This window comes from Pedobacter cryoconitis, from assembly GCF_014207135.1.
In the GTDB taxonomy this organism is placed as follows: Bacteria; Bacteroidota; Bacteroidia; order Sphingobacteriales; family Sphingobacteriaceae; genus Pedobacter; species Pedobacter cryoconitis_D.
On the sequence record NZ_JACHCC010000013.1, the window covers coordinates 1 to 57,671 of the forward strand.

The 57,671-nt window shown below is 40.3% G+C and carries 50 protein-coding genes and 4 tRNA genes (1 of these 54 running past the window's edge); 36 read left to right on the forward strand and 18 right to left on the reverse strand.

All coding sequences use genetic code 11. The features are described from left to right. Window positions 1–274: 274 nt before the first annotated feature. Window positions 275–751 carry an Lrp/AsnC ligand binding domain-containing protein gene (locus tag HDF25_RS21585; protein WP_184628484.1) on the reverse strand — a complete coding sequence of 159 codons (477 nt, stop codon included), beginning with the start codon at window positions 749–751 and terminating at the stop codon, window positions 275–277. 154 nt (window positions 752–905) lie between these two features. On the opposite strand from HDF25_RS21585, the gene HDF25_RS21590 reads away from it, so the two are divergent. From HDF25_RS21590 to HDF25_RS21645, 12 genes are all read left to right on the forward strand, one after another. Then, window positions 906–1,016, forward strand: a tRNA-Asp gene (locus HDF25_RS21590). Between the two features lie 23 nt (window positions 1,017–1,039). Beyond that, window positions 1,040–1,185, forward strand: a tRNA-Asp gene (locus HDF25_RS21595). Between the two features lie 273 nt (window positions 1,186–1,458). Next, complete coding sequence (locus HDF25_RS21600; RefSeq protein ID WP_184628485.1) at window positions 1,459–2,445, forward strand: phosphatidylinositol-specific phospholipase C; 987 nt, start codon at window positions 1,459–1,461, stop codon at window positions 2,443–2,445. Between the two features lie 117 nt (window positions 2,446–2,562). Beyond that, window positions 2,563–3,009 (forward strand): cytochrome B, encoded by a 447-nt coding sequence (locus tag HDF25_RS21605; RefSeq protein ID WP_221450993.1) that lies wholly within the window; start codon window positions 2,563–2,565, stop codon window positions 3,007–3,009. Window positions 3,010–3,222: 213 nt separating this feature from the next. Beyond that, window positions 3,223–4,635, forward strand: coding sequence for an anthranilate synthase component I family protein (locus tag HDF25_RS21610; protein ID WP_184628486.1), 1,413 nt, complete (start codon window positions 3,223–3,225; stop codon window positions 4,633–4,635). 9 nt (window positions 4,636–4,644) lie between these two features. Continuing rightward, window positions 4,645–5,217 (forward strand): anthranilate synthase component II, encoded by a 573-nt coding sequence (locus HDF25_RS21615; RefSeq protein ID WP_184628487.1) that lies wholly within the window; start codon window positions 4,645–4,647, stop codon window positions 5,215–5,217. Between the two features lie 10 nt (window positions 5,218–5,227). Next, the gene (trpC, locus tag HDF25_RS21620) at window positions 5,228–6,019 is read left to right on the forward strand and encodes an indole-3-glycerol phosphate synthase TrpC (protein WP_184628488.1); all 792 of its coding nucleotides are present in this window, start codon (window positions 5,228–5,230) and stop codon (window positions 6,017–6,019) included. A 22-nt stretch (window positions 6,020–6,041) separates the two neighbouring features. Then, the gene (gene hflX / locus HDF25_RS21625) at window positions 6,042–7,235 is read left to right on the forward strand and encodes a GTPase HflX (RefSeq protein ID WP_184628489.1); all 1,194 of its coding nucleotides are present in this window, start codon (window positions 6,042–6,044) and stop codon (window positions 7,233–7,235) included. An 18-nt stretch (window positions 7,236–7,253) separates the two neighbouring features. After that, the gene (gene rbfA / locus HDF25_RS21630; RefSeq protein WP_184628490.1) at window positions 7,254–7,643 is read left to right on the forward strand and encodes a 30S ribosome-binding factor RbfA; all 390 of its coding nucleotides are present in this window, start codon (window positions 7,254–7,256) and stop codon (window positions 7,641–7,643) included. Window positions 7,644–7,649: 6 nt separating this feature from the next. Further along, a complete protein-coding gene (locus tag HDF25_RS21635; RefSeq protein ID WP_184628491.1) occupies window positions 7,650–8,351 on the forward strand; it encodes a peptidoglycan DD-metalloendopeptidase family protein in 702 nt (233 codons plus the stop codon). 16 nt (window positions 8,352–8,367) lie between these two features. Beyond that, on the forward strand, window positions 8,368–9,018 hold the full coding sequence (locus HDF25_RS21640; RefSeq protein WP_184628492.1) for an energy transducer TonB: 651 nt from the start codon (window positions 8,368–8,370) through the stop codon (window positions 9,016–9,018). Further along, window positions 9,019–9,432, forward strand: coding sequence for a hypothetical protein (locus tag HDF25_RS21645; RefSeq protein ID WP_184628493.1), 414 nt, complete (start codon window positions 9,019–9,021; stop codon window positions 9,430–9,432). On the opposite strand, the gene HDF25_RS21650 is transcribed toward HDF25_RS21645, so the two are convergent. Then, the gene (locus HDF25_RS21650) at window positions 9,404–10,267 is read right to left on the reverse strand and encodes a diacylglycerol/lipid kinase family protein (RefSeq protein ID WP_184628494.1); all 864 of its coding nucleotides are present in this window, start codon (window positions 10,265–10,267) and stop codon (window positions 9,404–9,406) included. The genes HDF25_RS21645 and HDF25_RS21650 overlap by 29 nt on opposite strands. Before the next feature lie 41 nt (window positions 10,268–10,308). On the opposite strand from HDF25_RS21650, the gene HDF25_RS21655 reads away from it, so the two are divergent. Beyond that, complete coding sequence (locus HDF25_RS21655) at window positions 10,309–11,286, forward strand: App1 family protein (protein ID WP_184628495.1); 978 nt, start codon at window positions 10,309–10,311, stop codon at window positions 11,284–11,286. Here HDF25_RS21655 and HDF25_RS21660 read toward each other — a convergent pair. Together HDF25_RS21660 and HDF25_RS21665 are read right to left on the reverse strand one after the other, a co-directional pair. Further along, on the reverse strand, window positions 11,283–12,482 hold the full coding sequence (locus HDF25_RS21660) for a DUF1501 domain-containing protein (RefSeq protein ID WP_184628496.1): 1,200 nt from the start codon (window positions 12,480–12,482) through the stop codon (window positions 11,283–11,285). The genes HDF25_RS21655 and HDF25_RS21660 overlap by 4 nt on opposite strands. A gap of 11 nt (window positions 12,483–12,493) precedes the next feature. Continuing rightward, the gene (locus HDF25_RS21665) at window positions 12,494–13,921 is read right to left on the reverse strand and encodes a DUF1800 family protein (RefSeq protein ID WP_184628497.1); all 1,428 of its coding nucleotides are present in this window, start codon (window positions 13,919–13,921) and stop codon (window positions 12,494–12,496) included. Between the two features lie 70 nt (window positions 13,922–13,991). Between HDF25_RS21665 and aat the strand changes: the two genes are divergently transcribed. Beyond that, entirely contained in the window at window positions 13,992–14,624 is a 633-nt protein-coding gene (gene aat, locus HDF25_RS21670) for a leucyl/phenylalanyl-tRNA--protein transferase (protein WP_184628498.1), read from the forward strand. Here the strand turns inward: aat and HDF25_RS21675 are convergent. After that, window positions 14,621–17,518, reverse strand: coding sequence for a DEAD/DEAH box helicase (locus HDF25_RS21675; RefSeq protein ID WP_184628499.1), 2,898 nt, complete (start codon window positions 17,516–17,518; stop codon window positions 14,621–14,623). The two genes, aat and HDF25_RS21675, sit on opposite strands and share 4 nt — an antisense overlap. Window positions 17,519–17,840: 322 nt before the next feature. Here HDF25_RS21675 and HDF25_RS21680 point away from each other — a divergent pair, with 322 nt between their 5' ends. After that, entirely contained in the window at window positions 17,841–18,473 is a 633-nt protein-coding gene (locus tag HDF25_RS21680; protein ID WP_184628500.1) for a GIN domain-containing protein, read from the forward strand. Between the two features lie 63 nt (window positions 18,474–18,536). Here HDF25_RS21680 and HDF25_RS21685 read toward each other — a convergent pair whose 3' ends face one another. Beyond that, a complete protein-coding gene (locus HDF25_RS21685; RefSeq protein ID WP_184628501.1) occupies window positions 18,537–19,733 on the reverse strand; it encodes an alginate lyase family protein in 1,197 nt (398 codons plus the stop codon). A gap of 9 nt (window positions 19,734–19,742) precedes the next feature. Next, window positions 19,743–21,269, reverse strand: coding sequence for an aldehyde dehydrogenase family protein (locus tag HDF25_RS21690; protein WP_184628502.1), 1,527 nt, complete (start codon window positions 21,267–21,269; stop codon window positions 19,743–19,745). Between the two features lie 377 nt (window positions 21,270–21,646). On the opposite strand from HDF25_RS21690, the gene HDF25_RS21695 reads away from it, so the two are divergent. The 7 genes from HDF25_RS21695 (at window position 21,647) to HDF25_RS21725 (ending at window position 27,663) form a co-directional block, all read left to right on the forward strand. Continuing rightward, on the forward strand, window positions 21,647–23,050 hold the full coding sequence (locus HDF25_RS21695; RefSeq protein ID WP_184628503.1) for a tetratricopeptide repeat protein: 1,404 nt from the start codon (window positions 21,647–21,649) through the stop codon (window positions 23,048–23,050). A gap of 181 nt (window positions 23,051–23,231) precedes the next feature. After that, entirely contained in the window at window positions 23,232–23,999 is a 768-nt protein-coding gene (locus HDF25_RS21700; protein WP_184628504.1) for a phosphosulfolactate synthase, read from the forward strand. A gap of 27 nt (window positions 24,000–24,026) precedes the next feature. Further along, on the forward strand, window positions 24,027–24,770 hold the full coding sequence (locus HDF25_RS21705; protein ID WP_184628505.1) for a shikimate dehydrogenase family protein: 744 nt from the start codon (window positions 24,027–24,029) through the stop codon (window positions 24,768–24,770). Between the two features lie 11 nt (window positions 24,771–24,781). Next, entirely contained in the window at window positions 24,782–25,366 is a 585-nt protein-coding gene (gene gldD, locus HDF25_RS21710; protein ID WP_184628506.1) for a gliding motility lipoprotein GldD, read from the forward strand. Between the two features lie 12 nt (window positions 25,367–25,378). Then, the gene (locus HDF25_RS21715) at window positions 25,379–26,017 is read left to right on the forward strand and encodes an MBL fold metallo-hydrolase (protein ID WP_184628507.1); all 639 of its coding nucleotides are present in this window, start codon (window positions 25,379–25,381) and stop codon (window positions 26,015–26,017) included. A gap of 31 nt (window positions 26,018–26,048) precedes the next feature. After that, window positions 26,049–27,281 (forward strand): ABC transporter permease, encoded by a 1,233-nt coding sequence (locus HDF25_RS21720; protein ID WP_184628508.1) that lies wholly within the window; start codon window positions 26,049–26,051, stop codon window positions 27,279–27,281. Window position 27,282: 1 nt separating this feature from the next. Continuing rightward, complete coding sequence (locus tag HDF25_RS21725; RefSeq protein ID WP_184628509.1) at window positions 27,283–27,663, forward strand: hypothetical protein; 381 nt, start codon at window positions 27,283–27,285, stop codon at window positions 27,661–27,663. A 5-nt stretch (window positions 27,664–27,668) separates the two neighbouring features. On the opposite strand, the gene HDF25_RS21730 is transcribed toward HDF25_RS21725, so the two are convergent. After that, complete coding sequence (locus tag HDF25_RS21730; RefSeq protein ID WP_184628510.1) at window positions 27,669–28,520, reverse strand: menaquinone biosynthesis family protein; 852 nt, start codon at window positions 28,518–28,520, stop codon at window positions 27,669–27,671. Window positions 28,521–28,554: 34 nt separating this feature from the next. After that, window positions 28,555–29,187: a futalosine hydrolase gene (gene mqnB, locus HDF25_RS21735; protein ID WP_184628511.1), complete on the reverse strand. Its 633-nt coding sequence runs from the start codon at window positions 29,185–29,187 to the stop codon at window positions 28,555–28,557. 142 nt (window positions 29,188–29,329) lie between these two features. On the opposite strand from mqnB, the gene HDF25_RS21740 reads away from it, so the two are divergent. From HDF25_RS21740 to HDF25_RS21755, 4 genes are read left to right on the forward strand one after another with little or no spacing between them, the layout of a single operon-like run. Then, a complete protein-coding gene (locus HDF25_RS21740; RefSeq protein ID WP_041883392.1) occupies window positions 29,330–29,740 on the forward strand; it encodes a 6-pyruvoyl trahydropterin synthase family protein in 411 nt (136 codons plus the stop codon). A 13-nt stretch (window positions 29,741–29,753) separates the two neighbouring features. Then, window positions 29,754–30,392: a GTP cyclohydrolase I FolE gene (gene folE, locus HDF25_RS21745; protein WP_184628512.1), complete on the forward strand. Its 639-nt coding sequence runs from the start codon at window positions 29,754–29,756 to the stop codon at window positions 30,390–30,392. 17 nt (window positions 30,393–30,409) lie between these two features. After that, window positions 30,410–31,294, forward strand: coding sequence for an ACP S-malonyltransferase (gene fabD, locus HDF25_RS21750; protein WP_184628513.1), 885 nt, complete (start codon window positions 30,410–30,412; stop codon window positions 31,292–31,294). Window positions 31,295–31,318: 24 nt separating this feature from the next. Continuing rightward, window positions 31,319–35,047, forward strand: coding sequence for a HAMP domain-containing sensor histidine kinase (locus HDF25_RS21755; protein ID WP_317618242.1), 3,729 nt, complete (start codon window positions 31,319–31,321; stop codon window positions 35,045–35,047). Here the strand turns inward: HDF25_RS21755 and HDF25_RS21760 are convergent, their stop codons facing one another. After that, window positions 35,048–35,956 (reverse strand): hypothetical protein, encoded by a 909-nt coding sequence (locus HDF25_RS21760; protein WP_184628514.1) that lies wholly within the window; start codon window positions 35,954–35,956, stop codon window positions 35,048–35,050. Window positions 35,957–36,170: 214 nt separating this feature from the next. Between HDF25_RS21760 and HDF25_RS21765 the strand changes: the two genes are divergently transcribed. Further along, window positions 36,171–37,703 carry a glycoside hydrolase family 10 protein gene (locus HDF25_RS21765; RefSeq protein WP_184628515.1) on the forward strand — a complete coding sequence of 511 codons (1,533 nt, stop codon included), beginning with the start codon at window positions 36,171–36,173 and terminating at the stop codon, window positions 37,701–37,703. Window positions 37,704–37,760: 57 nt separating this feature from the next. Here HDF25_RS21765 and HDF25_RS21770 read toward each other — a convergent pair whose 3' ends face one another. Next, window positions 37,761–40,565, reverse strand: a complete 2,805-nt coding sequence (locus HDF25_RS21770; protein ID WP_184628516.1) for a M16 family metallopeptidase — start codon at window positions 40,563–40,565, stop codon at window positions 37,761–37,763. A gap of 22 nt (window positions 40,566–40,587) precedes the next feature. Then, window positions 40,588–42,516 carry a glucosamine-6-phosphate deaminase gene (gene nagB, locus HDF25_RS21775; protein WP_317618244.1) on the reverse strand — a complete coding sequence of 643 codons (1,929 nt, stop codon included), beginning with the start codon at window positions 42,514–42,516 and terminating at the stop codon, window positions 40,588–40,590. A gap of 162 nt (window positions 42,517–42,678) precedes the next feature. Between nagB and HDF25_RS21780 the strand changes: the two genes are divergently transcribed. After that, the gene (locus HDF25_RS21780) at window positions 42,679–42,894 is read left to right on the forward strand and encodes a hypothetical protein (protein ID WP_184628517.1); all 216 of its coding nucleotides are present in this window, start codon (window positions 42,679–42,681) and stop codon (window positions 42,892–42,894) included. A gap of 90 nt (window positions 42,895–42,984) precedes the next feature. After that, a complete protein-coding gene (locus HDF25_RS21785; RefSeq protein ID WP_184628518.1) occupies window positions 42,985–44,682 on the forward strand; it encodes a S41 family peptidase in 1,698 nt (565 codons plus the stop codon). 3 nt (window positions 44,683–44,685) lie between these two features. Here the strand turns inward: HDF25_RS21785 and HDF25_RS21790 are convergent, their stop codons facing one another. Both HDF25_RS21790 and HDF25_RS21795 read right to left on the reverse strand, forming a co-directional pair. Then, window positions 44,686–45,015 carry a 2Fe-2S iron-sulfur cluster-binding protein gene (locus HDF25_RS21790; RefSeq protein WP_184628519.1) on the reverse strand — a complete coding sequence of 110 codons (330 nt, stop codon included), beginning with the start codon at window positions 45,013–45,015 and terminating at the stop codon, window positions 44,686–44,688. A 2-nt stretch (window positions 45,016–45,017) separates the two neighbouring features. Then, the gene (locus HDF25_RS21795; RefSeq protein WP_184628520.1) at window positions 45,018–46,028 is read right to left on the reverse strand and encodes an NAD(P)/FAD-dependent oxidoreductase; all 1,011 of its coding nucleotides are present in this window, start codon (window positions 46,026–46,028) and stop codon (window positions 45,018–45,020) included. A 203-nt stretch (window positions 46,029–46,231) separates the two neighbouring features. Between HDF25_RS21795 and HDF25_RS21800 the strand changes: the two genes are divergently transcribed. The 6 genes from HDF25_RS21800 (at window position 46,232) to HDF25_RS21825 (ending at window position 50,829) form a co-directional block, all read left to right on the forward strand. Further along, window positions 46,232–46,993: a UDP-2,3-diacylglucosamine diphosphatase gene (locus tag HDF25_RS21800; protein WP_184628521.1), complete on the forward strand. Its 762-nt coding sequence runs from the start codon at window positions 46,232–46,234 to the stop codon at window positions 46,991–46,993. Window positions 46,994–47,256: 263 nt separating this feature from the next. After that, window positions 47,257–48,330, forward strand: coding sequence for a peptide chain release factor 1 (prfA, locus tag HDF25_RS21805; RefSeq protein ID WP_184628522.1), 1,074 nt, complete (start codon window positions 47,257–47,259; stop codon window positions 48,328–48,330). A gap of 88 nt (window positions 48,331–48,418) precedes the next feature. After that, window positions 48,419–48,492, forward strand: a tRNA-Asp gene (locus HDF25_RS21810). A gap of 208 nt (window positions 48,493–48,700) precedes the next feature. Further along, the gene (locus tag HDF25_RS21815) at window positions 48,701–49,789 is read left to right on the forward strand and encodes a hypothetical protein (protein WP_184628523.1); all 1,089 of its coding nucleotides are present in this window, start codon (window positions 48,701–48,703) and stop codon (window positions 49,787–49,789) included. Between the two features lie 47 nt (window positions 49,790–49,836). After that, a complete protein-coding gene (locus HDF25_RS21820) occupies window positions 49,837–50,643 on the forward strand; it encodes a hypothetical protein (RefSeq protein ID WP_184628524.1) in 807 nt (268 codons plus the stop codon). 112 nt (window positions 50,644–50,755) lie between these two features. Then, window positions 50,756–50,829: transfer RNA gene (locus HDF25_RS21825), tRNA-Asp, on the forward strand. Window positions 50,830–50,889: 60 nt separating this feature from the next. On the opposite strand, the gene HDF25_RS21830 is transcribed toward HDF25_RS21825, so the two are convergent. From HDF25_RS21830 to HDF25_RS21845, 4 genes are all read right to left on the reverse strand, one after another. Beyond that, on the reverse strand, window positions 50,890–51,783 hold the full coding sequence (locus HDF25_RS21830; protein WP_184628525.1) for a hypothetical protein: 894 nt from the start codon (window positions 51,781–51,783) through the stop codon (window positions 50,890–50,892). 78 nt (window positions 51,784–51,861) lie between these two features. Then, window positions 51,862–55,152, reverse strand: a complete 3,291-nt coding sequence (locus HDF25_RS21835) for a S41 family peptidase (RefSeq protein WP_184628526.1) — start codon at window positions 55,150–55,152, stop codon at window positions 51,862–51,864. Between the two features lie 113 nt (window positions 55,153–55,265). After that, window positions 55,266–56,012, reverse strand: a complete 747-nt coding sequence (locus tag HDF25_RS21840; protein ID WP_184628527.1) for a hypothetical protein — start codon at window positions 56,010–56,012, stop codon at window positions 55,266–55,268. A gap of 4 nt (window positions 56,013–56,016) precedes the next feature. Next, window positions 56,017–57,027 carry a bestrophin family protein gene (locus HDF25_RS21845; RefSeq protein WP_184628528.1) on the reverse strand — a complete coding sequence of 337 codons (1,011 nt, stop codon included), beginning with the start codon at window positions 57,025–57,027 and terminating at the stop codon, window positions 56,017–56,019. Window positions 57,028–57,191: 164 nt separating this feature from the next. Between HDF25_RS21845 and HDF25_RS21850 the strand changes: the two genes are divergently transcribed. Further along, a protein-coding gene (locus HDF25_RS21850) for a TetR/AcrR family transcriptional regulator (protein WP_184628529.1) crosses the window boundary here: on the forward strand, window positions 57,192–57,671 show its 5' portion. It continues 180 nt past the right edge of the window; the window shows 480 of its 660 coding nt (coding positions 1–480); its start codon is at window positions 57,192–57,194; its stop codon lies off the right edge, out of view.

The window sequence follows — 57,671 nt, forward strand, 5'->3', positions numbered from 1 at the left end:
ACCAGAGCCGATGGTACTGCGGTAACACGTGGGAGAGTAGGTCGGTGCCAAATCTTAAAGAAAGCCTGTAGGAGACTACAGGCTTTTCTTGTTTACAACCTTTTTGTAAACCAACAACCAAACAACCCCGGCTGCTCAGCGCAGACCGGGGTTATTTCGTTTAAAAGGAATAATGAATCGATATTTTGATCTCCTGTATGCTCATAAGAGTTCATCAGCAAGGTGAATGTGTGGATTAAGCATTAGAATCGCTTAAAGCTTCTTATTTTGATTATTAGCCCAGCTCTATTTGTCTTCTGATACTTTCCTCCAATGAGATTAAAGTTTCTGTCCGTTGTATACCTTCTACGGCCTGAATCTCTTCATTCAATACATGGCGCAGATGATTGGTATCACGACAGATGATCTTGGCAAACATACTGTAGGCGCCAGTGGTGTAATGTAATTCTACTACTTCCTTAATCCGGCTCAGTTGGGCAACGGCATCTTTATACTGAATCCCTTTCTCGAGGTATATGCCCAGGAATGCACAGATATCATATCCTGCTTTCTGAGGATCGATAATCAAATGTGATCCTTTTATAATACCCATTTCCTGTAGTTTCTTCATCCGTACATGAATTGTACCCCCGGAAACGATTAAATCTTTAGCGATTTCGGTGTAAGGTTTAGTCGCATCCTGCATCAATTGCTTTAAAATGTCAATATCAAGGTTATCAATTTCTAAATTTTGGCTTTCTTTTTTGAGCATGATTTCAATTAATTATAATGAAGATCTAATTTAATTATAATAATCGTAATAATGAAATTAAATCATTATTATATTTGCAACATATATGATGTATTGTTACATTTGTATCAAGCAAGTAAGGAAAAAACGTTCATTTTAATAATTGCTTATACTCTGTAGGGTGGTGGAACTGGCAGACGCACCTCCTTGTCTCGGTGGTGGAGAATTTGGGAAACCTGAAAAGGCTAACCACTCCTTGAAGGTTCGACTCCTTCCCCTACAGCCAAAGAATGATGGTTCTTTATTTAATGTTGGGTGGTGAAATTGGCAGACACACCTTCTTGTCTCGGTGGTGGGGATCATGGGATAAACACAGTTTATGGGTTGACCACAAATTAATTTTTTGAACTGCGGCTAACTTCCCCTTGAAGGTTCGACTCCTTCCCCAACAGCCAGTTTTTTTATTTTAATAAGTTAGTTAATTGGGTAATCCGGAGGCGGGTTACCCTTTTTCTTTTTTCAGGATATCTCCATTCATCTAGTCTGACACAATATTAAGCTAAAGCGATTTTGTGTTGTTTTAAATTTAATTTTTTAACAGTTTAAACTTAATCCGTTGCGTATAATAAATTAACAATTCCAATGTAGATTCGTGTATAAGTAACAACGATAAAAAATTAACTTCTTATCCTGTTGCGTCATGATCTAACCGGAAAAAACAATTTATTATGGCTAACAAAAATCTACGTTTTATCGTAATGGCATTCGGAGTCCTTGCACTCTCGGCATGTAAGAAACAAGAATTTGCAGGCAACACCGCCCCTGCAATGAGAACCGAAAGTATGATGACAAGGCAGACTGCCCTGCAAAATTATACTTTAAGTAACTGGATGAGCTTCCTGCCAGACACAACCAATTTAGCACAACTTTCTATTCCAGGTACACACGATTCGGGTGCAAGAATTGAACCTGTAACCGGTACTGCCAAATGTCAAAACTTAAGTATTGCTGATCAGTTAACTGCGGGAGCAAGATTTCTGGACATCAGGTGCAGACACATTAATAATACTTTTGCCATTCATCATGACCTGGTTTACCAGAACCTGAATTTTACGGACGTTTTGAAAGCTTGTACTGATTTCCTTACAGCTAATCCTACTGAAACGATTATTATGAGTGTAAAGGAAGAATACACGCCTACTGGAAATACCAGAAGTTTTGAAGATACATTTGATGCCTATGTTCAGGAAAATGCCGGTAAATGGGACCTGGGTACCGGCATTTCTAAATTGGCTGACGTACGTGGCAAAATTAAATTATTAAGAAGATTTGGCGCAACTAAAGCTAAAGGTATCGATGCTACGCAATGGGCAGACAATACTACTTTTGAAATTAATAACGCAGCAGCAAACCTGAAAATAGAGGATGAATACAAAGTTCCTGATGTAAGTGCTAAATGGACTAAAATGAAAGCCTTAATGGATAATGCACATAGCGATTCATCAAACAGATTATATATCAGTTACGGAAGTGGATACAAACCGCTTATTTTCGGAATTCCGGATATCTTAACGGTGAATAATTATATTAATCCTAAAGTTACAGACTATTTCACCGCTAATAAAGTGGGAAAATATGGTGTGGTTCCTTTGGATTTCATTAACAAGGATATCTCTAAAGTGATTGTAGAGACAAATTTCGGTCCGGCTTTATAGTCTGATACAGCCCCGGTATAAAGCCGGGGCTTTTTTATAATGATTATAAATTTCAATTAAGAGTATCCATTTTTACTGGCAAGGATTAATTTCTTATTTTTGAGAAAAAAAACAGTTATGGGTATTTATGAAATCTTAAAGAGTGCGCACTCTGGATGGCGTTATTTAGTAATCATCTTATTATTGATTGCTTTTGTTAATGCATTAATGGGATATGTGGGTAAAAAACCATATACCGAAGGGAGCCGGAAGTTAAATGTGTTTACTTTAATCAGTGCACATATTCAATTGCTTTTAGGATTGATTATCTATTTTATGCACGACTGGTATAAAGGTGATAGTTCGGTAGCTGTACAACGTTACTGGAAAATGGAGCACATCAGCATGATGATTTTTGCAATTATCTTAATTACAGTTGGTAACGCAAGATCTAAGCGGGCAGATGGCGCGCTGGCCAAACACAAGTCAATTATGCTGTATTTTGGTATGGCATTGCTATTGATCATTGCAGCCATATTCGCAATGGTTAAGGCCGATCCAAGCCGTCACTTGTTTGGGATGTAATAATTTTTTTGAGATTTAATTTTGGTTTGTAAGATTTATTTCTATTTTTGCTACTCATGATTAACAATAAACAAACTTGGCTATGGCGTAATGGTTCTGAAAAGAGTCCCGTCGCAGCTTTGTGTACATTATAGTTTATCAACCTAAACCAAACCACAAATATTAACCCGACGTACAACACGTCGGGTTTTTTTGTTTTATAGCAATTTTATAATGGAAAAGATTAAAATCAATACGCTTTATAAAAAGAGACTGGCGGATACAACAACGCCGGTGAGCATTTACCTGCGGTTAAGGGATGTGTTTCCTAATACACTTTTACTGGAGAGTTCCGACTACCATAGCCGGGAGAATTCTGTAAGTTATGTTTGCGCCGATCCTGTCGCAGGAATCATGCTTCAGAACGGACAGCTTTCTACCTATTTTCCTGATGGCGGAAAGGAAATAAAAAAGGAATTTGTTCTGGCCGAAGAAATCGAAGCTTTTAAAGCCAGGTTCGATGCACAGCCTGTAGCGGAAAAACGTTATATCTCTACCGGCCTGTTTGGTTATTTTACCTGGAATACGGTTCAGTATTTTGAGGACATCAGTTTTAAAGCGGAATCACCTAAAGGCGAAGAGATCCCATTGATGCAATATCATATCTACCGTTATATTATTGCTATTGATCATTTTAAAAATGAGGTTACCTTATTTAAGAATAGTTTTGACGGAGAGGAAGACCAGGACCTGGAAAAGATTGAATACCTGATCCAGAACAAGAATTTCCCTGAATATAGCTTTGACACTGTAGGTGAAGAGCAGTCTAATCTGACTGATCAGGGCTTCATGGATATCGTGGAGAAAATGAAAAAACATATCCTGCGTGGAGATGTTTTCCAGATTGTTCCTTCCAGAGCATATAACCAGGGCTTCTCGGGCGATGAATTTAATGTTTACCGCTGTCTGCGCTCTATCAATCCTTCGCCTTATCTCTTCTATTTTGATTATGGTAGCTTCAAGCTTTTTGGTTCATCTCCAGAAGCACAGATTACCATCAAAGACAGAACTGCAAATATTTTCCCTATTGCCGGAACTTTCAAGCGTACCGGAAACGATGAAGAAGACGCTGAACTGGCCAGGAAGCTGGAACAGGACCCCAAAGAAAGTGCAGAACATGTTATGTTGGTGGATCTGGCCAGAAATGACCTGAGCAGACATTGCAGGGGAGTGGAGGTTAAATCATTTAAAGAGGTTCAGTATTATTCGCACCTTATCCACCTGGTCTCAAAGGTAAGCGGGAATTTACAGCCGGATGTTTCTGCTTTTAAGGTCGTAGCAGATACTTATCCTGCGGGAACATTAAGTGGAGCGCCAAAATATAAAGCGATGCAGTTGATCGATGAATACGAAGGCCTGGCCCGCAATTTCTATGCAGGAGCAATAGGATATATGGGATTTGGCGGAGAATTTAACCATGCAATCATGATCCGTACGTTTATGAGTAAAAATAACCAGCTTCACTATAGAGCGGGAGCAGGAATTGTAGCCGATTCCATCGCTGTTAATGAGATGAATGAGGTGAATAATAAAATTGCTGCCTTACGTAAGGCAATGGAAATGGCCAAAGGGATTAATAAAATTTAAATTAGAAACATGCAAAAGAAAATATTGGTCATAGATAATTATGACTCTTTTACTTATAATTTAGTGCATCTGATTAATGAGCTGGGCAGCGAAGCTGAAGTTTGGAGAAATGATAAATTTACACTTGACCAGGTAGCTGATTTTGATAAGATTTTGTTATCTCCTGGTCCTGGTGTACCATCGGAGGCTGGTTTATTACTGGATGTGATCAGAACTTATGCTTCAGGGAAAAGTATCCTGGGGATTTGTCTGGGACAGCAGGCTATTGCAGAAGCATTCGGAGGTCAGCTTTTAAACCTGGGTAGGCCTATGCATGGGATTGCTACACCGATAAACGTAATTGATAAAGAAGAATTATTGTTTAAAGGGTGCCCTGAAATTATTAACGTCGGCCGGTATCATTCATGGGTAGTGAGCCAGGAAGGCTTACCTTCTTGTCTTCAGGTTACGGCCACTGATGCCGGTCATGAAATTATGGCACTCAGACATGTTGACTACGATGTAAGAGGTGTGCAGTTTCATCCTGAAAGTGTGCTGACCGAATATGGTAAAGAAATGATGAAGAACTGGTTGGAAAATTAAAACAGATTCAATGAATATTTTAGATCAAATCGTACTCAGAAAAACAGCGGAAGTTGAACAGGCTAAAAAACGGGTCTCTGTTAAAGAACTGGAAGCAGGTGTTTATTTTCATAGAGAACCCTATTCACTGAAAGAATTTATACTTGCACCTGACCGTACAGGCATAATTGCTGAGTTTAAACGCCGTTCCCCGTCAAAGGGAATTATCAATGCCCATTCGACTGTTAAGGAAGTAACCAATGGCTATGCAGCAGCTGGAGCTTCAGCAATCTCTGTACTGACAGATTCGGATTTCTTTGGTGGACATCTGGATGATCTGCTGGAAGCAAGGGCTGTGAACAATGTTCCTTTGTTACGGAAAGATTTCATGATAGATGAATACCAGCTTATTGAGGCCAAGGCATCAGGGGCAGATATTATCTTGTTGATTGCGGCTATTCTTACACCAGCTCAGTTAATTAATTTTGGCAGATTGTCAAAAAACCTTGGACTGAATGTCTTGCTGGAAGTGCATAATCTCGAAGAATTACAGCGTAGTATTAATCCTTATATAGATGCTGTGGGGGTTAATAATCGTAATCTGGCAGATTTTACTGTCAATATTCAGACTTCTTTCGATCTGGCAGAAGAGATCCCGAAAGAATTTCTGAAAATTTCGGAGAGCGCGATCAGTGATCCGAAAATAATTAATCAGCTAAAGAGGGCTGGATTTAACGGTTTTCTGATTGGTGAAAATTTTATGAAGACCGAAGATCCGGGAACCGCAATGCATCGCTTTGTAGAGGAGATGATCTCGGTATAACTTTTGTATCTTTGTACTTTACATGGGAAAAGCGAAAACTTATGATACCGCGCTTAAACAGGAACGGGCTGTCCTGGTAGGGGTGATCAGACCGGGAGAAAAACCGGAGGAAACAAAAGAATATTTAGACGAACTGGCGTTTCTTGTAGATACGGCGGGTGGAACGGTGGATAACATATTTACACAAAAAATGTTAAAACCAGACCGCGCTACCTTCGTAGGTACAGGGAAACTGGAAGAAATAAGAGCCTACGTGAAATCGGAAGAGATTGATATGGTCGTTTTTGACGATGAACTATCTCCTTCGCAATTACGTAATATAGAACGTGAACTGGAAGTCAAAATCCTGGACAGGAGTAATCTTATCCTCGATATTTTTGCTGGAAGAGCTCAGACCTCGCAGGCAAAAACTCAGGTCGAACTGGCCCAGCTGCAATATTTATTACCAAGATTAACACGCCTTTGGACTCACTTGGAGCGCCAGAAGGGTGGTATTGGTATGCGTGGACCAGGGGAAACCCAGATTGAGAGTGACAGAAGGATGATCCTAGAGAAAATTTCCCTTTTAAAGGGGCGATTGAAGCTCATTGATAAACAGAATGAGACGCAGCGTAAAAACCGCAATGAACTGATCAGGGTTGCCCTGGTAGGCTATACGAACGTAGGAAAGTCTACGATCATGAATATGCTTTCCAAATCGGAAGTATTTGCGGAAAACAAATTGTTTGCTACCCTGGACACCACAGTCCGGAAGGTCGTGATCGATAACCTGCCATTCCTGTTATCTGATACGGTTGGATTTATCCGTAAACTTCCTCACCATCTTGTAGAATGTTTTAAATCGACACTCGATGAGGTCAGGGAGGCGGACATTTTAATTCATGTGGTCGATGTTTCTCATACGAGCTTTGAAGATCAGATTAATGTAGTGAATGAAACATTAAAGGATCTGGGTGCCAGGGATAAGGAAACGATCATGGTGTTTAATAAGATTGATGCTTATGTTCATCCGGAATCTGATGAGATGAATGAAGAGGAAAATGCGACTTTAACACTGGAAGAGTTTAAGAAAAGCTGGATGGCGCAGCATAATGCACCAGCATTATTTATCTCTGCACTACATAAGGAAAACCTGGAAGAGTTTAAACAACTGTTATACGATAAGGTTGTTGCGCTTCATACGATAAGGTATCCTTATGACAAATTATTATACTAAATAAAAGATTACAAAATCATGGAAAGTAAACGTCAACAGAAATTTGCTGGTGTACTACAAGAGGAATTAGCGACAATATTTCAACGGGAAGGGGCAGAGTACTTACCTAATACACTGGTTACGATTACTAAGGTCCGCGTATCTCCGGATTTAGCAGTAGCTAAAGTTTATCTGAGTTTTTTAAGCACAAACAATACCGCATTATCCATTGCAACTGTCAATTCTCATGCGGGAGAAATCAGATATAAACTGGGCTCACGTATCCGTCACCAGGTTAGGGTAGTGCCTTCACTGACATTTTTCCTGGATGACACGAATACCTATGTAGAGCATATGGATAAAATCTTTGATAAGATTTCCAGAGAACGTAAAGAACAGGGTGAAGAAGAAGATGAAACAGCGGACTAATTGCTGATGGAATCTTTGGAAAAGTTGAAGGGATGGTTAATTAACCATCAGCAAAAGATCAGCAGGGTGGTAGATTTTAATCCTTCTGCTGACCATCTTTTTCCTTTTGATTTTACGGCTGCTAACCTCGAGCTGACTGATGAGGTGCTGAGGGATACTTCGGCTTTCACTTCCTGGACTACACAAAAACTTAAAGACGCCGGTGCCCGTTATGGCATTGGCGGTTATAATGAACACCGGACCATTTATTCAAGGAGTATCCACTTTGATACTCTAGAAGAACCGAGAAGATTACATCTTGGTGTGGATATCTGGGGCCCTGCAGGTACGCCTGTATATAATTTTTTTGAAGCTGAAGTACATAGTTTCAGCAACAATAATCATTTTGGTGATTACGGAGGGACTATAATTCTCAAGTATCAGCTTGACGGACTGGTTTTGTATGGCTTGTATGGTCACCTGAGCCTGGCTTCAATTGCAGATTTAAAGGTAGGACAGCCTATTGCCACGGGCGAACGTTTTGCCACCTTTGGGATCCCTGAAGAAAACGGTAACTGGCCACCCCATCTTCATTTTCAGCTGATGTTTGATATGCAGGGTAAAAATGGAGATTACCCAGGTGTCTGCCAGTTTTCTAACCGGGCTGTTTACCTGGCTAATTGTCCAGATCCGGGACTGATCCTGAACTATACCTTTCCCATAAAATAATTTCGTAAATTAGGGGATGAAGAAAATTCTTGCGGCTTTTCTGTTGTTTTTAGTATTTTCTGTCAAAGCACAACCCGTCATTAAAAATGGGCTGGAGACTTTTATTCAGGAGAATCTGGTTTACCCCGAATTCTCTCTGAAACACTGTATCCAGGGAAAGGTCAATATCAGCTTTAAGGTTAACCTGCTTGGGGAGGTTTATACGTCGAAGGTGACCAACGGACCAGGAATAGATCTGGATCAGGAAGCTTTACGACTGATCAGGCTGAGTAGTGGGCAATGGCAGGTGCCACCAGGATATGACACCACTTATGTGTTGATTGCACCGGTCAATTTTAAGGTCAGCGGGGATGATTGTAATAATGTCAGTATTACGGATGTCAGAAAATCGATTGCCGCTTATCAGGCAGATAATGCCCTGACAGACGTGATCATAAATTTTTACAGGAATAAGGCCGAAGGGAAGTATAGCGAGGCTGAGGAAGCCAGAATCAATGCCATGAAGAAAGAATTAGGTTATGATGATGAGTACCTTCAGCGGAGAATTGAAGCGGGTAAGAAAAAATTAAAACAAAAGGATAAACAGGGTGCCTGTGAAGATTTCCTTTTTGTCAAAAATATGGGCTCATCACTAGCGGATGAACTCCTTGTTATATATTGTAAGTAGATGCGTCTTTTATTCAAGTTATTTGCTTTGCTCGATCTGATCAGCATTGTTTCTATGAGTCCCCAGATCTGGTCTGTACTGAGTAAGTATCAGGAAATTCCACATGAGGCATTTTCAGTAGCCAGGGTTGTTTTTACCTTACTGATCTATATTTCACTGTTTATTTCTGCCTATGGGTTATTCAGGTTCAGAAAATATGGGATAATTACCAATTATATTCAGTTTCCGTTCCGGCTTGTGCTATGGGTGTTTTCTGTCGGTTTTATCACTTTTCTGCCCGAATTATTCCATCAGGGGGACAAATGGTTTGGCATCCTGTTCCGTGTCTGTATTATTGCCGAATTTTTCAGGGGTTACTATGTTCTTCAGGCGCACCGGAAATATTTCAGACAGGCCTCACCAGAACCGTTATAGCTGCTGGTAATAGATGTGCTTCCACCGCATTGACTTTGCCTATATATTCCCCGTCTACCTGAAAATGGACTTTGTGCCTGGTTTTGATCTGTAGATTTTTAGTGTGAAATAATTCGATTTTTTTTGGATTGAAAGGCTGATTGGTGAAACGGATTTTAAAGATTTCAAGAAAAGAATATTTTTTGATCAGGATGATCTCAAAAACGTCATCATCCAGCTTACCTTCCGGATTGATTTTTACCCCTGTGCCGTAGCTGGTCGCATTGGCTATAACTACCATTGCTGCTTTGGAGCGGATTATTTCTTCACCGATATTAAATTCAACATCCATCAGGTAGCGTGAAAGGAGGGCCTGACAGGCAGCTTTTGCGTAACCCCACATTCCTCTTTGGGGAAGGTTATCGAATTTTTTAACGATGTAAGCATTAAATCCGATATCCGATAAGTGAATACATAATTCGTCGTTAACCGATATCACATGAATTTCCTTAGGCAACCCTGTTATAGTCAGTTCCAGTGCTTCGTTAAGCTGAAGGGGTATACCCAACTCTTTAGCCATACCATTAGCCGATCCGGCAGGAATAATCCCAATAGGCGTTTTTGTGCCTTTTAAGGCATTGGCAACCAGTTTGAGTGTACCGTCTCCGCCAACTGCAATCACACGGTCTGCCTTTGAGGAATCAATGACTGTTTTAACCTGGGCAGAGCTGAAGTCTTCCTGTAATTCGTAAAACTCAAAGAGATGGTCATAGGATTTAAAGAAATCTGCAATCACAGTTTTATAATCCAGATTATCATTTCCCGAACCAGGGTTGATTATAAAAAGTAGTTTCATTATAAATCAAACAGTGCAGGGGCCTGGTTGTTTGTGATATAATGAATAATTCTGCAAGTGTAAAAATATATCATGGCTATGGACATAAACACAATCTTGTTGTATACGGGCATGTTTTCAGATTCCGTGCAAAGAATGTCCAGAGCTATAGCAATAACCTTTTTGTAAATTTGCTTTACCTGATCAGGCTGTTCATTTTAAAGCCGTATCCCTGGGCTAAAGTCAGGCTTAGTTTTTACGATCAGGTCGTAGACCAGAACGCTGAGTATGATGGATTTTTTAAATTTGAATGGGAAGCAGAAAAAGAGGTCAGTGCAGGATGGCACCAGGTCAGGGTGGAGGCCCTGGATGATCAGGGAGTTGTCATCGGCTGGAGTACTGGTCAGGTTTATGTCCCTCATATTACCCAGTTCGGCTTTATTTCGGATGTTGATGATACGATTATGCTTTCTCATTCGGCATCAATGATGAAAAGGCTGAGAGAGTTGTTTATTAAAAACCCGCACACCCGAAAGACTTTTCCCAGCGTAGTTTCTCATTACAATTTACTCGCGTTATCTCATACAGATACTGCACATCCTAATCCGTTTTTTTATGTTTCCAGCAGTGAATGGAATTTATATGATTATCTGGTCAGTGTTTTCAGGTTTAATAAGCTGCCGGAAGGTGTATTTTTATTAAATCAGATCAAAAGGTGGAAGAACTTGTTGAAAACCGGAAAAACAGGCCATGAAGGGAAACTGATCCGGGTTATGCGGATTATAGATGCCTTCCCGAATCAGAGATTTATACTTTTCGGGGATAATTCACAGCAGGATCCTGAGATCTATTCGGCTATAGCTATAAAGTATCCAAAGAGTATAGAGGCTGTCTATATCAGGAATGTCCGGCATGAAAATCAAAAGACAACGCTGGACAGCTTAGCGAAAGTAGAGGCTCAGCACATCCATACTTGTTTTTTTACGGACAGTAAGGAGGCGATGAGGCACTCTGCTCAAATCGGTTTGATCAGTATTTAAATAAAGTCGAGGGTGTTGAAACGTTTGTTCAAAACCTGGGCGTTATTGACGTCAAGCCATTTGTCGAGTATGGTGCCATAGACCTCCCTGAAATCGATCTGATATTTAAGATCTCCGTTATCAAGATTCGCCAGGTCGGGTGCAGCATTATAGATGCCTTGTTTTTTCAGGCGCCCACCAAACAGGAACATGTTATTCGCTGTGCCATGGTCGGTACCATTGCTTGCATTCTGTGCTACACGTCTTCCAAATTCAGAAAAGGTAATCACCAGGGTATCATCCAGCTTATTGTTCTGATGAAGGTCTTTGACAAATGCATTTATTCCTTCGGCATATTGCTGCAACAGACGGCCTTGCTGATTAACCTGGTTAACATGAGTGTCAAAACCACTTAAAGAAACATAGTACACCCTTGTTTTTAAGCCGGAACAGATAAACCTGGATACAGTCTTCAGCTGGTTGGAAAAGCCGGTATTAGGATAGGTATAATTAGGTTGATAAATTTTTGAAGTATTCTGAATATAATCGGCAGAAGATGAAGTTTCAATCATTGTTTTGTAGAGATAACCAAGATTTTCTTCATCCAGGTGATCTTTATCGCTTTTGATCATTTCCCTGAAAAAAGGTTCGTTTGTATTGCGGTAAAGCGCTGCCGGATCTTTTAAGGCTATCCCTTTTTTACTCTTGCCCTTCATCGCCAGAGAAAGGCTGTCATCTACCTCAATTGCGGTATAGGGGAATTTGCAGGTCTGGCAGTTTGAATCCAGGTAACGGCCTATCCAGCCAGTGGAAAGATACTGATTGGCATCACTTGCAGTCTGCCAGATATCCATAGACCGGAAATGGGACCGGTCAGGGTTAGGATAACCTACATCATTGATCACAGACATCCAACCCTGGTCATAAAGCTCACGCAGACAGTTCAGATTTGGGTTCAGGCCCTGCATGTCATTGAGTTTAATCACTTCATCTGGTTTAACGGCTATCCCTTTTCTCATCTGATAATAAATATCATTTCCAAAAGGCACCACGGTATTCAGACCGTCATTACCTCCTGAGAGCTGAACAACGACCAGGTTTTTATACAAACTCAGTTCTTCCAGTGCCAGGGCTTCAAAGGGCTTCATAAAGGCCGGCACAATCAATGTACCTGCCGCTGCAAAGGCTGCATTTCTTAGAAAATCTCTTCTTTCCATTTTTGTTTAGGCTAGCATAATTGATATTCAGGCATACTGGTTACAGCAATGGCCGTGTTCTTCAGGTTAACATTTGAAATGATAATATCACTGACCTTTTTTCCTAGCGTGGGTTCGAGCAGAAAGGAAGCCAGTTCGGTCTGTTTCATGTCTTTTGGAAAACAGGATAGAAATTTAGACCAGTCGGCCTGTGCATTGACATAGGATTTTACCGGTCTGGGTTTTTGCTTTTTATTAAGGGCGATTACAGCTTCTTCTTCGGGGTCGGCTTTTCCGTTAAAATCCAGAATACCATCATTCAAAACCAGAGAAGGGATCTTTAACCGGAGCATCAGGGATGAACTGTCTATCCAGCTTTTTCCACCCGGCCAGCCAGCGACATTGGGGGGATTGAATAAATACTGACCAAGACTGGTTTGCAGCTGGATCAGGATCTGAGGTTTATTATAAGTCACGTAAAATTCTCTGCTCAGGTTAACCAGGAATTCCACCGGCGATTTGATCTTGTTTCCGGTATTCTCCTTCCCATAAAACCAGTCGGCATTAAATAATCTCTTCATTAAAGCAGAGATATCATATTTCTGTTCATAGAAATGAGCTGCAAGTTCTTTTACATGGGTTTCATCGGGAGTGTCATTGACAAAAAAGATGTAAATCTTGCGACAGATAAAATTTGCTGTTTCAGGTTTTTGTAAAATCAGGTCGATAATGGCTTCTCCGTCAAACGTACCGGTCTGACCAAAAAAGGTTTTGGCCTTCTCGTCATGGACTTTGGGGTTAAATTCGAAATCCCCGTTTTTATTATAGGCCCATCCTGTGAAGGAACGGGCAGCTTCTTTAATATCAGTTTCTGTATAATTACCTCTGCCAAGGGTGAAAAGCTCCATCAGTTCCCTGGAAAAATTCTCATTGGGATGACCTTTTTTATTTTGCTGATTGTTCAGATAGTCGAGCATTGCCGGAGATTTGGAAACCTCCATGAGCAAGGTCTTAAAATTTCCCAGTGCGTTGTTTCGCTGGATATTATTGAGTTGCTGAGAGTAGAACGGATTATTGGCCCTGCAGGCAAAATGCCCGTGCCAGAATAGGGTCATTTTCTCTAGCAATGGATTTTGTGTAGCGATCATACGCTGCACCCAGTCGAGGTTCAGGTCTCGGCTTTTCTCATTACGGGCTTTGGTAATATCTTCGCGCTGTTGTTTCTCTTCAGGACTAAGATCTTTTTTGCCATTCAGACCAGCGAGGACAAGCTGTTGCTGTTTGAATTCATCGGCAGAAACGGTCAGGAGATCTGGTCCCTGATGTGGGATGTCCAGCAATTTATCGACTGCTTTACTCAATCTTCTTTTACTGAGCTGCAATAAATCGGGATAAGCAATCCCGAATCCGGCCCGGTTGTACAGGTGTTTGATATTGGCGAAATTATCTTTTCTATCCATGAGCTCTGCTGGTTTACTCTCTTTATGACTTATGTAAAACGTTTAGGTTTAAAAATTTATATTTTTGTATATGATATTTCAGTTACCGGAAGGAGAGTTGGTTTTTCCAAACCCTTCATTAGCAGAAGAAGATGGTTTACTTGCTATCGGGGGTGATCTGAGTAAAGACAGGTTAGTGCTTGCCTATCAGCACGGAATTTTCCCCTGGTTTAGTGAAGGTGATCCAATTTGCTGGTTTGCTCCGCCGGAACGTTGTGTCATCTTTCCTCAAAAGGTTAAAGTCAGTAAGAGTATGCGAAAAGTAATCTCGGACGGGACTTATACGGTCACGATGAATGAGGCTTTTTCTGATGTGATCACTTGTTGTGCAAAGATTCCCAGAAAGGAGCAGGATGGTACCTGGATTACGACAGCTATGCAGTATGCCTATATCAATCTTCACCGTCATGGATGGGCGCACAGTGTCGAAGTCTGGTATAATGGAGAACTGTGCGGAGGTTTATATGGAATGGTCGTCAATGGTGTATTTGTAGGCGAAAGTATGTTCAGCTTCAGAAGCAATGCTTCCAAGACAGCGCTGATCTGGTTATGCCGCGAAGGTGGATACCGGCTGATTGATTGCCAGGTACCCAATGACCACCTATTGAGCCTGGGTGCAGAAATGATCTCGCGGGAGGACTATATGCTCATTTTGCAGGCTTAATTCAGTATTTCCCGGATATCTTCTTTGCTGAGGGATTTGAAGAAACTTTCTTCTGTGGTAATCAGCGAACTGGCCAGACGTTTTTTGCGGTTCTGCAAAGCCAGGATTTTTTCCTCGACAGTGTCTTTGGCAATAAACTTATAAATAAACACTTTCTTTTCCTGACCAATACGGTGTGACCTGTCAATTGCCTGTTGTTCAACTGCTGGGTTCCACCAGGGATCGAGGATGAAAACATAATCTGCCTGGGTGAGGTTTAAACCTACTCCACCGGCTTTGATGGAAATCAGAAAGACTTTAAGCTCTTTGTTTTCCTGGAATTCGGCAACAATCTCTCCACGGTTTTTAGTAGAGCCATCCAGATAGGTAAAGGGAATCTGTTCTTTTTCAAAATGAGCTCTGAAAATACTGAGGTGTTTAACGAACTGTGAAAATATAAGGACCTTATGACCACCTTTTAATACATTATCGAGGGTATGAACTACGTTCTCAAATTTACCTGAGTCCGAATGGTAAGTATCGTCGATCATTTTAGGGTGATTGGCCAGCTGACGCAGGGCAGTTAAACCTTGCAGAAGCTGTACTTGTTTCTTAGCATAAGTCCCATCGTCCATACTGCTGAGCAAATCATTTCTATAAGCTGATTTTGTTTTTTCATAGTAGGTTGCCTGGTCTTCGCTCATGTCACAGTAAATGACCTGCTCAGTTTTTGCCGGTAGTTCTTCGGCTACCTGTTCTTTAGTTCTCCGGAGTACAAAAGGCTTGATAATAGCTTGTAGTTTCCGGGCTTTTTCTTCATCCTTTCGTTTCTCAATGGCCTGTACATATTCTTCATTAAAAAAGGCCTGGGTACCCAGCAAACCTGGATTCAGGAAGGTCAGTTGTGTCCATAAATCACTTACAGAATTTTCTACGGGTGTACCGCTCAGGATCAGTCTGTGTCTTGATTTTAATAACCGGACAGATTTAAAGGACTTGGATGAAGGATTCTTAATATTCTGACTTTCATCGAGGATGATATAGTTGAAATAGAAACTTTGTATTTCGTTGACATCAACCCGGGTGATCCCATAGGTTGTGATTACAACATCGTATTTGATAAAATGGCTGACATCTTTATTCCGGGTACTGCCAGTATGGGCAAGGATTTTTAGTTTTGGGGTAAATTTCTTTGCTTCAGCCAGCCAGTTATAAATTAATGAGGTTGGCATAATGATCAGCGAAGTACTATGTGTCTGGTTCTGCTCATCTTCTTCTTTGAGCTTCTGAAGCATGGCCAGCGTCTGAATAGTTTTACCTAGACCCATATCATCGGCTAAACAGCCGCCAAAGTTGTACTCACGCAGGAAACTGAACCAGTTATAACCCGCTTTCTGATAACTTCTCAGCTCGCCTTTGAAATGAACAGGCATCTGGGTATCAGCAATGTTCTCAAAATCATTCAGTTTCTGTAATTTGCGCTGAAGGGTAATATTGGCAATTCCATCGCTGGCGAGGTCATTGATCAGGCCAATATGGTGTTTTTTGAGTTTAAGGGATTTTCCACCATCTGACAGACTGAACAGACTTCCGTATTGTGAAAACCACTTTTCGGGAATAATAGCTATGGTACCGTCTGGAAGGGTAAATTCTCTTTTCTTATGTAGAATATGCTGTTTTAAAGAAATAAACGGGATAGGATGCTGACCGAAATAAACAATCGCATTAATATCAAACCAGTCATTGTCTTCCTGGATCTCAAAATCAATTTTGCTGGATGCGAAAAGGAATTTTTTATGTCCGGTTGATTGTTCTATACTGTAACCATTGTCTTTTAACTGTTCTACATGTTCGTTGACCCAGTTTAAAAGGGCATAGGTCTTATCTTCACCTTCAGGTGGGCTGGCCAGTTCAAGGTTGTAAAAAATAGCACTCGCTTTTTTAAGCCCGAGTTTCAGTAGTTCGGCATATTTATTTTTCTCCCAGATGGTATCTCTTTTAACCCGGGTGAATATGTAATTATTATCTTCTTTTTTGACATGGACGGTTACCTTTTTCTCATTACCTAAAGCAAAAACGTGCTCTCCGTATTTGAAGTACAGCTGAAGCTGGGAAATTCCTCCTTCAATGTAAATTACTTTCAGGATAGCGGTGGGTTCATGTTTTTCGGTCAGAATATCAAACCCTTCGGCGTAGACATGGTATTTCTCGATCAGCGGGGCAACAAACTTATCAAAGTAGGTTGCTTCTTTAGCAGTCGGAATAGTGATATAGCGTTTATTTAAAAATGGGATCAGTTTTTTACCTTCGATATCCTGCTCAAAGAAATACAGAACATCATTCAGTAACAACCAGGCAGGTTGATTACTAACAATCTGGGCATCTTTAAACATAAAATCAATCCGTAGGGACTGGTATTTAATGGTTGGAAAGTAGCGCGTTTCTATCTCGTTTCTACGGAAATGAAATAGGATGGTTGCCGGCTCTGTGGCTAGTTCGATTTTGCGTTCGGCCGGCCAGCCGTCCTTATCCATCAGGTATAATTCATCTTTGATTTTAAGGATTTCAAGAACTTCGGCTAGTTTTTTCTCAATCTTTGGACGGACGCTTTCGTAAAATTTCTCATCATAGAATTTACTGAAAAATTCAAAAGGCCGGATTGCTTTCTTATGATATTTCTTAATGACATGATCTTGTTCGGTTTCATCCAGTATTTTAATGATTTTTAAATCAGAATCGGATAAATGCCGGGTAAATTCTTTGGCAGTATGACTAAAAAGTCGCTGATAGGTTAAAGAAAAGTCGCCCTGGGGGTTTAACTGAACAATATGAGGTTCGATCAGATAGCCTAAATATTCATGTTTACACAACGAATATACAATTTTACAAGGTTTAGAGCTATCTACACGTAACATGAGCCAAATAATTAAAAAAGAAAGGAGTTTAAGCTTAGAAAATCTTTAAACATACATCAAATTTGAATCGCTGCCAAAAAGATTTAGGTTTTATTCTATAAAAACTATTCAGGTTTTATTCTTTTTAATCAGGGTTCCGATTATTTCTGTTTTCGGAAGTGTTTTTTTGTGCCTGTTGGTCGTAAAATTATGGGCGTTTGTCGGATGTGATCGGTGAGTGGTATAAAAGACGGAATTACGTGCAACGTAACATAGGAGATTGCGTCTTAATTGTAAACTATTTAAAAACAATAGTTTACGAAAAAAATTAAAACTTAAAGACATGAAAACCTCATTAAAAACAGTACTGACATTAGTTATGACTGCCATCCTTTTGACAGCCACCGTAATTACTTCCACAGCTGCTGAAAGAATAATCACGCTGGGAAAAGAATCTGCCAATCCTGATATTAAAAGGGTGGTAATAAAGGGGAATGTCCAGGTTCGTCTGGTGCAAAGCCAGAGGGAATGGGTATCGCTGGATGAAGACAACATGAGTAAAGTAAAGATCAAACAGAACGGGAATATTTTAAATATCAGTTCGTCAGAAAAGAATCCCGTGTCTGTTACTGTTTATGTTAAAGATATATACCGGATTGAGGCATCAGATAAGGCAAATATTACAACTATCGGGAAGTTTAATTTAAAGTTTCTTCAAGTGATTCTAAAGGATAATGCAGTGGCTTTTATTAAAGCTGATACAGAGGGCCTGTACACACAGATGGATGGTCAGTCAAAATTACAGTTGCTGGGTTCAACGGTAGATCATTACATCAAAAATTCAGGTAACGGAATGTTGAATACAGCTAAGTTTGCAGCCGTGAATACAGAGAACCTGCCTGGATCGTCAAGACTGGCTATGAATACGGATGGCATGAAGCATAAAAAAATGAATGTTGATACTTTGAAAAAATAATCGCGTCAGGTGCGCTTCTATTATAAATAAAAGAGGGGACAGTGGTGAAGCTGCCCTCTTTTTTTATGGCTTATAAAGCAGGTCGGTTAACGGAGTATCTTTATCTTTTGGGATAGCTGCAGCTTGTTTGAAATAAGCTGGGTTTTTGTAGGCTGTACCCGCAAGTGTCAGCAATCTGTAGAGCTCATTGGTATCATATGGAGTGATCTGTTTATAGTCTTTCGCTTTTTCTCCCATGCCATATGGGATTAACCAGTCCAGTGCTTTGCGGATACTTTTTCCGTCTGAAGTATGATAGTTCCAGACATCAATGCCTGCGTGTCCCCCCAGTAAGGCAAGGTCAAACCAGCCATCATTCAGGTTCATGGTACTATAGCTATAAGCTTTCGTCCTGGCGAGTTCAAGAGGTTGTTTTCCTTCGGGTGTAATTTGTATTGTTATTCTTTGAAGGCTTTCTGTTATTGTCTTTTTTGCCAGTTCTTTATTGTCAGTAAATAAAGCAAATGAGGCTATCTGAGCGTCATAAATTGTACCATGATTGTTTTTGGATCGATGTTCATCTTTGCCGTTTTTACTGTTTAACATCCAGTCGAGGTACTGTTTGTACCAGGTTTTAAGACCTTCGGTTTGTTGCGCAGAAAGTGCTTTTGAATTAGCAAGGAGGCCTATCCAGTCGGCCAGTTGAATTAATGAACGACTTTCAATAATACCAATACCTCTGCCATCGTTTACGCCTGTTATAGCTTGTGCGTAATTAAGGTTGGGGTTCATTTTTGTTTCAGGTGCAATGAACCAGATATTTAGTAATTCACTGGCCTTTAAAGCATATTTTTCCTGACCAGTAAAATAATAAGCGAGGGATAAAAATTTACACTGATCAGTCAGTCCATGCAGATAGGTAGCATCGGTTATCCTTTTGATATCAGGATTGCGTTCACCATCTTTTCTGATGTAAGGTGTTCCATCAGGTTTAGAAGGGTCAGGCCAGAAATAGGTTGCCAGACTCATATAATCATGTTTTGATCCGCTTGGTGGAGTTGATGTTTTGTCCATCACAGATCTTGGGTTTGCGGTAAGCAAACGATCTGCTGAGCGGATAACCTGATCTACCTGGTTACTTACTTGCTTATCTTTTCGCTGATAAGCTTCTTTCTTTGCTTTAATCAGGTCAGCATTGATTAAAAATACTTTTGGTGCCTGTGCAAAAGAAAATTGGCTATATAAAAGCGCAAGTGTGATGTAAAAAAGGTTTTTCTTCATTTCGGATGTTTATAGATCGAATTTTATCCCCTGTGCCAATGGAAGAGTATTGGAGTAATTAATCGTATTGGTCTGTCTCCGCATATATCCTTTCCAGGCATCTGATCCGCTTTCGCGACCGCCACCAGTTTCTTTTTCTCCGCCAAATGCACCGCCAATTTCTGCTCCGGAAGTACCAATATTTACATTGGCAATTCCACAGTCCGATCCCGAGCAAGACAGGAATAATTCTGCTTCTCTCAGGTTCAGGGTCATGATCGCTGATGATAACCCTTGTGGAACACCATTCTGAAGTGCAATAGCTTCATCGAGTGTTTTATATTTGATCAGGTACAAAATAGGGGCAAAGGTTTCTTCCTGTACAATTTCAAAGTGATTCTCCACCTCGGCTACGCAAGGTTTGACATAACAACCTGACTTGTATTGATCACCACTCAGTGTGCCGCCTTCCACTACGAATTTAGCACCTTCTTTTTTGCCTTTTTCAATGGCTTTGGTATACATTTCAACGGCAGCCTGATCAATCAGGGGACCAACATGATTATGCTGGTCTAATGGATCACCAATTCTCAGCTGGCCATAAGCTTTAACCAGTTTGCCGGTAAATTCTTTATAAATATCTTCGTGGATAATCAGACGTCTGGTCGAAGTACAACGCTGGCCTGCAGTACCAACAGCACCGAATACAGCACCGATGATAGACATATCCAGGTCTGCATCTTTAGAAATAATGATCGCGTTATTACCGCCTAATTCCAGGATAGTTTTTCCAAATCTTGTCGCCACAGCTGCCGAGACTTTTCTTCCAATACGGGTAGACCCTGTAAAAGAAACCAAAGGAATTCTGGGGTCATTATTAATCAGATCACCTACGGCATTACCGATGAGCAGAGAGCTGATCCCTTCGGGCATATCATTTGCCTGAAGTACTTTAGCCAGAATGTGCTGACAGGCTACCGCACAAAGTGGTGTTTTGGAAGATGGCTTCCAGATGCAGACATTACCGCAAACCAAAGCCAGTGCTGCATTCCAGCTCCATACGGCTACCGGAAAGTTAAATGCCGAAATGATACCTACAATTCCCAGTGGGTGCCATTGCTCGTACATGCGGTGATTTGGTCTTTCAGAATGCATGGTCAGGCCATATAACTGGCGGGACAAACCAACAGCAAAATCACATATATCGATCATTTCCTGTACTTCACCTAAGCCTTCCTGTAAGCTTTTACCCATTTCATAAGAAACGAGTGTGCCCAGATCTTGTTTATGTGTTCGCAGGGCGTCACCCAGCTGGCGGACAATATCACCACGTTTAGGAGCAGGCTGACTACGCCAGAAAATTAATGCTTCTTTTGCCTGGGCCAATACAGTTTCATAATCCTCTTTGTCTGCAACCTTTACAGCTGCTATTTTCTGGCCGTCAACAGGAGAGTAGCTGTCTATAGTGGCTGCATTGGTTTTCCCGCCCCAGCTATTTCCGGTACTGTAGGCTGGATTTAACTCCAGGATGCCCAAATTTTTTAAAACTGAATTCATATGAATCTGTATTTTTTATTGATCTGTATAAGAGGTCGCTTTATCAGATTAAATAATTTTAAACAGCCTCTTATACAAATCAACAAAAAAAAACCGAAAGGGTTTAAAAAAGGCGAAGCCGATTTCTTGACCTGAATCTTACGCAGATTAAAATTAAGTTGCGTTACTTTGTACCAATTAAAGGAAAATCCCAGACAGCAATGAACCAATGCTGCATATGCTGACCGGCAAATTTTACCGCTAAATTTAATACTATCAATGAATTACGACAAAAGTTGTTTGTATGTTGATAATTATTTCGGTTCCATGCTGCATAATACTGTAAACTTATACTGTATTTTAGAAAAAAGGGATCTGTTCTTTAATTATTCGATACAATGGAAGAGGAATTTTACTTTGATTTTAGTGATGATGCGCAGCGTTCGGTAGAACGGTACGAAGAGATGATAAGGAACCAGGATCAGTATTTTTTTGATGCCCAGGCTTTTGAAAACATCATTGACTACTATATAGAAAAGAGTGACCCTGTAAAGGCACTCCAGGTGATAGAATATGCCCTAAACCAGCACCCCTACGCCGCAGTATTTTTAATTAAACAGGCACAACTGTTTTTTATCACAGACCAGATCGACAAAGCATTTTTCTCTTTGCAAAAGGCGGAAATGCTGGAGGCTTCTGAATCGGAAATTTATGTACTCCGCGGAAATATATACAATAGCCTGGAGCGTTACGCCGAAGCTTTGGATAATTTTCAGCTGGCATTGACTTTTGCCGAGACGACCGACGAAATCCTGTTGCAGATAGCTTACGTCTATCAGAATATGCTGGACTACGAAAGTGCGATTAAGTATATCAAGCTGAGTCTGGAGCAGAATATGGAAAATAAAGACGGTTTATATGAACTGGCCTTCTGTTATGATATTCTGGACAAGCAGGAAGAGAGTATTCAGTTTTACCAGGAATACATAGATAACGATCCTTATTCTTATGCCGCATGGTATAACCTGGCAAATTCATATCATAAACTTGATCTTTTTGAGAAAGCGATCGATGCGTATGATTATGCGATCCTGATTAAGGATAATTTTGCTTCGGCCTATTATAATAAAGGAAACGCACTGGTACAGCTTGACCGTTATGCGGAAGCGATTGAAGTGTATAAACAAACCTGGGAATATGAGCAGCCGAATGCGGATACTTATTGTGCAATAGGAGAGTGTTACGAAAAGCTGGAACGCATGGACGAAGCACGTGCTTATTATAAAAAATCTGTGAAAATGGACCCTAAACTTGCGGATGCATGGTTTGGGATTGGCGTTACACTGAATTTTGAAGAGCGTTTCTTTGAATCTCTTCATTTCTATAAAAAAGCAATTGAACTGGACGGGGAAAACCCTGATTTCTGGTTTGCAATGGCAGATGCGTACTATAAGCTGGGTCAGATCGAACAATCGGTAGAGGCGTATTTCAAAGTGTTGGAATACAATCCGCTGGACATTGAAGCCTGGCTGGACTTCTCGACCGTACTTTACGAACAGGGCAGATTACTGGAAGCTTCGGAAACTATTTCTGACGGGATCAAAAATAATCCTGATGCGGCGGAGTTATATTATAGACAGGTTGCGTATTTGTTTGCCCTTGGGCAGAACAAAGAAGCTTTGGTTTACCTGGAAACGGCTTTAGTAACCGATCCGGATAAACATTATATCCTGTTTGAATATTTGCCGCAACTACAAGACAACAATGCGATTATCGAAGTTATTAACAGATATATTAAGTAGAAGACCTATAAAATTTTGAAGCTGATATTCAGGCTGTAAATGGTTTGCCTCCCAGAGCAGATTGTTACAGTCTGAATATTAGCTTCTTTGTTTTTGGGGGAATTCCATCATTTGATGGCTTCATTAACATTAAAAATAAATTTATACAAATAGCCTTATTTTTTTCACCTTTACAGCAGATATGAATTACCCATTAAATAATATTCCGGAACGTCCAGTAAAACCACGCCAGAGCGGTATAACTATGGTGATGGATAAAGGACTCAGTTTGAGACAGACAGAAGACTTTATTGATGTTGCAGGCGTCCATTCGGATATCGTGAAATTAGGCTGGGCGACCTCATTCGTTACACCCAGATTAAAAGAAAAACTAAATATTTATCGTAGTGCAGGTATACCGACTTATTTTGGCGGTACCTTGTTTGAAGCATTTATTATCCGTAACCAGTTTGAAGACTATATTCGTGTACTGGAGCAATTTGGTATGGAATACGCAGAAGTTTCGGATGGCTCTATTGAGATTGAACATGATTTAAAATGTGAATACATTCATAAATTAGCTAAACATGTTACGGTAATCTCGGAAGTAGGGTCTAAGGATGCTACAAAGATATTTGCGCCCTATAAATGGATTAAACTGATGAATGCTGAAATTGAAGCCGGCTCCTGGAAAGTAATTGCAGAAGCAAGAGAAGGCGGAAATGTAGGTATATACAGAGGATCGGGAGAGGTTCGTGAAGGACTGGTTGATGAAATTCTGACACAAATACCTCAGGAAACAATTATCTGGGAAGCTCCTCAGAAAGAACAACAGGTTTGGTTTATCAAATTGATTGGCAGCAATGTAAATCTGGGTAATATTGCTCCGGCAGAGGTTATTCCATTGGAAACCATTCGTTTAGGGTTAAGGGGAGATACGTTTGATCACTTCCTTAACTTAAGTAAATAACCTTTATCTGTTCAGCAAGCATTTATCATGAGGACATTCGGACTAATTGGTTACCCGCTTTCACATTCTTTCTCAAAGAAATTCTTTACAGAGAAGTTTGAGCAGGAGGGAATCATTGCACATCGCTATGAATTGTTCCCTATGGAAAAGGTCAATGCGCTTACTGAACTGATCGCAGCTGATCATTCTCTGCGGGGATTGAATGTGACTATTCCTCATAAAGTAAATGTCATGACTTTTCTGGACGAGCTGGATGATGCCGCTCAGCAGATAGGGGCAGTAAACTGTATTGATATTCAGCAAAAGAACGGGAAAACCTGGCTCAAAGGTTACAATACTGATGCCTATGGTTTTGAAGAGTCGATTAAACCGTACCTGAAAAACCACCATACCCATGCTTTAATCCTGGGTGACGGAGGAGCGGCCAAAGCGGTGAAATATGTGCTGGATAAATTAAATATAACTTACCTGTCTGTAGTGAGGACGGCTGCCGGAGACGGGATCCTGTATAAGGATCTTACAGAAGAACTGATCATGAAGCACCAGGTAATTATTAATACGACACCTTTAGGGACTTTCCCTGCGGTTACAGAGGCCCCGGACCTGCCTTATCAATGGATCACCGATCAGCATCTTGCCTATGATCTGGTTTATAATCCGGAGGAAACGGAATTCCTGAAAAGAGCAAAATTACAGGGGGCTGCGGTTAAAAATGGATTTGAAATGTTGCAATTGCAGGCAGAACGGTCCTGGTTTATCTGGAATTCCTAGTTTAAAATGAAATGAGACAATATTTATTGTACAGTGTGTTCCTTTTATTGGGTTGTGCTGCGGCTTGTACGAACGAGAGTTATGTACCAAAGCCAAGGGGCTATTTTCAGATTAATTTTCCGAAAAAGGAATACCAGACTTACAATGAAGGCTGCCCGTTTACATTTGATTATCCCAGCTATGCTAAAATAGAACCTGATCAGGAACGTGGTTCGGGCCCTTGCTGGAACAATCTTCATTTTCCTCAGTTTAATGCGCGTCTTCATTTGACTTATTATGATGTTTCTTCCAGAAAGGAATATGAAGGTTTAGTAGAAGATGCCCGTACGCTGGCTTTTAAACATACAGTGAAGGCCAATGCCATAGACCAGAAACTGATCAGTTTCCCGGACAGGAAAGTTTACGGGATATATTATGCTATTGAAGGGAATACAGCTTCGTCAGTGCAGTTTTTTCTGACAGATAGTGCAAAGCATTATTTCAGGGGAGCTTTATATTTTAATGAGCGGCCGCAATATGACTCTATTGCACCCGTTGTGAGTTTTATAAAGAAAGATATTGATCGTATGATTGATTCTTTCAGGTGGAAAAATTAATTATAAATTTAGATGATTACGCTTAAACAGTTTACCTTCAATCCATACCACGAAAATACCTACGTTTTATATGATGAGACAGGGGAGTGTGTAATTATTGATCCGGGAATGTATGATGGTGAAGAGCAGAATACGCTGGCCAGCTGGATTAAAGAAACAAAGCTGAAGCCTGTATTGCTGCTGAATACGCACTGCCATCTGGATCATGTTTTTGGCAATAAGTTTGTTTTTGATACCTGGGGTCTAAAGCCACAGTTTCATCAGGGAGAATTATATATCCTTCAGGCGGTTCCGGGTTATGCACCTCAAATGGGCTTAAACTATGAACTTTCGCCAGAACCGGAAGTCTTTCTGGAAGAAACAGGTACAGTAAAATTCGGAAATAGTGAACTGGAGCTGATTTTTGCGCCCGGGCATTCTCCTGCACATTTGTGTTTCTATGCAAAGGCTGATGAATTTATAGTTGGCGGAGACGTTTTATTCTATTCTTCTATTGGCCGCACAGATCTGCCGGGTGGAAATCATGAACTGCTCCTGGAAAATATCAGGGAAAAACTTTTTGTTTTACCTGAGAACGTTAAAGTTTATCCTGGTCACGGTCATCTGACTACAATCGGGTTTGAAAAACGAAACAATCCTTTTTTAAAATAAGTACCTGTATATTTGACCAAACGAACAGCATTTGAACACAGCCCTCTATATTGCCCGCAGGTATCTCTTTGCTAAAAAGTCTACCAATGCCATAAATATTATTTCTACCATTTCGGTGCTGGGAGTTTTTGTTGGAAGTGCGGCGCTGATTATCATTTTATCCGTATTTAACGGGTTTGAAGAGGTTGTGCTGAAAATGTTTAATACCATTACCCCTCAGCTGGTCATTGCACCTGCCAAAGGAAAAACCTTTGATCCGGGGACGGCTTATTTTACGCAGCTTAAAAAGGCCGGTGAGATTTATTCTTATACTGAGGTATTATCTGAAAATGCTTTACTCAGATACCGGGATAAGCAGTCGGTGGGGCTGGTCAAAGGGGTAAGTACAGCATATCTTAGAAATAAAAGCCTCGACAGCATTACGGTTCAGGGGAAATTTGTTCTTCAGAATGATGCGGGCCCCAATGCAGTAATAGGTTCGGCCCTGCAAAATTATCTGATGGTCAATACAAATGATCCGTTTACACAATTGCAGATTTTCTCACCTAAAAAGGGAATGTCTACGAGTTCTATTAATCCGGCGGATGATTTTATGAATGAGTACATCCCGGTTTCCGGAATTTTTGAGGTACAGCAGGATTTTGATAATATCGCTATTGTACCCTTAAGTTTTGCCAGGAAATTATTACAGGAGGATAAAAAGATAAGTTCGGTGGAAATCAATTTGCAGAAGGGCGTTAATCCGGATGTGTTTAAAGCTAAGATAGAGCAGCAGTTGGGTAATACGTTTGTCGTCAAAGACAGAATCGAGCAGAACAAAGCATTATATAATATATTAAGTACCGAAAAGTGGGCGGTATATATTATTTTAACATTTATCCTGATTATTGCGATCTTTAATATCATAGGGTCACTGACTATGCTGGTTATCGATAAAATGAAGGATATTGCTATTTTAAGTAGTCTGGGAGCAGGAAAAGGACTGATCAAAAAAATATTTCTTTTCGAAGGAATGATGATTACGCTGGCAGGCTGTATCTTCGGGCTTTTTGTAGGACTGATCTTCTGTTTAGTACAACAGAAATTCGGGCTTGTCAAAATGTCACAGGATAACCTGATCATGAGTAATGCTTATCCTGTTGGCCTAAAATGGAAAGATTTTTTATTAGTATTCATCACAGTGAGTGTTTTCTCGTTTATGGCATCAGCTTTGTCAGCTAAATTAAGCGTGAAGAACATTAATCACTTAAATCAAGACCTCTGACATGAATTCCTTAAAACATACATTTTTATTGTTATTTGTACTTTCTGTTGTCCTTGCCGCCTGCAATCGTAATGGGAAGGATACTTCGAAGGCGAATACAAGAATAATAAAAGGGTTATATAGCTACGGTCCTGAGATAAAGTCATTCACAGATTGTGAAGAAGGACGGGAATACTGGGTAACTGACAGTGCAAAAACACTGGAGCTGAGCTATAGTAAATTCAATTTTGAGAAGCCCTATGAGCCAGTCTACATTGAGGCAGAATGTCACGTGGTTAAATCTGACAGTCTGATCGTGTCGGCAGATTTTGACTCTACACTGGTAGTGACTAAACTGCTTAAAATTACAAAGGACATCCCGGACGGTCCCTGTAACCAGTAAAGAAATTAACTGGTTACGTACAGATCGTGGTTGAGTGCAGGGATTATTCCTTTTTCCCGGGCCATTTTAAACAGGATATCTATCGCTTTTCTGCCTTCTGTACCCAGATCAACAGAATATTTGTTAACGTACAGCTCAATGTGTTTGTACATGACAGCTTCATCCATTTCCTGGGCGTGGCTGGAAATAAATGCTATTCCTGATTTGGGATTCTCAAAGGCAAATTCGACTGATTTGCGGATCAGACGGTTTACTTTAAGCTGTATTTCATGATCGAGCTTACGGTTAATCACAATTCCTCCAAGGGGGATTGCACAGCCAGTAAGTTCTTCCCAGTAGCTGCCCAGATCCACAATCTTATGCAGGCCCTTATCGGTATAGGTAAAGCGGTTTTCATGGATAATCAGACCCAGATCAATATTCCCGTCCAGTAAAGCATCCTGTATCTCTGAGAAAACTTTTACTTGTTTGTTGCGTAAATTGGGAAAAGCAATGCCCAACAGGAAATTTGCAGTGGTCAGTTCGCCGGGAATAGCGACCGACAGCGCAGAATTTTCTGATCTCAGTTCATCGCTGTTTATCAGCTGCTCATTTTTACAGATCAGCAGCGGGCCAACACCAAAACCTAATGCACTTCCGGCATCCAGTAGTGCATATTTGTCAGCAACATGGGCAAATGCATGAAAACTTAATTTGGTAATATCCAGTTCGGCTCTTAAAGCCTTTTGATTGAGGGTTTCGACATCATCAAAAAATACCTCAAATTCTAATCCTTCGGTATCGATTTTATGATGGATTAGTGCGTCAAAAATAAAAGTATCATTAGGACACGGAGAAAAGCCAAGAGAAAGTTTCATGGCGTAAATGTAAGTAGTTCCGGTATCCGGTTGGTTAATCGTTTGTCAAAAATTCAATTGCCCAGTTGTTCAGGTTTTTGACAGCCAGACCGATATTCCAGTTATCCCGGTTCCGCTCTTCTACATAATTGGAAATGCTTCGGACCTGCAGACAGGGAATGCCGAGTTGCTCACAACAGTAAAATACAGCGGCGCCTTCCATACTTTCTGTAGTGGGATTAAGCCTGTTGACAATCGCACTGATACTCTGAGTATTCCCATGTACTTTGTTGACAGTTATCCCGTTTGCTTTTGGTAAAGTATTTACATCCCTGAGCTCAGCATTATAAGTGGCGGTATAAGTGCTCTTCCCGAATCCCATCTCGTCAATAGTTAAAAAATCATCTTTATTTTCGGCGCCTAATTCTGAAAATTCGTCATTTACGATATTCACCAGGGTGCCCAGCGGAATGCTGCGGTCATAACATCCGGCTATTCCGAGATTGATAACCAGCTGATATGCAGTAGATAAATGTTGTCCAAGGGCGAAGGCTGTTGCTGTCATACCTACACCGGTAATCAGCAAATCAAAATGAGTATTTTGTGTGAAATTTTCTTCAGCCAGGCCAAAATTTTTGCAAAACCCAGAGACCTCGGCCCTCGTTGCTGCAACTACCAGTATCTTCATTTGACGAAGTTACAAAATTTAAAAAGTGGCGGGATCATATTACAGATAATCTGCACAGCGATAAACTTTTAAAAGTAGCACAGCTTCAATTGCATGCTTCTTTTTAGATAGTCTTCGTATATTTGCAGTCAATTACTGAAATATGATTTATATAACCCGCAAAGAATCTTTCAACGCCGCACATAAATTAGCAAGACCAGACTGGTCTGATGATCATAATCTTGAAGTTTTTGGCAAATGCGCCAATCCGAACTGGCATGGTCACAATTATCAGCTGTTTGTTACTGTTAAAGGTGAAGTGAATCCTGAAACAGGATTTTTGGTTGACCTTAAATGGATGAAAGAAATCATCAATGAGCATATCATTGATAAATTAGACCATAGAAATCTTAATCTGGATGTAGATTTTATGAAGGACAAACTGGCTTCTACAGAGAATCTGGTAATTGCTGTCTGGGATCAATTACTTCCGCATATTAAAGCTGGCGGCGCAGAGCTGCATTGTGTTAAAATTTACGAGACCGAAAATAATTTTGTAGAATACTTCGGTTAATCAAACAAGATAGATGGAAAATCATACAATAGATACCTTTGAAGAAGAAGAAAACGAAGGGTATATTAAAATAGATCGTTACAATAAAGCGAAAACAGTTTCTATTTCAAGTCATTATACTGATATATTAACACAACTTGGTGAAGATCCGCAACGGGAAGGTTTGTTGAAAACACCTGAGCGTGTGGCTAAGGCACTACAGTTTCTTACGCATGGTTATGATATCAATCCGGCAGAGATCCTGCGCTCAGCAATGTTTAAAGAAGATTACAGCCAGATGGTTGTGGTAAAGGATATAGAAGTTTATTCTATGTGCGAGCACCATATGCTGCCTTTTTTTGGTAAAGCTCATGTGGCTTATATTCCTAACGGACACATTGTAGGCCTGAGTAAGATCCCACGTGTGGTGGATGCCTTTGCAAGAAGATTACAGGTACAGGAACGTCTGACCAACGAGATCAGAGATTGTATTCAGGAAACGCTTGAACCTGCGGGTGTAGCGGTAGTGATTGAATGTCAGCATTTATGTATGGCGATGAGAGGTATACAGAAGCAAAATTCAGTAACAACAACCTCGGCTTTTACAGGTGAATTTGCAAAAGACAAAACAAGGGCAGAGTTTTTGAGGTTAATTACAGCACGATTACATTAAAATATAGAATAATATAAATGAAAGCATATTTATTTCCAGGGCAGGGCGCGCAATTTTCAGGTATGGGTAAAGAACTGTACGAGACAGAACTAGCCAGAGAATTATTTGAAAAAGCGAATGATATTATTGGTTTCAGGATCAGTGATATTATGTTTTCGGGCACGGAAGAGGAGTTAAAACAAACTAAGGTTACCCAACCAGCTATATTTCTTCATTCTGTCATCCTGGCCAAATCATTAGGTGATGATTTTAAACCTGATATGGTTGCCGGACACTCTTTAGGAGAGTTTTCTGCTTTGGTTGCTGCCTCAGCAATCTCATTTGAGGATGGATTGAAATTAGTAATCGCACGTGCAAATGCTATGCAAAGAGCTTGTGAACTGCAACCTTCTACGATGGCCGCTATTCTTGGATTGGCCGATGATGTGGTAGAGAAAATTTGTGAAGAGATTGATGAAGTCGTTGTCGCTGCAAATTATAACTGCCCGGGGCAGCTGGTTATCTCAGGAAGTATTGAAGGGGTGGATATCGCTTGTGCAAAACTGACTGAGGCTGGTGCTAAAAGAGCTTTAAAGTTAAATGTAGGTGGTGCATTTCACTCTCCATTGATGGAACCTGCCAGAATTGAACTGAAGGAAGCTATTGAAAATACTACAATTTTACCTCCGGTATGTCCAATTTATCAGAATGTGGATCCAAGACCGCAGACAGACCCGGAAAAAATTAAATTTAACCTGATTACACAGCTTACCGGTGCTGTAAAATGGACTCAGACTGTAGAGCGTATGCTGGCCGATGGAGCGGACGAATTTATTGAAGTAGGACCGGGTAATGTTTTACAGGGCCTGGTTAAAAAAGTGAACCGTTCAGTTCAGACAAGTTCTGCAACAGTTCCTGTTTAATCTTCATTATTAAAAAAAACCGATGTGCATATAGGAGGTAAAATTCGTTTTCTTTTATTGATTCTGGGGATATGCTGTATTATTACCGCATTATCGTTAAAGCATTCTATAACTGAAAAGGACCTCCTGCAACACGAAGCAAGTAAACTCCAGGAGAACCTTGCACTGAATGAACATGCGGTATATAACTTCCTGGCAGATGCGCAGCAGCTTGAAAGAGCCAAGCAATTTCATTTGAATGAAACATTTGCCTTAAATTATATTAATTCCTTTGGAGCCAAAGGAATTAATATTCTTACCTATGACCACGACTTACTTAAATTCTGGAGTTCTTACAAGGCTATACCGCCTAATCTGGATAAGATCAAAGAAGGCTCTTCTTTTCTGCAATTAGCCAATGGCTGGTATGAGGTCATCAAAAAAACAGAAGGCAGCTACACACTGGTTTTTCTGATAGATGTAAAGGATCAGTTCAGTATCCAGAACAGATATCTGAAAAATGGGATTGTAAATCAATTATCTTCTTCGAATTCGCTGGCTTTAGCATCTTTTATGGATGAAGAAGTAAATGGCATTATGAACCTGGAAGGGAAGTTGTTATTTGAAGTCAAACTCAAGCCTAATTATACCCAGAGTGTTTATTCTACCATCCAGATCTGGCTGTGGGTCATTGGCTTATTCAGTTTTTCTTTATTTGTCAATTCATTCTGTGCAAGACTGGCTAAAAGAGGGTACCTGATTCCGGCTACCCTGCTACTGATTACTTTCTTTTTGGGGGTACGGATCACTGACCTGGAATATGGCTGGTATAATCATCAGTTCAGCCTGGAGATTTTCAGCCCTTCTATCTATGCAGAAAGTTTTTTCCTGCCTTCTCTGGGTGATTTTTTACTTAATGTGCTGGGTATTACCTGGGTTGTCTTGTTTGTTTATACTTATAAGGAGAGCTACAAACTTCCCCGATGGATGACCAAAAGTAAGATTGCAGGATTACTTTTTCATGTTTTCCTGTTATTGCTTTTCTCGGGCATAGCGTTTCTGATGAATGAGGTGTTTTTTGGTCTTATTTATAACTCCAAGATAAATTTTGATATCACCAATATTATAAACCTCAGCTGGCTGAGCTGGGTTTGTATAGTGATTCTTTGTCTGGTCTGGTTCAATGTGTATCTCCTGGCCAGTGTCTGTATCGAATTGACCAGGCAGTTGAAAGTTACAAACAAGGAGAGGCTGTTCTTGTTTTTTGCCATGTTTGCCATGTACTTTATCTATATGTTATGTGTGGATTTTACGGCTTTCTTCATCGCATACGCCTTGTTTCTGTTCATTATTTCCTATAATAGTTATATCCAGAAAAATAAGTTCTCCATTGGTATTTTTGCTGCGATCTTCTTTTGCCTTGCCTTTATCTCCTCCATCAAGTATCTGAAATTTAATGATATTAAGGAGCGTAGTAACCGTTATGTGATAGCGCAGCGCTTACAGTCTTCGGATGATCCTAAGGTGATCAATTCAATCGAAAGTCTTGGAAACGGGATTTCCAATGATCTTTTTATTACTGATTATTTTAAGAACCCAGGGTCAAACAGGCATCTGGCTCTGCAGAATTATATTATCAAGACTTTCCTCGATGGTTATCTGTCTCCTTTTGAGCATAATTTTTATGAATTTAACGCAGTGGACTCTACGCTGGCAGTAAGAGAAGACAGGTCACTACAACATTATCAGAACCTGGTTAAGTCTGGCTCTGTCAAGATCTCAAATTTCTTTTACCGCCTTAATGATACTTTTGGTTATCAAAACTATTTTGGGATCATTCCTATTTTTGATGATAATCATATTCTGGGTACCCTGGTTATAGAACTGAAATCTCAGCAGTACAATTATAACAGTCAGTTTCCGGAAATCCTGATTGATGGGAAACTGAAAAACGAAGAGGACTACAGTAATTACTCTTTTGCTTTTTATAACAATAATAAACTGATCAAACAGGCAGGGAAATACACTTACAAAATTGCTAATACAGAGTTTAAAGGTGTTTATGGAGAACCTGTAATTGTGAATGAGCCGAAGTTGGGATACAGTCATTTAATTTATTCGGCAAGTAATTCAAAAATTATAGTGATCAGTAAGGAAAAGGTGAATTATATAGTCCGGTTAGCGGCATTATCTTTCTTCTTTCTGATGTTTATTATTTTCTCGGCGGCTTTATACATGCTGATCTGGTTACTGAAAAATATTGATCAGAGCTGGGGAGGATGGTTCAATATCAATCGCTCTTTAATGATTAATGCGAATAAGATCCTATATAAGACCAGGATACAGCTCTCTATCGTATTATCTGTAGTCGCTACATTATTGATCGTCGGCTGGTCAACCTTCTTTTATATCAGGGATGAATACAGGAAACAGCAGGAAGATTTTATCCGTGAAAAAATACGGAAAGTACAGCTTTCTTATGAGAAGCAGATCTTTGGTACAGGGATACCTGTAAGTACGGATGTCGCGGTCATCAATTTCAACCAGTTTGCGGATATTAATTCTGCTTACCTGAATTTGTTTGACACCGATGGGAACCTGTTGTTTACTTCTTTGCCAAAGATGTATGATTATGGGATTATAGGAACTAAAATGGAGCCTAAAGCCTATATTTATCTGAAGCAACTCCAGCGATCAGAATATTCAAATCCACAGGAAACCATAGGTGAATTTAAGTACTCTTCGGCTTATGCGCCTATCCGTAATGCACAAAATCAGACTGTAGCCTATATTGGTTTGCCTTATTATGGAAATGAAGCTGACTATCAATCTAAAATAGGTTTGTTTATTAATACGCTGATTAACATTTACGCACTGGTTTTTGTGGCTATAGGTATCCTGGCGGTGTTTCTGGCGAACCAGATCACCAGTCCGCTGACCTTTATTCAGGAGAGTATAAAAAAGACTAAACTGGGGCAGAAAAATCAGCCTATTATCTGGTCCAGGCATGATGAGATCGGATCGCTGATCAAAGAATATAACAAGATGATTGCTGCACTGGAAGAAAGTGCGGTTAAACTTGCGAAATCTGAAAGGGAGAGTGCCTGGCGCGAAATGGCCAAACAGGTTGCCCATGAGATTAAAAACCCGCTCACGCCATTAAAACTGGGGGTACAGTTACTGGAAAAATCATGGAAAGAAAAGGACCCTAACTTTGAACAGAAGTTCGAGCGTTTTTACAGATCTTTTGTGGAGCAGATCGATAGTCTGGCGACGATCGCCTCTGAGTTTTCAAACTTTGCAAAAATGCCGGATACCAAACTGGAAAAACTGCTGCTTATTCCGATCATTGAGCAAACAAGGGATGTTTTTGTCAATACTAAAAATGTTGAAATATATATATCCAATCTAACCAGCAAAGAGGTATTTATACAGGGGGATAAGGATCAGATGCTACGGTCATTTAACAATCTGATGAAGAATGCAATCGAGGCTGCAAACCAGAAAGATAAATGCATGATTTTTATTAAAATCACCAACGATTCTGATTATGTCTGGGTGGAGGTAGAAGACAACGGAAAAGGAATTGACCTTGATCTGCAACCGAAGATATTTGTGCCTAATTTTACAACTAAATCTTCTGGTACCGGGCTGGGGCTGGCCTTTGTCAAGCAGGCTGTAGAAAATGCCGGGGGAACGATAGATTTTAAATCTGTGATGGATACCGGTACTACTTTTTATTTAAGCTTCCCGCTAGTTCAGGATATCAGCTGATTATCTCAGTGAAATGGATGCTTTACCCATGGTAAAACCGTTTGCGTATAAAATGATAGCATATGTTCCCTTAACAAAGGGTTTTGGGTTTACCCAGTCTATCAGATAAGCAGTGTCGTCGTTGTTGTAGGAGATCGTGATCATGTCACTGTACTGCATTTCCTGACCATCAGCTTCAAACATATTTTGCTCATCTGCAATTAAGTTACCTGAGGGATCGAAGACACGGAGATAAATTTTGTGATAATCTTTCTCAGCCAGCTGGTTAGGGACAATATTAAAATAGGTAGTCAGTTTTTTTGCAGTGGAAGCTTTGGTGACTTCAACGTTTTTACCGCTATTTTTTACTTTAAATGCCTGAAGGCGTACATTGAAAGCCTTTAGTGCCGCTCCACTTTTTACTTTGGCATTTAATTCCGAATTCTTTTTTTCGAGAGAACTGGCTTTAGCTGAGACTGAAGTCACAGAGCGGGCCAGACTATCCCTTTCAGCTCTGAGAAATGTATTTTCTTTCTCTAAACGGGAAAAGTCTTCCTTATAATCTGATAAAAATGATCTTAGTTTTTTAAGCTCTTCCTGTGCTTTAGCTAATTCTGCCTGCGTTACTTCTCCTTTTTGCAAGGCTTGTTTCAGGGAAGAGATCTTAGCTCTGGCTAATTGCTGTTCCTGCTGTAGTTTATCCGTCAGGGCAACATTCATTGTATTCACTTTGTCAAACTCAACTTCTATTTTTTCAACCTCAAGTTTTAGCCTTTCCTTCTCCGTATTGGTTGTAACGAAGCGTTCTTTTTCATGTTTATCTTTGAAGTATAAGAAGGCATTTGTGCCTAGGAGGGCTGCAATGACAACAATGAGAAAATATATTTTATTGCGGTCTCCTTTATTAACGGGATCTTTTCGGTCTAACATTTGAAATCAAAAATTGGTGTGTTTTGGGTGTATTATGTATTGTTACTTATTCATAAAAAAAACGAACATAGGATAAAAAAAATAATTTGTGGTAAAAAAATGACTGAAATTGTATGAGAGCTTAAAAAAATTCGTTTAATTGCTGACGTTGGGGAAAAATCTTTTTTTATAAAACCCCGGCTGTTTTAAATTTAAACTACCAAAAGAACGAATAATGCTGAAAAAGATTGTTTTTGCAATTTTCACAATTTTAAGTATCCCCAGTTTTATATATGCACAATCAGCAGCAAAAATTGCTCCAAAAAGAGAGTTCAGAGGGGTGTGGGTTGCGACTGTTACCAATATCGACTGGCCTTCCAGACCGGGGTTAAGTGTTGATGAGCAAAAGCAGGAGCTGATTGCCTTACTGGATCAGCATAAGAGAAATGGAATGAACGCAATTATGCTGCAGGTCAGACCGGCAGCAGATGCATTTTACCGTAAGTCAAGAGAGCCATGGAGCCAGTGGCTGATGGGCAGACAGGGAATCGCACCCAGTCCGGGATATGACCCTCTGGAATTCGCGATTGAAGAAGCACATAAACGCGGAATGGAGTTACATGCCTGGTTTAATCCATATCGTGCAACAATGAGTCCGAATACAGTTATCGCCGAAGGGCATATGACCAGAAAAAGACCCGATTTGTTCTTTACTTACGGAGGAAAGAAACAGTTTGATCCGGGGCTACCTGAGGTCAGGGAGTATATTGTTCAGGTAATTCTGGATGTAGTGAAGGGGTATGACGTGGATGGTATCCATTTTGATGATTATTTTTATCCTTATCCTATTGCTGGGCAACGGATTAATGATGGTGCTACTTTCAGTAAATACGGAAACGGATTTACGAATATAAATGACTGGAGAAGAAACAATGTCGATCTGCTGATCAAACAGCTTGACGATAGTATTCACCATTATAAAAAGTATGTAAAGTTTGGGATCAGTCCTTTTGGAATCTGGAAAAATAAGAATGAAGATCCCGAGGGGTCTGCTACACATGGTCTTTCTAATTACACCGAGCTTTATGCCGATTCAAGAAAATGGATTAAAGAAGGCTGGGTAGATTATATCAATCCACAGGTATATTTTAGTTTTACCAGGAAGGCCGCACCCTTTGATACCCTGGTTGACTGGTGGAGCAATAATACTTATGGCAGGCACCTTTATATCGGGCAGGCCGCTTACCTGATGAATCAGCGGATGGAAGCCGCATGGAGACTCCCAAGTCAGATTCCAGATCAGATCAGATATATGAGAGAAAATAATCGTGTTCAGGGGAGCGTTTTTTTTAGCTCTAAGTCATTTTCTACAGTAGCGCGGGCAACCGGAGACTCTCTGAGAAACGATTTGTATAAATATCCGGCACTTCCGCCACAAATGCCCTGGCTGGATGAAATTGTACCAAATGTTCCAAGGAATTTAACTGCGGATGTGGTTGGTCCGGGTGTACAGTTGAAATGGGAGGTGCCTTTGAAAGCGGAGGATGGAGAAACGGCATCTGGTTATGTGATTTACCGGTTCGATGAAGGAGAAAAGATCAGTGTGGTGAATCCGAAGAACATTATTAAAATCAGTTTTGAGAATATAACTTCGTTTCTGGATACAGGTGTAGAGAAAGGGAAAAGATATAATTACCTGGTTACTGCGCTGGACAGAATAAAGAATGAAAGTGATCCTGGTGGCCCTGTAGGGGTAGAAACTAAATAAAAAAGAAATCCCGGTTTGAGTGTCAAACCGGGATTTCTTTTTATACTGAAGATTATATTATTTTTCGGGGAGTAAAACCAGGCGAATGTAATTCTCTGCAGCTAAAAATTTTTTGGCTGTAGCTTTTGATGATTCGACAGTTACGGTACTGACCCTTTGTTTTTCAGTCAGCAGCTGATTCAGCGGATCACCATATTTAAGCCTGGTCGTCAGGTAAGCTAACCAGTAATCGTTATCACGCAGATTCAATTCCTGCTGACGCTGCTCTTCAGATTTGTATTTGATTATGTCTTCGGGGGTAGCTCCGTTAGTCCTGATCGTTTTTACTTCATCCATTGCTGCGGCAATCAGCTTTTCTACATTAGCTGTTGCACAACTGAAGGAGATGGTAAAGTAATAATGTGCTTTAGGGTATTTACTGACGTTCAGAGATACTCCTGGGCTGTAAACCCCACTTTCTTTTTCACGCAGTCTTTCCAGTATTTTGTTTTCCAGTGCGCTCTTTAAGGCATCAAGCTGAACATTGTTTTCAGCCGTGTAGTCATAGTCTCCATGCAGGTAAAGTTGCACAGTGGCTTTGTCTTCAAGACCTTTATGTACAGTTTTACTGACAATACCTTTGGGTGGTGCTGCGCCAAGGTCTGCAAAATTCTGTTTTTTATTCAGCGTTGGGAGGCTGGCGATATAAAGCTCTACAAGCGGTTTTATAGTCTTCGGGTCAAAATTCCCTACGAAAACAAAAGTCTGCTCTCCAAGGTCCGCAAAACGATCTTTAAAAAAGGCGAAAGACTTGTCCAGAGAGATTTTACCGAGATCAGCCAGTGTATAGGGCATACTGCGTTTATTGTAGGAAGATAAAACAGCCTGAGCGGTGTCTGCAAAAACACTTCCGGGATCTGAATTTTTATTTTCCAGACTTACTTTATAATCGCTGATGCTCTTTTTGAATATTTCGGCGTCTTTTCGTGGTGTCAGAGCTGAAGCATAGACCATCTTGAAAGCATTCTCCAGGTCTTTAGGGGATGCACTTCCGGTAAATCCCTGATATAAATCTCCGATATAGGCATTTGCCCTTCCGGTATTGCCCGCAAGCAATTTATCAAGTTGTGTGGGGTTGAAATCTCCTACGCCACTCTCGGGAATAATACCGGCATATTCTGCTGACTGATAATCAAGAGGGGGAGCAATGGAGGTGCCTCCTTTAGAAAAGGAACTGAAAATGACCTGATCATTTTTAAAATCAGTTGGTTTGAGAAGTACCCTGATGCCATTACTTAAAGTCCATTGTGTAACGCCGATATCCTCAAATTTCTTTTCTGCGGTTATTTTACCGGGAACTGGTGTTTTAGCTAAAAGAGGTTTTTTTACTGTGTTATCCTGATATGGCTTCAGATTCTTTCCTGCATTGTCCAGTACAGCCAGCAGCTGTGCAGGGCCTGGAAGATCGGCTTTATCTTTTTCGGGAGCCTGTACGATCAGGAGTTGATTGTCTTTGGTAATCAGTGCTTTTGCCAGGGCATTAACTTCAGGGAGGGTAATTGTCCGGAGGTTCTTTTTGGTGTCAGCATAATTAAATTCAATTGAACCCATAGCCGAACCAGTCAGGAAGTTGCTTAGATATTCGCCCATAAATGAAGAAGAGGGGGTTTTGTCTTTTTCCCTGAGAGAGATCTCATTCCCTGCTTCCATATTTTTTTTGACTACATCAAGTTCAGCTTGTAAGAAACCAAATTTTACTGCCCTTTCGCTTTCTGCGATTGCTGCTGTGAATGCAGACTGTAGTTCTTTGCCGGATTTTGAGGCAACTATAGTCTGGAAGGCATTAATACCAGGTACTAACCCATCCTGATAAGCTCCAAAGGAACTCTGACCGAACAAAAAAGGAGGGTTACCTTTTTGCAGGATTTCCTGGAAACGGGCCGACAGCATAGCATTGATCATACTGTAGATGATGTTTTTACGCTGGTCTTCTGTGGTTTTTACAATATTGCCCCGCTGTTTCCAGATTGCAAAGGCAACATTATATTGCTGTTCAGGATCAGTTACGATTTTGATCAGCGGGGTTTGATTATCTGGAAGATCATATTTTAATCTCTCTCTTTCATTCAGGGGGTTCTTCAGCACAGAGAAATTGGCTATGATTAATTTCTCTACTTCATTGACATCAAAATCTCCTACAGCAATGACAGCCTGTAGATCGGGTCTGTACCAGTCTGCGTAAAAGTTTCTGATTTTATCATGTGTAAAGGTCTTCAGCAAATCAACCTTTCCGATGGGAATACGAATCGCATATCGCGAATCTTTAAGCAACAGGGGTAATAATTGCTTGCTGATTCTCTCCTGCGCATTCTTACCACGCTGACGATCTTCTTCAATAATCACGCCTCTTTCGCGATCTATTTCGGCTCCATCCATACTGATTTTTCCTGCCCAGTTGGCAAGAATTTTAAAGCCTGTCCTGAAGACTTCGGCGCTATCAGTTGGAATAGGTAATTGGTACACGGTTTGATCGAATGCGGTATAGGCATTTAAATCGGCACCAAACCGTACGCCTGCTTTCTGCAGGTAATTGATGATTTCATTTTTCGGGAAATCTTTAGTTCCGTTAAAAGCCATGTGTTCGGTAAAATGTGCCAGTCCCTGCTGATCATCATTTTCCATTAAAGAACCAACCCGGTTGGCCAGGTAAAGTTCAGCTCTGTTTTTGGGTTCTGTATTTCTCCTGATATAATAGGTCAGGCCGTTGGATAACCTGCCAATTTTAACGGCAGGGTCATCGGGTATCTTCGTTTGCCCGGATACCGTGGTGTTAACTGCAAGGAGTGCAGTTAACCCAAGGATCAGGAAGGTATTTTTGTACATATTTGTAATTTATTGAAAAGCACTAAAACTTCCAGCGTACGAAAGCTTCCATGGCTTCATATTCTGCCAGTCCAAGCTCATCGTAGGCTTTGGCTGTTTCTCTGTTTCTGTCTTCGGCACGCTCCCAGAATTCCCTTGCGTCGTCACCAGGGAACACCGCTCTGTCTTTTTGCGACTGGTGCTTGAAGATTGCATATTTCTTTTTCAGCAGTTCCTGAGGGCTCAATGGAACAGCCATTTCAATTTCATGGGTATCAAACTCAAGCCATGCGCCGCGATACATCCACAACCAGCAATCCTGAGCCCATTTTTCTGTCTGACGCAGACGATTCATAGCCTCGATAATGATATTAAAACAAACGATGTGTGTTCCGTGCGGATCTTCGAAATCCCCCGCGGCAAAAATCTGCTCAGGTTTAACTTTCTGAAGAAGATCAATAGTCAGTTGAACATCGAGTTCAGTCACCGGATTCTTTTTGTTTTTGCCGGACTCATAAAAAGGTAATGCCATAAAATGGATATGGTCATCTTCCAGGCCGCAATAGCGGGCTCCTGCAATAGCCTCGCCTTTTCTGATCAGTCCTTTCACTGACTGGATCTCTGGTGTATCCACCTGGTTAGGTAGTTTTTGTTCTATAAAAGTGCGCATATTCTGGTAAATGCCTTTCAGCTCTTTTTGATCCAGACCCATTTTTTCTGCGAAATCTATGCTGAACTCTACAAATCTCAAAGCGTCATCATCCCATACAGCGGTATTACCAGAAGTCTGATAGGCTACATGAACATCGTGATGCTGATCTACCAGGCGAATGAAGGTACCACCCATAGAGATTACATCATCATCGGGATGCGGAGAGAAAATGACCACACGCTTTTTCGCTGGTGTTGCCCTTTCAGGACGCTGCGAATCATCTGCATTGGGTTTACCTCCTGGCCAGCCAGTAATTGTATGTTGTAATTTGTTGAATATATGAATGTTAATGTTGTATACAGGGCCTTTTTCAATGGCCAGTTGTGCCATGCCATTATTGTTGAAGTCGTCTTCTGTCAATTTCAGGATTGGCTTCTGAAGTGTCGTAGCCAGCCAGATTACTGCTTTTCTGGTTAACTTATCATCCCAGATACAATCTTTAACCAGCCATGGAGTGTCAAAACGGGTTAATAATGAAGCTGCATCCTTGTCAAGGATAAATTCTACGTGATCAGAAAGCTGTAAATAAGTGGCAGGAACTTCACTGGAGATTTCTCCTTCAACAGCTTTTTTAATAATAGAAGCTTTTTTCTGGTTCCAGGCCATCAGGATAATTTCACGGGCTTTGAAAATAGTGCCTATGCCCATGGTAATTGCTTTTGCCGGAACGAAAGATTTTCCGCCAAAGTCTCTTGCAGCATCTCTTCTTGTCAGGTCATCAAGCGTAACTAAACGGGTTCCTGAATTTGGTGCGGAACCAGGCTCGTTAAATCCAATGTGTCCTGTACGTCCGATACCGAGGATCTGAATATCCAGACCGCCTAATTCACCGATTTTCCGCTCATAATCCAGACAGAATGCCGGAATTGCCTCTAAAGCCAGTGTACCATCCGGGATATTGATGTTTTCTTTAGGAATATCAACATGATCAAATAAATGTTCCTTCATGAAGGTTACATAACTCTGTGCAGCATCGGGTTGCATAGGATAGTATTCATCCAGGTTGAAAGTAATGACATTGCTGAAACTCAGGTTTTCCTCTTGATGCAGACGAACAAGTTCTGCGTACACAGCAATCGGTGTAGCGCCAGTAGCCAGGCCTATAACTGCCTGCTGCTTCTTTTCTTGTTTGTCTCTGATGAGATTAGCGATTCGGTGTGCAACATTGAGGGATGCTGTTGCGGGATTATCAAATACTGAAACAGGTAATTTTTCAAAACGTGTTTCTTCCAAAAGATTTAATCTTGCCATTTTTATTATGGTGTTTTGAGGATTTAAGGAAGACGTAAATATAAAAAAGTATTTGGTCAATGAGTCAAAAAAAGGAGTCTGCCCTGTTAAGGTTTTGTGAATTTGTTTTAGAGCCTGTTTAAATTAACGATCTGCTGTTTTTTTTTATATTTTTGCAACAAAGAATAAATTATGGCAAGCTTTACATTTACTCCTGAAACGGCACAAAGAGTTAAAATCAAAGTTCTTAGGAAATACAGAGATTTGGCTAAAGAGAATTTGGTATTTGCACCTGGTCAGGAAGATCAGTTGGTTGATCAACTGACAGTTTTATTGAAAAGAGATGTCAGATATGTAGAATTTACAATCAATAAGGCGTTAGCTGATCCGCAGGGAAACAGGTTGTAAAGCTCTGATTTATAGCTGTTGCTATGGCCCGCTGAGCATTTATGTTCAACATGCATATTAAGCTCATCCTCTTTAAAAATTTGCATGCCCATGAAACGAAATAAGTTTGCACTCCTGTTTGCTCTTATTGCAATTGCTTCTCTGACCTGGTCTTTCAAGGAAGATTTGTTCCTTGTCTCTAAAAACCTGGATATTTTCGCTTCTTTATATAAAGAGATCAGCGTCAACTATGTGGATGAAACAAATCCGACAGATTTAATGAAAAGCGGTATAGATGCCATGCTGGAAACACTGGATCCTTATACTACTTATGTTCCTGAATCTGAGATAGAGGAATATAAGTTGAAATATGTGAGTACACAGTTCGGCGGTATCGGTGCAAGTACAGTTTTCATTGAAGGAAAATTATTTGTCAATGAAGTCAGTGACGGATATCCTGCTTTCAGACTGGGTATTCAGCCAGGTGATCAGATTGTAAAAATTAATGGGATTGAAGTCAAAGGAAAAGAGCGTGCCGAAGTAAGTCGTTTGCTTCGCGGACCGAAGGGTTCTGCCGTTGACCTGCTGATTGTCAGAGAAGGCACTGTAATTCAGAAACAACTGGTTCGTGATGAGATTAAACAACCGAATGTCTCCTATTCGGGAATGATTGGTGATATGGCTTATATCAGGCTCGATAAATTTCTGGAGAATTCTGCGCTGGAGGTACAGCAGGCAGCAGCCGAACTGATTAAACAGCATCCTAAGGGAATAATTCTTGACCTGAGATATAATGGTGGTGGAATTTTACAGGAGGCAGTGAAAATTGTCAATCTTTTTGTCGCGAAGGATCAGGTTGTGGTTACTCAGAAAGGACGGAATCCTGAAAAAACAGTAAGTTATAAAACTAATTATTCGCCAATGATGCCGGATCTTCCGCTGGCGGTGCTGATTAACGGAGGCTCTGCATCGGCTTCAGAAATCGTAGCAGGTGCTTTGCAGGATCTGGACAGAGCAGTAATTATTGGACAGCGGAGTTATGGCAAAGGATTGGTTCAACAGACCTTTAATCTGCCTTATAACAGCCTGGTTAAGGTTACCGTCGCAAAATATTTCACCCCTTCTGGCAGATGTATACAGGCAATTGATTATACGCATAAGAATGCAGAGGGAAAGAATGTAAAGATTGCTGACTCTCTGATCGCTAAATATAAGACAAAGACAGGCCGGAGTGTTTATAACGGGAGTGGTGTTTACCCTGATGTAGAGGTTGGAACAATTAAACTGAGCCCGATTACAATTTCGCTGATTAGCAAAAGTATGTTTTTTGATTATGCAAATGCTTACAAGAAGAAACATGAGACGATTAGTCCGGCTATGGATTTTAAGTTAAGTGATGAAGATTATGCAACTTTTGCCAGTTCGCTGGATGGTAAGGACTATGCTTATACTTCTACTACTGAAAGACTATTATCAGAGCTGCGCACTGAAGCCGAAAAGGAGCAGAAGCTGGCTATGGTTAAAAAGGATCTGGAAGAATTGAAAGCTAAGATGCTTGTCGCTAAAAAAACGGAGATATTTACGCATAAAGCGGAAATCAAAAGAGTACTGGAAACACAGGTTGTAAGCAGGTATTATTTTGAGAAGGGAAAAATAATGCAAGCATTCCAGTATGATAAGGAATTGGAAACAGCAAAATCAGTGCTTGGTAATTCCACTAAAATGCTTGCAATATTAAAAGGCGAAGGTGCTTATAAGACTATAGGTGATCCTGCAAAAATAGTCGCTGCAGGAACCGATAATAATTAATTATTACTCTCCTCCGTGTAATTTTACGACTAAACCATCCATCTCATGGCTTAATTGTAACTGGCAGGCCAGTCTTGAATTAGGTAAAAGATCGGGCAGGGTATCCAGCATGGCATATTCGTCATCTGTCATTTCCTTTAACTTTTCTTCTCCTTCTAAAACATCAACGCAACAGGTAGCACATAAGGCCATTCCCCCGCAGGTAGCCAGAATATCGTACTCACAGGCTTTCAGATACTCCATTAAGCTCAGACCCATATCTACCGGCGCTTCCAGTGAAGTCCTGGTGCCGTCAGGATTCTGAACATGTACTGTAATATTATTTTCTTCCATTATTAAAATTCTGCTACTCCGTTAACTGTAGTATATTTCATTGTGTATTTAATACCAGGATTCATGTACTGGTAAGCACTATGACTCATTAATGCAGCCTCATGGAATCCGCAAAGGATTAGTTTTAATTTGTTTGTATAGGTGTTGATATCGCCAATAGCATAGATGCCGGGAATATTAGTAGAGTAATCATCAGTATTTACTTCGATTGCACTTTTATGAATATTTAGGTTCCATTGTTCGATAGGGCCTAATTTAGGGCTTAATCCGAACAGAGGGATCAGGTGATCAGCAGCGATATTTGTTTTTTCAAGACTGCGGTTATGTACCAGCTCGACATTCTCCAGTTTACCATGCCCTGATACAGAATTCAGGTTACTGTTTAATACCAGGTTGATTTTTCCGCTTTCAGCAAGTTCCATTACTTTATTTACGGAGTCTGGTGCACCACGGAAACTTTCGCTACGGTGAACAAGTGTTAATTCTTCTACGATATCAGCCAGGAAAATAGTCCAGTCCAATGCAGAGTCACCGCCACCGGCTATCACCATTCTTTGTCCTCTGTATTGTTCAGGATCAAGGATCATATAATTTACACCACGTCCGTTTTCGAATTGCTCGAGTCCGGCAACAGCAGGTTTACGAGGTTCAAAACAACCTAATCCACCAGCGATTACTACTACTTTGGATTCGATTTTGGTACCCATGTTAGTGGTTAAGACGAAATCTGCTTCTCCACGTTTTTCAAGGGTCTCAATACGTTCACCAAGTGTATAGCCAGGATGAAAAGGTTTTGCCTGCTCAACAAGGTTATCTACCAGTTCCTGAGCAAGTACGCTCGGAAAACCTGGGATATCATATATGGGTTTTTTAGGGTATATCTCGGAAAGCTGACCTCCAACCTGAGGTAAGTAATCAATTAAATGACAACGCATTTTAAGCAAACCTGCTTCGAAAATTGCAAACAAACCTACGGGTCCGGCGCCAATGATGGCTATATCTGTAGAAATCATGTATTTAAATTTGTGGCGAATTTACGAAAATTGTTTGTAATGGTTCTCGATTGTATGCAATTGGTTTAAAATTGAGGCAGATTTGACAATGCCGACTGATCTAATGGGCTAAGTATTCATTTTATGATACCGATAAGGCCGGTTAGCTGTAAATTTTATTTTTGAACATGAATGATAAAATGGTTGACTATCTTTGAATATTGATGAAAAAGAACCTGTATTTTGCCTCTGATTTTCATTTGGGGTCACCCAATCATGCGGAAAGCCGCATCAGGGAAGACCGGATTGTGAGATGGTTAACTTCTATTGAAGCTTCCTGTTCCGAATTATTTCTGATGGGGGATATTTTTGATTTCTGGTTTGAATACCGGACTGTTGTACCTAAAGGATATATTCGTTTATTGGGTAAGCTGGCAGCTATGTCTGACAGTGGTACTAAAATTTATTTTTTTAAGGGTAACCATGATATGTGGGTGGATGATTATTTCACCAAAGAAATGGGTATTCAGATCGTTAGTGATGAACTGGTCATTCATCGTGGTGGAAAAAGTTTTTATCTGCATCATGGCGATGGACTGGGTCCCGGGGATGCTAATTACAGGATCCTGAGAAAGATTTTCAGGAATCCGGTTTGCCGCTGGTTATTTTCTGTATTGCCTCCGAAAATTGGCTTAGGAATAGCTACAGGGTGGTCAGGTCATAGCAGGATAGCTAATACAACTACAGAAGAAGTATTCCTTGGAGAAGACAAAGAGTGGCTGGCCGTTTATTCGAGGGAAGTCCTGGAAAAACAGCATTATGATTATTTTATTTATGGTCACCGGCACCTGCCGATGATCGTCGATCTGGGAAGTAACAGTAAATATTATAATATCGGGGAGTGGTTCGGGTTTAATTCTTACGCTGTTTTTGATGGTGAAGAGTTAAGGCTGGAGTACTTTGAACGACCGGATAAACAGGCATGATGAATAACCATCATTGAAACCATCATAAGCATACCGCTAACAAATAGCAATAAATATGCTTATGAAAGCTTCATCACCGTTAAAAACAATATATACTCCGATGAAAAACACTAATATAATTCAATGAAAAACCTTATTTTTGTAATCCTATAAATATCAATTGCTTCAGTATTCGTTTCTGATATGGTGATTTCCGGTAGCTAATACTGGTTATGAGCTGTGGAAAGACTGTAAGCGCTGTTTATTTGCTGAATAAAAAGATTATGTTAGAGAAATTAGAAGCTATAAAAATTCGCTGGGAAGATGTAGAAGAGCAGTTGAGTAATCCTGATACTATGCAGGACATGAAACGTTTCGCCCAGTTAAATAAAGAATATAAAGACCTCACCAAAATTGTAAATGAGTATCTGGTTTACAAAAATGTAATGAGCAACATTGACGCGAATAAAGAAATCCTGACTACTGAGAAGGATCCTGAAATGCGTGAAATGGCTAAAGAAGAACTTGACTTGTTATTAAAACAACAGGAAGAAATCGAAGAGCGTGTGCGTTTGATGCTGATCCCGGTAGATCCGGAAGATTCGAAAAATGCAGTATTCGAGATCAGAGGTGGTACTGGTGGTGATGAAGCGGCGTTATTTGCCGGTGATTTATACAGAATGTATACCCGTTTCTTTGAACAGAAACGCTGGAAAGTAGAAGTTGTAGATGTAACTGAAGGAACAGCTGGTGGTTACAAAGAGGTAATCATGAAAGTTACTGGTGAGGATGTGTACGGACAACTGAAATACGAATCTGGTGTACACCGTGTACAACGTGTGCCGGATACTGAAACTCAGGGAAGGGTACATACTTCGGCAGCCTCTGTTGCAGTCTTACCAGAAGTTGAGGAGATTGATTTTTATCTGAACCCGGCTGATATTGACTTGCAGACTTCCCGTTCTGGTGGTGCAGGTGGTCAGAATGTAAACAAGGTAGAGACCAAGGTGCAATTGACACACAGACCTACAGGTATGGTTGTTGTTTGTCAGCAGGAGCGTTCACAGTTAGGTAACAGAGAGATCGCTTTTGAAATGCTGCGTAGTAAACTATATGATATTGAATTACAGAAACGTAATGGTGATATTGCTTCAAGACGTAAAACTATGGTATCTACAGGTGACCGTTCTGCAAAAATCAGAACTTACAACTATCCGCAGGGTAGGGTAACTGATCACCGTATTGGATTAACGCTGTACAATCTGAATGGAGTAATGGATGGTGGCGTTCAGGAGTTGATTGATGCATTGCAGTTCGCTGAAAATGCAGAAAAGATGAAAGAGGGCTCTGCAGCTTAGTGAGTTATATATTTTATCAAAAATAATTGAAATATTAGTTTTGTAATGTGATTATAGTTCCTATATTCGCATTCCCAAATGGGAAAACGGACCGGTAGTTCAGCTGGTTAGAATGCCGCCCTGTCACGGCGGAGGTCGCGGGTTCGAGTCCCGTCCGGTCCGCAAAAGCCTCAGAGAAATCTGAGGCTTTTTTTTTTTGATTATTTTTCAGAAACGTCTTTTTATTAATTCCCTGACCTAGCTCTGTTATGATGAATAACAGAGATTTTTATGTTCAAAAATTACATGTACTGATATTCTCTCTAACTTTGTGTTAATCCTGTTAACTTTCGTTTTGTATCTTGGCGGCGGATTAATGTGTTTAAAATTTATGAGAAAATTACTTTTTGCAATGCTTGCATCTTTTGCTGTCACGGGAACTGCTAAGGCCCAGTTTACTACATCCGGAAATATTACTTCAACTGGTAATAATGTAGGTATCGGGACCAGTCTTCCAAATGGAAAACTGGATGTGAATGGCGCTATTCTTGTTTTAGGATCGAGCGGTAACAGCATGATCAGACCGGTTGTCGGAAATTCGAGACTTGCAGGAGAAATTGGTGCTTATAGTGGATTGGGTTTTGGTGCTGATGATGGCTTCTTGCGGCTTTCTGCCGGGGCAGGTTCAAGTGCTAATGTAAAGACATTTATTGATTTAAGTGCTTATTCTACCGTACCTGATATGGATCGGAATATTGTGCTTGGTACAGGTGGTATTGAACAGGTACGTGTAAACTCTTCAGGTAATATGGGGATCGGAACGAATTCACCAAATGCGAAACTGGATGTAAATGGCGCTATACTGGTTGCAGGTTCAAGTAGTAATGCGATGGTTCGGCCAGCAATTGGTAATTTGAGAGTTACTGGTGAAATAGGATCTTATAGCAATACAGCCTTAGGTTCTGATGATGGATTTCTGAGACTTTCTGCCGGAGCGGGCTCAAATGCTAATGTTAAAACGTTTATTGATCTGACAGGTTATTCTACTGTGCCTGATATGGACAGAAATCTTGTCTTGGGTACCGGTGGTACCGAACGTATACGTATAAATTCTTCTGGTAATGTGGGAATAGGTACAACACATCCGGATGCTAAACTTGCTGTTGGTGGTGTTATTCATGCTCAATCTGTTAAAGTCGATATGACAGGTTGGGGAGATGATGTATTTAATGATGATTATAGTTTGTCAGATCTGAAAGATGTAAAGAATTATATTGATGAAAATCATCATCTTCCAGGAATTCCATCTGAATCTCAGGTGATCAAAAATGGCATCGACGTTGGTGAGATGAATAAGGTGCTGATCAGGAAAATTGAAGAACTTACACTTTATCTGATCGGGCAGAATGAAGAAATAAATAAATTGAAACAAGAGATGAAAGCTATAGGAATCAAAACTCCTGCTTCTTCTCAATTGTAGTGCTTGTTAAATAACGATAGATTGTTAATTTTAGGCAAACATTATCTATGAGAAATATATTTTTGATTATCCTATTGGCCTGTTTGATCTCTTGTAAGAATCGTGCAGACAAAGTAGCTCAATCAGATAGGAAAGTGATGATCCATCAAAAGAGTGATGCCTTGACTCCTGTAACTGAAACTGCAGATACGGCGCGGAAATTTATAGAAGTGGGCTTTACAAAACCATTAAAAGTAAAAACTTCTGATGAACTGAAAAAGTATCTGAAGGATTCTATTAGCCTGGTGGAAGAAGTTGATTTCACAGGAGATAAAATACCGGATTTCATTTGTAAAATGAAGCCTGATTCTACCGGTGAGGGAGATGAATACTGGGTTACATCCAATTTTAAAACTATCAAAAAGCTGAAATATTATACTGACGGATTTCTGTATCGTTGGTTTATCAATCTGGATGATGATCCTGAACCTGAAATTTTTGAAGCAGTGGGGGATGAGGATGGTGCGGACTATATGTTTATAGATCAGAATCTGAAAACAGGAAAGGACAGAACCCTGGTCTATGTCAATCCGGTCATTATAGAAAATGGTAAACAATACTGGGGTTATCCCTGGGATATTTCTGATTTTCAAGCCAGATCTGATGGCAGAAAAGTTGAACTGTTCTGTTCTTTAAAGCATCGTATCGTCAGGGACGGAAATGAAATCAGTACTCCTCCGGGGCAAAAGCAAATGCCGGTCATATTTTTCAAGGGACATCATACCCAGCAAGGCGAACAAAGGGGCATAAAAGATGAGCAATGGCTAAGTCTGACAGATATTATAAAAAATAGTCGCTCATTTTCAGCGAATTAGGCGATATATTTGAAATGAGTGAATTTTTAAAATGATTTTTAATTAATTAACGTATATTTGCAGTCCCGAAAGCAACCAGACAGTATTTATACTAGGTTGTAATCAGGAAAACGGACCGGTAGTTCAGCTGGTTAGAATGCCGCCCTGTCACGGCGGAGGTCGCGGGTTCGAGTCCCGTCCGGTCCGCAAGATTAATATCAATAAACAAAAAAGCTTTTAATCATATGATTAAAAGCTTTTTTGTTTTCAATCCTGTTTTTTAGGATTTGAATTCAGCTGATCTTGTATGCTGTTGAGTTGTTTTTGTAATTTCAGGTTTATTTCAGTTTGAGCCTGCTGTTTTTGATTGAGTTCACTGATTTGCTGCTCCTTCACAATCAGATATAAAGTTAATTCCTCTATTTTCTTTGTCAGCAATTTGTTCATTTCTCCCAGATTTAATCCGTCTCTGATCACTTCCTTTTCCGATGGGATATCTGGTAAATGCTGGTTCTGATCAATAAAAGCTTTCACTTCGCTCAGTGTTGGAAGTCGATAATCCGGTTTCAAAACGTAATCTGCCCATCCATTTAAGTCTACTCTCACCGCTCTGGAGTGTATAGTGCCATTCACCTCAAGCCGCTCCTTTGGATTAGTGATTCCTATCCCTACATTTCCAGCATAAGGGTTTAAAACAAGATTTCTCCATCCCACATCATGTTTAGCTGCGGAGATAATTCCTGCATCAACTGTATTGTCATATCCCAGCATTAAATTGTTTGTTATATCTGTACTGTTACTAATCACAAGCTGGGCAGGGGCATTAGGTGACTCCAGGACCTGACTGCCATTTATATGTAAGGTCCCTAAGGGAGATATTGTTCCCAGGCCTGCATTACCTGTATGCTGAATCATAAACAGCGGCTTACCCATATTGTTGCTGATATAAACTCCGGTAGTCCCTGAGACTAAATACGCCGGAGACGAATCGCCAAATTTGATGTTATTTGTTAATGTTGAAGAACTGACACTTACATCAAGTTTCGCTGCGGGGAGTGTAGTGCCGATTCCTACATCCCCTTCAGGAAGTATCCTATTGGGTTGAGCATAGGAATAATGTCCCAGTATTATTAAAGCCGAGATCAGAAGTTTTTTTTTCATAGCGTTAATTTATCTTTTGATTAAATTTTCGGTTAAAATACTGGGTTTTATTAATGCTTTCATCGGTTTCTGAGCTATTTATTTCACACGAACCGGATCTTTCGGCGCTGCAACATCAGGATAGGGATAAGTTTTCATATCTTCCTGAAGAACCTTAACTGTACGTTCCAGCTGAGGATCGCGCCCTTCAATCAGCTCTTTAGGAGTCTGCTCCACAAAAATATCCGGGGCTACACCCTCATTCTCAATAATCCACTTTCCATTCGTATCGTAAATCCCGAAACTGGGCACTTTAATACTTCCACCATCAAGTAATTGTGGGTCGCTGCCTATTCCGACCAATATACCCAAAGTAGTTCGTCCGATAAGTTTACCCAACCCTCTGTTTCTGAACAGGTATGGCATAGCATCCCCACCTGATCCCGCATTCTGGTTAATTATCATGGCCTTCGGTCCAAAAATACCGTTCGCTGGAGTAGTAAAACTTTTGCCATCTCTTATTTTCCAGTATGCGGCTAACTTTCTGCCTAATAAGTCTATGACATAATCGGCAACCGAACCACCTCCGTTATTGCGGTCATCAATAATCAAAGCTTTTTTGTCCATTTGTGAAAAGTAATATCTATTGAAAAGTGTATAACCTTCTGGTCCTGTATCAGGCATGTACACATAGGCGATCTCTCCGTTGCTTAACTGGTCTACCCGTTTACGGTTCCTTTCTATCCATTCCATTTTTCTAAGGCTCATTTCAGCATTCAGATCAATAGGAACAACTACAATTTCTCTTGCGCCATCCGGTGTCGGTTTATCATTTACTTTCAGTGAAACCTGTTTCCCTGTCTGATATTCAAAGTAACTGTAAATGGAGGTTTCGGAGTTAACAGGGATACCGTTAATGGCGAGAATATAATCACCTTCATGGATATTTAAACCGGGCTCCTGTAATGGTGATTTTAAACCTGGGTTCCAGTTCATGGCATTGTATATCTTGTTAATCTGATAAAGCCCATGATCGATCTTGTAATCTGCGCCCAGCATTCCTATAGTTACAGAAGGTGCATTCATATCATCACCCGGTTCCCAGGTATAATTATGACCAACGCATAATTCACTTTTCATTTCGCCGATCAGATAATTCAGATCGCGCCGGCTATTGACACTGGGAAGAAACTTCTCATATTTAACTTTGATAGCCGGCCAGTCTGCACCATGCATATTTTCTACATAGAAGTACTCTTTGTCCATTTCCCATACTTCATTGAAAATCTCTTTCCATTCTGCTTTTGGGTCAACCAACAGTTTGATTCCTTTCAGCTCTATCTTCCCGGCGTCCGGTGATGAGGGTTTTGTCCCTGCAGGTAAGACAAAGAATTCATTTTTAGAGTTGTAAAGCATAGTCTTACCATCACTGCTAATGACGAAATTACCACCATTCTGGACTAATGTGCTGGTCTTCATATTCTCTAAATTCAGCTCATTAATGTCATTGCCGTCCAGATATAACAGTTTATTTTCTATCCCTCCATTTATAGAAATAGAATTACTGGCTGGTATGGGTAGGGGGATAATTCTACGACTAAGGTCCTGAGTATCTATTGTTATGGATTGATCCTTACTTAAGCTGTCCTTAGCGGCCTTTTTTTCTTTCTTCTCAGATTTTACTTTTGGAGGTACACTGTCATCTGCTTTTACGGATTCTTCATCACTTTCTTTTTTATAAAGAGTAGGTGTGTTTTTAGAGAGAATCAGGGCATAGGTACTATAGTTTGCAGAACGTTCATAAGAAGACATATGAAGTCCGCTATTGGTCAGTCCAATATTTGTACTGGCCAGAAAGAAGAGATACTTTCCATCTTTACTGAAAGTAGGTGAAATAGATGTACTCATGCCGTCGGTAACCTGGATATGGGTTCCTTTTTCCAGATTATATAGGAAAACTGCTGTTACTGCATTTGGTAAGGTAGCCTGATAAGCAATCCATTTAGAGTCAGGTGACCAGGATGGATTAAAAATATCACCAGTTCTATTCACTTCAGAACTTAATTTATCTGCTTTTACCAGGATGTGTTTACGTGTTTTAATATCAATGTAAAACAGGTTCAGATGAGCGTCACTGTAAAAGAGTTTTTTGCTATCCGGGGACCATATCGGTTCGAAATAAAAATGTGTATCCCCTAAATTGATGTACTCGGGCTCTCCTTTGGTGGATTGATTCCGTAAGACTAACTGGTAAGCACCATTTTTATCGGATAAATAAGAAATATATTTCCCGTCAGGTGACCATGAAGGAAATTTCTCATAACTCCCGGGAGAATTGGAAATATTCCGTGCTTCGCCTTTTTCTTTAGGGACTGAGAATATTTCACCCCTGCTTTCAAATAATGCCCGCACCCCTTTTGGTGATATATCAAATTGTCTGATGGCACTTTTCATCTCGACATAACGAGGGCGGTTATAAGGTGCATCAGCTTCCAGGTAAATGCTAATATCAGTTATCTTATTTGTGGAGATATTATAGACGTGGATTTTGCACGCCTGTTCGTAGGCAAGCACTCCATTCCCTGACGTTAGCGTTTTAATATCATAATCCTTATAGTCGGTGAGCTTTTCTATAGATTTTGTCTTCACGTCATAGCTATACAGGTTGACGTGACGGTTCCTGTCTGATAAAAAATAAACCTTATTTCCTATCCATTGGGGCTTAGTGTTGTTAGAGCCTGCTCCGGGAACGTCAACGATATTGTTTGTTGCCGTGTCGAAGATCCAGACATGGGGCATTCCTCCGCCTCTATATAACTTAGATACTCCACCTCTTCCGTCTGCAGGATCATAATCTTTATTATATGCCCAGAAATGCTGATCAGCAGAAGGAGAGCCCTGGACTGCTTCAGGCATTGGCAAAGCAGTTTCTCCGGTTCCCTGGATGTTTATTTTGAATATTCTTGGATTAAATGAATAGGTGTATTCTCTTGTTGAACTAAAATATAATTCATTATCTCCTAACCATCCGAGCAAAATGTCCGAAGCAGGATGATGGGTTATCCGTTTTGGCGTTCCTCCTTCAACCGAAATCACATATACATCCGGGTTTCCATCGTAATTGCCCGTAAACGCAATTTGTTTTCCATCAGGTGAGAACCTTGGGTTGGACACTTGTCCCTGGTTTACGGTTAATCTTTTTGGGTTTGTCCCATCTTTTTCAGCTATCCAGATATTGCCGCCATATACAAATGCAAGATTTTGACTACTGATAGTGGGACTGCGGACTAATAAAGTCTCAGCCTCTCTTGCATAAGATGAAACAGGGGCAAAAGCAGATAGGATATACAGTATAAATGAAGCTTCAAAAGCCTTTCTTGATAATCTCATAATTCCTTGATTAAATTTGAGATCAAAATTAAGTGAAGGCTTAACTGCTTTTTGTTAAAGGTTGGTTATCTAGTGTTAATCAGTGTTAAACAGTATGTTGAAGCTCTTTTCCGTTATCTGATGAGCTCTTCCATTATATTCTTCCTCTCATTGGTCAGGAGGTCTATCAGTTCAAATCGTTTAGCTGAAGTAAAGGAACCGATGTCAGTGTCACTATTGATATGAATCGTACCTAAAAGTATAACATACCGGCAGTTGTATTTTGTCCGTTCAATGAGTTCATTGATCCGTTTGTCAATGGCTTCATAAATGACTTCTGTCGCTTCTTTAATGGGATATTCAGCCGAAATAACGCGGTCTTTCTCTTTGAGCAGAATTTGTTCTATGGTATTCATCTGATAATCCATCTCACTCACCTGACCGGTGATAATCGAATCATTCAATAATTTATTTAATGCTCCTTTTGCTGCACCGCAACAGCTTGTGCCTTTTTGCTGGCCATGGCGATATATTTCTCCGATTATACCAGCTGCGGAAATTCCGATATGTGGGCCATAATAAACAAAAACAGCTCCTTCATCAGGCACATGACTTGCAAAAGCTCCCATGCCTGTAAGCCCGGTAAATGGAAAACCATCCAAACCACCCATTTTGAAAGGCCCTAAGAACTCGCTGGCCCGGACAGGGTACTGGATACTGTTCACATCATCACTGCAAATACTGTCTGCCAGCATAATTTTTGATGGTTCGAGATCTAATTTTTCTTCTACAAAATCTATCATCCGGTTAACGCTGTCGATCGTAGTGATCGCATTTGGGTAATGTTTGCGGATAAGGGCTAATTTTTCTCTTTTCTTCATTATTTTACAGAATGATATTATTTCTTGGCTGTAATGCAGGAGGGAGGTCTGTCTCGCCGATCATTTCTCTGAGGTCTATTTCGATGGTACGGCTCATCTGTGAAATAGGAACATCATTGGCGCTGCCCTCAAATGGATTTTCAGTGCTTTCTCCTACTTGTTCCAGTGAGGTATAGACCCAGGAAATCAATACGCTGAAAGGAATGACCAGCCAGACCATATTTCCTTTCATGATGCCTTCTATGCCATCGTTGAGTTTGTCGAATTCCCGTAATAAGCCAAATGGAAGCAGAAAGCAGAAAAGGTTAATAAAGAATCCGTTAATTGTTGCAAACTGACGTGGATAGGGGAAGTTTTTTATTCTTTCACTTTTTCCCTGCTGATCATAAAGGTCTCTGACTATCCGTTCCATTTCTACAAACTGATAACTATCAATCTGATTTTGAACCAATAGTTCTTTAATACTTTTTGACTGTAGGCTCATCAATTGAACAGCCCTGTTTTTAGTTCCCAGGATATAATTTAGTTCGGTGGGGGTGATATATTTTGCGAGTTCTGTCTCTAAAGGAGTTTCTTTTTCGGGAATGGTGTAGAACTGTTTATATTCTTCATTTTCACGGCTACTGCTATTCTCCCAGGCTCTGCTTTCTCTCATCTGATAACGAAGTGCGGTAAGCCAGGCGAAATGACGATATACCAGTTCTTTTGTCTTTTGGGGATCGTTGGTTATGAAATCCCTGCTCATAATTCCCCAGGTTCTGCTGCTGTTGAGAATTGCACCCCATATCTGCCGGGCTTCCCATGTACGGTTATAAGTCTGGGTGTTTTTAAAGCCAATAATAAATGCAGTTGCAGTACCCAATAAGGCAACCACTGTCCATGGGATGGTCAGCCATTTTAAGCCGGCTGCCTGATAAAGAAGTGTAGGCACGATACTTATGGCTAAAACCCAGTAAATTGTTCTTCTTGTCCAGATGAGAAATTCTTTTAATCGGTAGGATCTGCCTGTATGCATATTTAGCTTTTAATCAAATATAATACCATAATCTGAAAGGTAATTTATGCCAGAATACGGGGTGTAGAAGCCCGTACAGATGAAATGACGAAAAACTCTCGGTATAATATAATGTCGGATAAGGCATAAAAAGCTATTTTTGATGAAATCCCCATCATTATTATATGCTAGAGAAAACAGTGTTGTCGAAAACTGAACCTAAAAACAGGAAACTGACCGAGCGTAAACTGATTGATGCCGTAGGGGACATTATCAGGTCAAACGGGTATACAGGTCTGGGCGTTAATGCTATTGCTAAAAACGCGGGTGTAAGTAAAAAGTTAATTTACAGGTATTTTGGGACGGTCGATGCATTGATTGAAACCTACCTGGTAGAAAAGGATTATTGGGTCACTTTTTCTAAAAAAGTAAGTGATGCAGTAGATGTTGCCAATAAAAAGCAACCCATGATAGAATTTATTTCCAGTATTCTGGAAAATCAGTTTGAATTCTTCTTCAATGAAGATGAAATGCAGCGTATCATTTTGTGGGAAATATCGGAAAAGACCAGTATGCTGAATGAGCTTTGTAAAAAGAGAGAAGTTATGGGTGAAGAACTCTTAAAATTGACTGACCCCTATTTTAAGGATTCCGAAGTTAATTTC

What these genes read in the sequence shown, in the direction of transcription:
- HDF25_RS21585 (WP_184628484.1), bottom strand. Translation starts at nt 751, where the DNA reads ATGCTCAAAAAAGAAAGCCAAAATTTAGAAATTGATAACCTTGATATT.
- HDF25_RS21600 (WP_184628485.1), top strand. Translation starts at nt 1,459, where the DNA reads ATGGCTAACAAAAATCTACGTTTTATCGTAATGGCATTCGGAGTCCTT.
- HDF25_RS21605 (WP_221450993.1), top strand. Translation starts at nt 2,563, where the DNA reads ATGGGTATTTATGAAATCTTAAAGAGTGCGCACTCTGGATGGCGTTAT.
- HDF25_RS21610 (WP_184628486.1), top strand. Translation starts at nt 3,223, where the DNA reads ATGGAAAAGATTAAAATCAATACGCTTTATAAAAAGAGACTGGCGGAT.
- HDF25_RS21615 (WP_184628487.1), top strand. Translation starts at nt 4,645, where the DNA reads ATGCAAAAGAAAATATTGGTCATAGATAATTATGACTCTTTTACTTAT.
- trpC (WP_184628488.1), top strand. Translation starts at nt 5,228, where the DNA reads ATGAATATTTTAGATCAAATCGTACTCAGAAAAACAGCGGAAGTTGAA.
- hflX (WP_184628489.1), top strand. Translation starts at nt 6,042, where the DNA reads ATGGGAAAAGCGAAAACTTATGATACCGCGCTTAAACAGGAACGGGCT.
- rbfA (WP_184628490.1), top strand. Translation starts at nt 7,254, where the DNA reads ATGGAAAGTAAACGTCAACAGAAATTTGCTGGTGTACTACAAGAGGAA.
- HDF25_RS21635 (WP_184628491.1), top strand. Translation starts at nt 7,650, where the DNA reads ATGGAATCTTTGGAAAAGTTGAAGGGATGGTTAATTAACCATCAGCAA.
- HDF25_RS21640 (WP_184628492.1), top strand. Translation starts at nt 8,368, where the DNA reads ATGAAGAAAATTCTTGCGGCTTTTCTGTTGTTTTTAGTATTTTCTGTC.
- HDF25_RS21645 (WP_184628493.1), top strand. Translation starts at nt 9,019, where the DNA reads ATGCGTCTTTTATTCAAGTTATTTGCTTTGCTCGATCTGATCAGCATT.
- HDF25_RS21650 (WP_184628494.1), bottom strand. Translation starts at nt 10,267, where the DNA reads ATGAAACTACTTTTTATAATCAACCCTGGTTCGGGAAATGATAATCTG.
- HDF25_RS21655 (WP_184628495.1), top strand. Translation starts at nt 10,309, where the DNA reads ATGAATAATTCTGCAAGTGTAAAAATATATCATGGCTATGGACATAAA.
- HDF25_RS21660 (WP_184628496.1), bottom strand. Translation starts at nt 12,482, where the DNA reads ATGGAAAGAAGAGATTTTCTAAGAAATGCAGCCTTTGCAGCGGCAGGT.
- HDF25_RS21665 (WP_184628497.1), bottom strand. Translation starts at nt 13,921, where the DNA reads ATGGATAGAAAAGATAATTTCGCCAATATCAAACACCTGTACAACCGG.
- aat (WP_184628498.1), top strand. Translation starts at nt 13,992, where the DNA reads ATGATATTTCAGTTACCGGAAGGAGAGTTGGTTTTTCCAAACCCTTCA.
- HDF25_RS21675 (WP_184628499.1), bottom strand. Translation starts at nt 17,518, where the DNA reads ATGTTACGTGTAGATAGCTCTAAACCTTGTAAAATTGTATATTCGTTG.
- HDF25_RS21680 (WP_184628500.1), top strand. Translation starts at nt 17,841, where the DNA reads ATGAAAACCTCATTAAAAACAGTACTGACATTAGTTATGACTGCCATC.
- HDF25_RS21685 (WP_184628501.1), bottom strand. Translation starts at nt 19,733, where the DNA reads ATGAAGAAAAACCTTTTTTACATCACACTTGCGCTTTTATATAGCCAA.
- HDF25_RS21690 (WP_184628502.1), bottom strand. Translation starts at nt 21,269, where the DNA reads ATGAATTCAGTTTTAAAAAATTTGGGCATCCTGGAGTTAAATCCAGCC.
- HDF25_RS21695 (WP_184628503.1), top strand. Translation starts at nt 21,647, where the DNA reads ATGGAAGAGGAATTTTACTTTGATTTTAGTGATGATGCGCAGCGTTCG.
- HDF25_RS21700 (WP_184628504.1), top strand. Translation starts at nt 23,232, where the DNA reads ATGAATTACCCATTAAATAATATTCCGGAACGTCCAGTAAAACCACGC.
- HDF25_RS21705 (WP_184628505.1), top strand. Translation starts at nt 24,027, where the DNA reads ATGAGGACATTCGGACTAATTGGTTACCCGCTTTCACATTCTTTCTCA.
- gldD (WP_184628506.1), top strand. Translation starts at nt 24,782, where the DNA reads ATGAGACAATATTTATTGTACAGTGTGTTCCTTTTATTGGGTTGTGCT.
- HDF25_RS21715 (WP_184628507.1), top strand. Translation starts at nt 25,379, where the DNA reads ATGATTACGCTTAAACAGTTTACCTTCAATCCATACCACGAAAATACC.
- HDF25_RS21725 (WP_184628509.1), top strand. Translation starts at nt 27,283, where the DNA reads ATGAATTCCTTAAAACATACATTTTTATTGTTATTTGTACTTTCTGTT.
- HDF25_RS21730 (WP_184628510.1), bottom strand. Translation starts at nt 28,520, where the DNA reads ATGAAACTTTCTCTTGGCTTTTCTCCGTGTCCTAATGATACTTTTATT.
- mqnB (WP_184628511.1), bottom strand. Translation starts at nt 29,187, where the DNA reads ATGAAGATACTGGTAGTTGCAGCAACGAGGGCCGAGGTCTCTGGGTTT.
- HDF25_RS21740 (WP_041883392.1), top strand. Translation starts at nt 29,330, where the DNA reads ATGATTTATATAACCCGCAAAGAATCTTTCAACGCCGCACATAAATTA.
- folE (WP_184628512.1), top strand. Translation starts at nt 29,754, where the DNA reads ATGGAAAATCATACAATAGATACCTTTGAAGAAGAAGAAAACGAAGGG.
- fabD (WP_184628513.1), top strand. Translation starts at nt 30,410, where the DNA reads ATGAAAGCATATTTATTTCCAGGGCAGGGCGCGCAATTTTCAGGTATG.
- HDF25_RS21760 (WP_184628514.1), bottom strand. Translation starts at nt 35,956, where the DNA reads ATGTTAGACCGAAAAGATCCCGTTAATAAAGGAGACCGCAATAAAATA.
- HDF25_RS21765 (WP_184628515.1), top strand. Translation starts at nt 36,171, where the DNA reads ATGCTGAAAAAGATTGTTTTTGCAATTTTCACAATTTTAAGTATCCCC.
- HDF25_RS21770 (WP_184628516.1), bottom strand. Translation starts at nt 40,565, where the DNA reads ATGTACAAAAATACCTTCCTGATCCTTGGGTTAACTGCACTCCTTGCA.
- HDF25_RS21780 (WP_184628517.1), top strand. Translation starts at nt 42,679, where the DNA reads ATGGCAAGCTTTACATTTACTCCTGAAACGGCACAAAGAGTTAAAATC.
- HDF25_RS21785 (WP_184628518.1), top strand. Translation starts at nt 42,985, where the DNA reads ATGAAACGAAATAAGTTTGCACTCCTGTTTGCTCTTATTGCAATTGCT.
- HDF25_RS21790 (WP_184628519.1), bottom strand. Translation starts at nt 45,015, where the DNA reads ATGGAAGAAAATAATATTACAGTACATGTTCAGAATCCTGACGGCACC.
- HDF25_RS21795 (WP_184628520.1), bottom strand. Translation starts at nt 46,028, where the DNA reads ATGATTTCTACAGATATAGCCATCATTGGCGCCGGACCCGTAGGTTTG.
- HDF25_RS21800 (WP_184628521.1), top strand. Translation starts at nt 46,232, where the DNA reads ATGAAAAAGAACCTGTATTTTGCCTCTGATTTTCATTTGGGGTCACCC.
- prfA (WP_184628522.1), top strand. Translation starts at nt 47,257, where the DNA reads ATGTTAGAGAAATTAGAAGCTATAAAAATTCGCTGGGAAGATGTAGAA.
- HDF25_RS21815 (WP_184628523.1), top strand. Translation starts at nt 48,701, where the DNA reads ATGAGAAAATTACTTTTTGCAATGCTTGCATCTTTTGCTGTCACGGGA.
- HDF25_RS21820 (WP_184628524.1), top strand. Translation starts at nt 49,837, where the DNA reads ATGAGAAATATATTTTTGATTATCCTATTGGCCTGTTTGATCTCTTGT.
- HDF25_RS21830 (WP_184628525.1), bottom strand. Translation starts at nt 51,783, where the DNA reads ATGAAAAAAAAACTTCTGATCTCGGCTTTAATAATACTGGGACATTAT.
- HDF25_RS21835 (WP_184628526.1), bottom strand. Translation starts at nt 55,152, where the DNA reads ATGAGATTATCAAGAAAGGCTTTTGAAGCTTCATTTATACTGTATATC.
- HDF25_RS21840 (WP_184628527.1), bottom strand. Translation starts at nt 56,012, where the DNA reads ATGAAGAAAAGAGAAAAATTAGCCCTTATCCGCAAACATTACCCAAAT.
- HDF25_RS21845 (WP_184628528.1), bottom strand. Translation starts at nt 57,027, where the DNA reads ATGCATACAGGCAGATCCTACCGATTAAAAGAATTTCTCATCTGGACA.